The organism is Tenacibaculum halocynthiae (assembly GCF_964512825.1).
Lineage (GTDB): Bacteria > Bacteroidota > Bacteroidia > Flavobacteriales > Flavobacteriaceae > Polaribacter > Polaribacter halocynthiae.
In genome coordinates this window covers 57672-109027 of sequence record NZ_CAZELG010000002.1, presented here as the reverse complement: position 1 = coordinate 109027, position 51356 = coordinate 57672, and the positions used below count along the sequence as shown (strand labels likewise).

The 51356-nt window shown below is 29.1% G+C and carries 50 protein-coding genes and 2 tRNA genes (1 of these 52 only partly in view); 33 read left to right on the top strand and 19 right to left on the bottom strand.

All coding sequences use genetic code 11. The features are described from left to right. Positions 1-413 precede the first annotated feature (413 nt). On the bottom strand, positions 414-527 hold the full coding sequence (locus tag ACKTTQ_RS00535; protein ID WP_408048139.1) for an ATP-binding protein: 114 nt from the start codon (positions 525-527) through the stop codon (positions 414-416). Between the two features lie 172 nt (positions 528-699). Between ACKTTQ_RS00535 and thrS the strand changes: the two genes are divergently transcribed. The 5 genes from thrS to ACKTTQ_RS00510 all read left to right on the top strand — a co-directional run bounded on the left by thrS (position 700) and on the right by ACKTTQ_RS00510 (position 4582). Next, a complete protein-coding gene (thrS, locus tag ACKTTQ_RS00530; protein WP_408048138.1) occupies positions 700-2646 on the top strand; it encodes a threonine--tRNA ligase in 1947 nt (648 codons plus the stop codon). A gap of 70 nt (positions 2647-2716) precedes the next feature. Continuing rightward, complete coding sequence (gene infC / locus ACKTTQ_RS00525) at positions 2717-3235, top strand: translation initiation factor IF-3 (RefSeq protein ID WP_093868709.1); 519 nt, start codon at positions 2717-2719, stop codon at positions 3233-3235. A 36-nt stretch (positions 3236-3271) separates the two neighbouring features. Continuing rightward, on the top strand, positions 3272-3469 hold the full coding sequence (gene rpmI / locus ACKTTQ_RS00520; protein ID WP_093868708.1) for a 50S ribosomal protein L35: 198 nt from the start codon (positions 3272-3274) through the stop codon (positions 3467-3469). 92 nt (positions 3470-3561) lie between these two features. Then, a complete protein-coding gene (gene rplT, locus ACKTTQ_RS00515) occupies positions 3562-3906 on the top strand; it encodes a 50S ribosomal protein L20 (protein WP_093868707.1) in 345 nt (114 codons plus the stop codon). A gap of 91 nt (positions 3907-3997) precedes the next feature. Beyond that, on the top strand, positions 3998-4582 hold the full coding sequence (locus ACKTTQ_RS00510) for a hypothetical protein (RefSeq protein WP_093868706.1): 585 nt from the start codon (positions 3998-4000) through the stop codon (positions 4580-4582). A gap of 49 nt (positions 4583-4631) precedes the next feature. Here ACKTTQ_RS00510 and ACKTTQ_RS00505 read toward each other — a convergent pair whose 3' ends face one another. After that, on the bottom strand, positions 4632-5756 hold the full coding sequence (locus tag ACKTTQ_RS00505) for a histidine decarboxylase (RefSeq protein WP_093868705.1): 1125 nt from the start codon (positions 5754-5756) through the stop codon (positions 4632-4634). 150 nt (positions 5757-5906) lie between these two features. Between ACKTTQ_RS00505 and ACKTTQ_RS00500 the strand changes: the two genes are divergently transcribed. Beyond that, positions 5907-6371, top strand: coding sequence for an Lrp/AsnC family transcriptional regulator (locus tag ACKTTQ_RS00500; RefSeq protein WP_093868715.1), 465 nt, complete (start codon positions 5907-5909; stop codon positions 6369-6371). Between the two features lie 18 nt (positions 6372-6389). Here ACKTTQ_RS00500 and ACKTTQ_RS00495 read toward each other — a convergent pair whose 3' ends face one another. Next, complete coding sequence (locus ACKTTQ_RS00495) at positions 6390-7181, bottom strand: energy transducer TonB (protein WP_113786986.1); 792 nt, start codon at positions 7179-7181, stop codon at positions 6390-6392. Between the two features lie 151 nt (positions 7182-7332). Between ACKTTQ_RS00495 and ACKTTQ_RS00490 the strand changes: the two genes are divergently transcribed. Beyond that, positions 7333-8589 (top strand): sensor histidine kinase, encoded by a 1257-nt coding sequence (locus ACKTTQ_RS00490; RefSeq protein ID WP_299136835.1) that lies wholly within the window; start codon positions 7333-7335, stop codon positions 8587-8589. A 4-nt stretch (positions 8590-8593) separates the two neighbouring features. Beyond that, on the top strand, positions 8594-9292 hold the full coding sequence (locus tag ACKTTQ_RS00485) for a response regulator transcription factor (protein WP_299136838.1): 699 nt from the start codon (positions 8594-8596) through the stop codon (positions 9290-9292). 77 nt (positions 9293-9369) lie between these two features. Here the strand turns inward: ACKTTQ_RS00485 and ACKTTQ_RS00480 are convergent, their stop codons facing one another. Beyond that, the gene (locus ACKTTQ_RS00480) at positions 9370-9729 is read right to left on the bottom strand and encodes a hypothetical protein (RefSeq protein WP_093868701.1); all 360 of its coding nucleotides are present in this window, start codon (positions 9727-9729) and stop codon (positions 9370-9372) included. A 302-nt stretch (positions 9730-10031) separates the two neighbouring features. Between ACKTTQ_RS00480 and ACKTTQ_RS00475 the strand changes: the two genes are divergently transcribed. Continuing rightward, positions 10032-12059: a ComEC/Rec2 family competence protein gene (locus tag ACKTTQ_RS00475; protein WP_408048137.1), complete on the top strand. Its 2028-nt coding sequence runs from the start codon at positions 10032-10034 to the stop codon at positions 12057-12059. Positions 12060-12067: 8 nt separating this feature from the next. Here ACKTTQ_RS00475 and ACKTTQ_RS00470 read toward each other — a convergent pair whose 3' ends face one another. The 4 genes from ACKTTQ_RS00470 to ACKTTQ_RS00455 form a co-directional block, all read right to left on the bottom strand. Then, entirely contained in the window at positions 12068-12586 is a 519-nt protein-coding gene (locus ACKTTQ_RS00470; RefSeq protein WP_093868699.1) for a thioredoxin family protein, read from the bottom strand. 95 nt (positions 12587-12681) lie between these two features. Then, on the bottom strand, positions 12682-14232 hold the full coding sequence (locus ACKTTQ_RS00465) for a peptide MFS transporter (protein ID WP_093868698.1): 1551 nt from the start codon (positions 14230-14232) through the stop codon (positions 12682-12684). Between the two features lie 73 nt (positions 14233-14305). Then, a complete protein-coding gene (locus ACKTTQ_RS00460) occupies positions 14306-15859 on the bottom strand; it encodes a peptide MFS transporter (protein ID WP_299136876.1) in 1554 nt (517 codons plus the stop codon). Between the two features lie 13 nt (positions 15860-15872). Continuing rightward, the gene (locus ACKTTQ_RS00455; protein ID WP_408048136.1) at positions 15873-18020 is read right to left on the bottom strand and encodes a S9 family peptidase; all 2148 of its coding nucleotides are present in this window, start codon (positions 18018-18020) and stop codon (positions 15873-15875) included. A gap of 146 nt (positions 18021-18166) precedes the next feature. On the opposite strand from ACKTTQ_RS00455, the gene ACKTTQ_RS00450 reads away from it, so the two are divergent. The 3 genes from ACKTTQ_RS00450 (at position 18167) to ACKTTQ_RS00440 (ending at position 21663) form a co-directional block, all read left to right on the top strand. Further along, on the top strand, positions 18167-19438 hold the full coding sequence (locus ACKTTQ_RS00450) for a hydroxymethylglutaryl-CoA reductase, degradative (protein WP_113786982.1): 1272 nt from the start codon (positions 18167-18169) through the stop codon (positions 19436-19438). An 87-nt stretch (positions 19439-19525) separates the two neighbouring features. Next, on the top strand, positions 19526-20455 hold the full coding sequence (locus ACKTTQ_RS00445) for a GYDIA family GHMP kinase (RefSeq protein WP_408048135.1): 930 nt from the start codon (positions 19526-19528) through the stop codon (positions 20453-20455). Further along, the gene (locus ACKTTQ_RS00440; protein ID WP_408048134.1) at positions 20452-21663 is read left to right on the top strand and encodes a BaiN/RdsA family NAD(P)/FAD-dependent oxidoreductase; all 1212 of its coding nucleotides are present in this window, start codon (positions 20452-20454) and stop codon (positions 21661-21663) included. Before ACKTTQ_RS00445 ends, ACKTTQ_RS00440 begins: the two co-directional genes overlap by 4 nt. A 47-nt stretch (positions 21664-21710) precedes the next feature. On the opposite strand, the gene ACKTTQ_RS00435 is transcribed toward ACKTTQ_RS00440, so the two are convergent. The 4 genes from ACKTTQ_RS00435 to ACKTTQ_RS00420 form a co-directional block, all read right to left on the bottom strand. Beyond that, positions 21711-21998, bottom strand: a complete 288-nt coding sequence (locus ACKTTQ_RS00435) for a hypothetical protein (RefSeq protein ID WP_113786980.1) — start codon at positions 21996-21998, stop codon at positions 21711-21713. Between the two features lie 22 nt (positions 21999-22020). Further along, on the bottom strand, positions 22021-22254 hold the full coding sequence (locus ACKTTQ_RS00430; RefSeq protein ID WP_408048133.1) for a hypothetical protein: 234 nt from the start codon (positions 22252-22254) through the stop codon (positions 22021-22023). Positions 22255-22328: 74 nt separating this feature from the next. Next, positions 22329-23378: a serine hydrolase domain-containing protein gene (locus ACKTTQ_RS00425; protein WP_408048132.1), complete on the bottom strand. Its 1050-nt coding sequence runs from the start codon at positions 23376-23378 to the stop codon at positions 22329-22331. A gap of 34 nt (positions 23379-23412) precedes the next feature. Continuing rightward, a complete protein-coding gene (locus ACKTTQ_RS00420; protein ID WP_299136893.1) occupies positions 23413-23772 on the bottom strand; it encodes a hypothetical protein in 360 nt (119 codons plus the stop codon). A gap of 360 nt (positions 23773-24132) precedes the next feature. On the opposite strand from ACKTTQ_RS00420, the gene ACKTTQ_RS00415 reads away from it, so the two are divergent. The 9 genes from ACKTTQ_RS00415 to ACKTTQ_RS00375 all read left to right on the top strand — a co-directional run bounded on the left by ACKTTQ_RS00415 (position 24133) and on the right by ACKTTQ_RS00375 (position 33983). Then, positions 24133-25044 (top strand): sensor histidine kinase, encoded by a 912-nt coding sequence (locus ACKTTQ_RS00415; protein ID WP_233487155.1) that lies wholly within the window; start codon positions 24133-24135, stop codon positions 25042-25044. Next, on the top strand, positions 25037-25753 hold the full coding sequence (locus ACKTTQ_RS00410) for a LytR/AlgR family response regulator transcription factor (protein ID WP_408048131.1): 717 nt from the start codon (positions 25037-25039) through the stop codon (positions 25751-25753). The genes ACKTTQ_RS00415 and ACKTTQ_RS00410 overlap by 8 nt, the downstream gene beginning before the upstream one ends. 34 nt (positions 25754-25787) lie before the next feature. Then, a complete protein-coding gene (locus ACKTTQ_RS00405) occupies positions 25788-26867 on the top strand; it encodes a diphosphomevalonate/mevalonate 3,5-bisphosphate decarboxylase family protein (protein ID WP_408048130.1) in 1080 nt (359 codons plus the stop codon). A 19-nt stretch (positions 26868-26886) separates the two neighbouring features. Continuing rightward, positions 26887-27381 carry a toxin-antitoxin system YwqK family antitoxin gene (locus tag ACKTTQ_RS00400; RefSeq protein WP_093868686.1) on the top strand — a complete coding sequence of 165 codons (495 nt, stop codon included), beginning with the start codon at positions 26887-26889 and terminating at the stop codon, positions 27379-27381. Positions 27382-27434: 53 nt separating this feature from the next. Further along, positions 27435-28361: a mevalonate kinase family protein gene (locus ACKTTQ_RS00395; protein ID WP_093868685.1), complete on the top strand. Its 927-nt coding sequence runs from the start codon at positions 27435-27437 to the stop codon at positions 28359-28361. Positions 28362-28375: 14 nt separating this feature from the next. Further along, positions 28376-29293 (top strand): geranylgeranylglycerol-phosphate geranylgeranyltransferase, encoded by a 918-nt coding sequence (locus ACKTTQ_RS00390; protein WP_093868684.1) that lies wholly within the window; start codon positions 28376-28378, stop codon positions 29291-29293. A gap of 46 nt (positions 29294-29339) precedes the next feature. Continuing rightward, complete coding sequence (locus ACKTTQ_RS00385) at positions 29340-30179, top strand: pseudouridine synthase (protein WP_176974317.1); 840 nt, start codon at positions 29340-29342, stop codon at positions 30177-30179. Between the two features lie 272 nt (positions 30180-30451). Further along, on the top strand, positions 30452-33367 hold the full coding sequence (locus ACKTTQ_RS00380; RefSeq protein WP_408048129.1) for a ligand-binding sensor domain-containing protein: 2916 nt from the start codon (positions 30452-30454) through the stop codon (positions 33365-33367). Continuing rightward, positions 33360-33983, top strand: coding sequence for a response regulator (locus tag ACKTTQ_RS00375; protein ID WP_113786972.1), 624 nt, complete (start codon positions 33360-33362; stop codon positions 33981-33983). Before ACKTTQ_RS00380 ends, ACKTTQ_RS00375 begins: the two co-directional genes overlap by 8 nt. Positions 33984-33989: 6 nt before the next feature. Here the strand turns inward: ACKTTQ_RS00375 and ACKTTQ_RS00370 are convergent, their stop codons facing one another. The 3 genes from ACKTTQ_RS00370 to ACKTTQ_RS00360 form a co-directional block, all read right to left on the bottom strand. Then, positions 33990-34352 (bottom strand): heavy-metal-associated domain-containing protein, encoded by a 363-nt coding sequence (locus ACKTTQ_RS00370; protein WP_408048128.1) that lies wholly within the window; start codon positions 34350-34352, stop codon positions 33990-33992. Between the two features lie 33 nt (positions 34353-34385). Then, entirely contained in the window at positions 34386-36650 is a 2265-nt protein-coding gene (locus ACKTTQ_RS00365) for a TonB-dependent receptor (protein WP_408048127.1), read from the bottom strand. Positions 36651-36713: 63 nt separating this feature from the next. Continuing rightward, positions 36714-37130: an HYC_CC_PP family protein gene (locus ACKTTQ_RS00360; protein WP_408048126.1), complete on the bottom strand. Its 417-nt coding sequence runs from the start codon at positions 37128-37130 to the stop codon at positions 36714-36716. A 112-nt stretch (positions 37131-37242) separates the two neighbouring features. On the opposite strand from ACKTTQ_RS00360, the gene ACKTTQ_RS00355 reads away from it, so the two are divergent. The 8 genes from ACKTTQ_RS00355 to rodA all read left to right on the top strand — a co-directional run bounded on the left by ACKTTQ_RS00355 (position 37243) and on the right by rodA (position 45186). Then, a complete protein-coding gene (locus tag ACKTTQ_RS00355) occupies positions 37243-37698 on the top strand; it encodes a GAF domain-containing protein (RefSeq protein WP_113786969.1) in 456 nt (151 codons plus the stop codon). A 92-nt stretch (positions 37699-37790) separates the two neighbouring features. Further along, positions 37791-37916, top strand: a complete 126-nt coding sequence (locus ACKTTQ_RS00350; protein ID WP_255405063.1) for a hypothetical protein — start codon at positions 37791-37793, stop codon at positions 37914-37916. A gap of 147 nt (positions 37917-38063) precedes the next feature. After that, positions 38064-39596, top strand: coding sequence for a bifunctional phosphoribosylaminoimidazolecarboxamide formyltransferase/IMP cyclohydrolase (purH, locus tag ACKTTQ_RS00345; RefSeq protein WP_093868676.1), 1533 nt, complete (start codon positions 38064-38066; stop codon positions 39594-39596). Between the two features lie 83 nt (positions 39597-39679). Continuing rightward, positions 39680-40708, top strand: a complete 1029-nt coding sequence (locus ACKTTQ_RS00340) for a rod shape-determining protein (protein WP_093868675.1) — start codon at positions 39680-39682, stop codon at positions 40706-40708. Positions 40709-40724: 16 nt separating this feature from the next. Further along, positions 40725-41543 carry a rod shape-determining protein MreC gene (gene mreC / locus ACKTTQ_RS00335; protein ID WP_408048125.1) on the top strand — a complete coding sequence of 273 codons (819 nt, stop codon included), beginning with the start codon at positions 40725-40727 and terminating at the stop codon, positions 41541-41543. A gap of 1 nt (position 41544) precedes the next feature. Further along, positions 41545-42051 (top strand): rod shape-determining protein MreD, encoded by a 507-nt coding sequence (gene mreD / locus ACKTTQ_RS00330; RefSeq protein ID WP_113786966.1) that lies wholly within the window; start codon positions 41545-41547, stop codon positions 42049-42051. After that, complete coding sequence (mrdA, locus tag ACKTTQ_RS00325) at positions 42048-43928, top strand: penicillin-binding protein 2 (protein ID WP_408048124.1); 1881 nt, start codon at positions 42048-42050, stop codon at positions 43926-43928. The genes mreD and mrdA overlap by 4 nt, the downstream gene beginning before the upstream one ends. Beyond that, positions 43909-45186, top strand: coding sequence for a rod shape-determining protein RodA (gene rodA / locus ACKTTQ_RS00320; protein WP_113786964.1), 1278 nt, complete (start codon positions 43909-43911; stop codon positions 45184-45186). Before mrdA ends, rodA begins: the two co-directional genes overlap by 20 nt. 263 nt (positions 45187-45449) lie before the next feature. On the opposite strand, the gene rpsT is transcribed toward rodA, so the two are convergent. From rpsT to proS, 4 genes are all read right to left on the bottom strand, one after another. After that, positions 45450-45701 (bottom strand): 30S ribosomal protein S20, encoded by a 252-nt coding sequence (rpsT, locus tag ACKTTQ_RS00315; protein WP_408048123.1) that lies wholly within the window; start codon positions 45699-45701, stop codon positions 45450-45452. 36 nt (positions 45702-45737) lie between these two features. Next, positions 45738-45809 (bottom strand) — tRNA-Glu (locus ACKTTQ_RS00310). Between the two features lie 122 nt (positions 45810-45931). Then, positions 45932-46003 (bottom strand) — tRNA-Glu (locus ACKTTQ_RS00305). A 75-nt stretch (positions 46004-46078) separates the two neighbouring features. Continuing rightward, positions 46079-47557 carry a proline--tRNA ligase gene (proS, locus tag ACKTTQ_RS00300; RefSeq protein WP_408048122.1) on the bottom strand — a complete coding sequence of 493 codons (1479 nt, stop codon included), beginning with the start codon at positions 47555-47557 and terminating at the stop codon, positions 46079-46081. A gap of 148 nt (positions 47558-47705) precedes the next feature. Between proS and ACKTTQ_RS00295 the strand changes: the two genes are divergently transcribed. The 4 genes from ACKTTQ_RS00295 to ubiE form a co-directional block, all read left to right on the top strand. After that, positions 47706-48872 carry a hypothetical protein gene (locus tag ACKTTQ_RS00295; protein WP_408048121.1) on the top strand — a complete coding sequence of 389 codons (1167 nt, stop codon included), beginning with the start codon at positions 47706-47708 and terminating at the stop codon, positions 48870-48872. A 24-nt stretch (positions 48873-48896) separates the two neighbouring features. Then, entirely contained in the window at positions 48897-50258 is a 1362-nt protein-coding gene (locus ACKTTQ_RS00290) for an OmpP1/FadL family transporter (protein ID WP_408048120.1), read from the top strand. A 104-nt stretch (positions 50259-50362) separates the two neighbouring features. Beyond that, on the top strand, positions 50363-51256 hold the full coding sequence (locus ACKTTQ_RS00285; protein ID WP_113786960.1) for a NifU family protein: 894 nt from the start codon (positions 50363-50365) through the stop codon (positions 51254-51256). A gap of 27 nt (positions 51257-51283) precedes the next feature. Beyond that, positions 51284-51356 carry the start of a bifunctional demethylmenaquinone methyltransferase/2-methoxy-6-polyprenyl-1,4-benzoquinol methylase UbiE gene (gene ubiE / locus ACKTTQ_RS00280; protein WP_093868665.1) on the top strand. It continues 656 nt past the right edge of the window, so only the first 73 of its 729 coding nucleotides appear in the window; the start codon lies at positions 51284-51286; its stop codon lies off the right edge, out of view.

The following is a 51356-nucleotide window of genomic DNA, read 5'->3' as shown; positions in this document are numbered from 1 at the left end:
CTTACTTTTAAACTCTACGCTTATCCGTTTGCGGGTGCAAATATAGATCCCTTTTCTAACATGACAATGACTTTTTTGAAGTTATTTTTAAAGCAATCCTTAATTATCTACCTACTAAGCTTTTAAAGATGAAAGTTTTTTTCAGTACTATTATAAAAGCCCTTTTCTGCTAGTAATACCTATACACTATATAACTCTATACATATATAATTGTTCTCCATTCTTGTAAACTTTACTCAAAAATCAAGCAATTTATATAGTGCTTATACTAATATTATATACCTGTGTTAGGGATTGAAGCGGTTGTTTGAGCTCTTTTGTTCCTTTTTTAAAACAAAAAGCGAGCGCAAAAAGCCCGACGTTAGCTTTTTCTAACGGAACACCCTATACATATATATAGTATACCTGATTTATTATTCTTGTATTGTAATGTAAAATGTAGTGCCTTTTCCTAAAGAACTCTCTACCCAGATTCTCCCACCATTTCGCTCTATGATCTTTTTTACTAAAGCTAGACCTATATACAACTGTCTATTCCACCTAAAACAGATCGTGTTTTAAGCTAAGAAAACAACTTACTGATTAAATTAATTTAAAATACACACATTATATTGTACAAAATCGGGTTTTACAATATCTTTGCATTTCCAAAAATCTTCACTTGTAAGAGGATTTAGCAATAATTATATATATAAAATAATGATTAAAATTACATTACCTGACGGAAGCGTTAAAGAATTTGAAGTAAATAGTACAGCAATGGATGTTGCTAAAAGTATTAGTGAAGGGTTAGCAAGAAATGTTATTTCTGCTAGTTTTAACGGAAAAACAGTTGAAACCACCACCCCTTTAACCACTGATGGTTCTTTGGTATTGTATACATTTAATGATGATGAAGGAAAAAATGCTTTTTGGCATTCATCTGCCCATGTATTAGCACAAGCTATTTTAGATTTTTATCCAAATTCAAAACTAACTATTGGACCAGCTATAGAAAATGGTTTTTATTATGATGTAGATTTTGGAGAGGACTCTATTTCTGAGAAAGATTTTGAAAAAATAGAAAAGAAGTTTTTAGAGCGAGCAAGAGAAAAAGCTGAATTTAAATTACGTTCAATTTCAAAAGCTGACGCACTTTCTTATTATAAAGAACAAGACAATCAATATAAAGTAGAGTTGATTGAAGGATTAGAAGATGGAGAGATTACTTTTTGTGATCATAGCGACTTTACAGATTTATGTAGAGGTGGACACATTCCAAATACTGGGATTATAAAAGCTATAAAAATAATGAGTGTTGCTGGTGCATACTGGCGTGGTGATGAGAAAAATAATCAGTTAACTCGTGTTTATGGAATATCATTTCCTAAACAAAAACAATTAAAAGAATACTTAGAGTTATTAGAGGAAGCGAAGAAACGTGACCACAGAAAACTTGGTAAAGAATTAGAATTATTTACTTTTTCTCAAAGAGTTGGTCAGGGATTGCCTTTATGGTTACCAAAAGGTGCTGCCTTAAGAAATAGATTAGAAGACTTTTTAAAGAAAGCACAAAAAAAAGCGGGTTATGAAATGGTAATGACTCCTCATATTGGTCAGAAAGAATTATATGTTACTTCTGGTCATTATGCTAAATACGGAGAAGACAGTTTTCAACCAATTACCACTCCAAAACAAGATGAAGAGTTCTTATTAAAACCTATGAACTGCCCTCATCATTGTGAAGTTTACAACCATAAACCTTATTCGTACAAAGACTTACCTAAGCGTTTTGCTGAGTTTGGTACTGTATACAGATATGAACAGAGTGGTGAATTACATGGATTGACTCGTGTAAGAGGGTTTACTCAAGACGATGCTCATATATTTTGTACACCTGATCAATTAGATGTAGAGTTTAAAAACGTTATTGATTTAGTATTATATGTTTTTGGCTCATTAGGTTTTGAAAAATTTACAGCCCAAGTTTCTATTAGAGATATGGCGAACCCTGATAAATATATAGGTTCTGTTGATAATTGGGAAAAAGCTGAACAAGCAATTATTAATGCTGCAAAAGATAAAGGTTTAGATTATATTATTGAAGAAGGTGAAGCTGCTTTTTATGGACCTAAATTAGACTTTATGGTAAAAGATGCTTTAGGAAGAAAATGGCAATTAGGAACTATTCAAGTTGACTATAATTTACCTGAACGCTTTGATTTAAATTATAAAGGAGCAGATAATCAATTACACAGACCAGTAATGATACATAGAGCTCCATTTGGATCAATGGAACGTTTTATTGCTGTTTTACTAGAGCATACGGGAGGAAACTTCCCTCTTTGGTTAACTCCTGAGCAAGTTATTATACTGCCTATCAGTGAGAAATACCAAAATTATTCAGAAAAAGTTTTAGATTTGTTAGAAAATTCCGAAATTCGCGCCCTGATAGATGATCGAAATGAGAAAACGGGTAGAAAAATTCGTGATGCGGAAGTAAGCAAAATACCTTTTATGGTTATTGTTGGTGAAAATGAACAAAAGGATGGTACGGTTTCTGTAAGGAAACATGGTGAAGGAGACTTAGGCGTCTTTACAATTGAAGAGTTTACCTCTTTAATTAATAAAGAAGTTAGCAAAACCTTAGTCCCTTTTGGAAAATAATTAGATAGTAATTTTAAATTTATAAGTCATAGCAATTAGAAGAAGAGGCGGACGTAGACCGCTCAGAGTAATTAAAGAAGATCAACATAGAATTAATGAAAAAATTAGGTATGTTGAGGAAGTTCGTCTAGTAGGCGATAACATTGAAGTAGGTGTGTACCCTTTAGCAAAAGCAAAAGAAATTGCTAAAGAACAAGAGTTAGATTTAGTTGAAATTTCACCTAAAGCTGTACCTCCTGTTTGTAAGGTTATTGATTACAAGAAGTATTTGTATGAGCAGAAAAAACGTGAAAAAGCCTTAAAATCAAAAGCAACGAAAGTTACCGTTAAGGAAATTCGTTTTGGACCTCAAACAGATGAACATGATTATGAGTTTAAAAAGAAGCATGCTATAAAATTTTTACAAGATGGAGCAAAACTAAAAGCATTCGTGTTTTTCAAGGGACGTTCTATCGTGTTTAAAGAGCAAGGGCAAATTTTATTATTAAAATTAGCACAAGAGCTTGAAGAGTATGGAAAGGTTGAGCAAATGCCAAAACTTGAAGGTAAACGTATGATTATGTTTATTGCTCCTAAGAAAACGAAATAAAGAAAGTTATAAGCAAGATAAAACGCAAAACAAAAGATGCCTAAAATTAAAACAAAATCTAGTGCCAAGAAACGTTTCAAGTTAACTGGTTCTGGGAAAATCAAAAGAAAGCACGCGTTTAAGAGTCACATCTTAACAAAGAAGTCTAAAAAACGTAAGCTTGCATTAACACATGCTGCATTAGTACACAAGTCTGATGAAGCTAACATTAAGCAACAATTAGTTTTAAAATAATTGTTAGCAAGGTAGTAAATTATTAACCATGGAGTTAGGCTCAAAAAAGTACTTTTAAATAAGTCGCCTACTACAAAAAAACAATTTGAATTATGCCAAGATCAGTAAATTCAGTAGCTTCAAGAAATAGAAGAAAAAAAATCTTGAAGCAAGCAAAAGGTTACTTTGGACGTAGAAAGAACGTTTATACAGTAGCAAAAAATGCGGTTGAAAAAGGAATGTTATATTCTTACAGAGACCGTAAAAACAATAAGAGAAACTTCCGTTCATTATGGATTCAACGTATTAACGCTGGAGCTCGTCAGTTCGGAATGTCTTACTCACAGTTTATGGGTAAAGTAAAAGCTAATGAAATTGAGTTAAACCGTAAGGTTTTAGCTGATTTAGCTATGAACAACCCAGAAGCTTTCAAGGCCATTGTAGAGAAAATAAAATAAGTTTCATAAACTTGCTTATACTAAAAACCCAAACTTTACGTTTGGGTTTTTTTAAACCATTAAATTATACTTTATACTTAAAAAACTTTTTATGAAATTTTTAAAAGTCATATTATTTTTTACTTTAACGAATGTAGCTGTTAGCCAAAATTCATCTCAAAACTCTACGAATAACTCGATTAAAAAACAATTTGAAACTCTATATAAAAAGTCGGGTAGTTATCAAAAATATAAAGTTATAGAAAAGACTTTATTCAATGCTTTACAAAGAAGGACTGTAGATACTATTAAAAATCTTAAATCGACAATTGTTTCAAAACAAGATTTAATAAACAATCAAAATAAAAAACTTACAAGCTTAGAAAATCAAATTACCTCTCTAAAGAATAACTTAACTGAATCTTCAGAAAAAGAAGATCAAATTTCTTTTATAGGTATTAACTTAACAAAATCAAATTACAACCTAATTGTTTGGATTATTATTTTCACAATACTAAGTTTATTAGTGTATTTTATATATCGATTTAAAAACAGTAATATCTTAACCAAAGAGACTCGCAGTTCATTTGATGAAATTGAACAAGAATTTGAGCAATACAAGAAAAAATCAATTGAGAAAGAACAACAATTGAGAAGGAAACTACAAGATGAAATTAATAAACAACGTGGTGTTTAATTAAAAATAAACTCAAAAAAGGCCTCAAATTTAATTTGAGGCCTTTTATTTAAACTTCTAGTAAAACTAAATTTTCTTTTTCTTTCTTCTCATTTTCCAAATCAAAAAGTAATGAATCTATTCGTTCCTTTTTAATACCTGGTACACATATAATGTGAGCTATTGCTTCCTCTGATGCTAATTGATATTTTTCACACACTTTTTTAGATGGCTTATCAAAAACAACTGTTAGTGCTTCTTTATTTCTCCAAGCATTAACTCCTATTTCATTTAATTTTCGTTCGGTGTATGCTGCTAGTTCTTGTGATTCACATACCCTTCTTTTTAATCCGTCTTTACCATGTTTTTCAATAAATGACCATAAAAATAATGGTGTTAATCCATTTCTTGACCCTGTAATAGTTGTGTCTAAAGTACCTACATAAGATATGGAGTTTGCTACCCTGTTTCTATGTGCTCTTTTACACATTACTATTCCACATGGAATTGGCCCTCCAATAAATTTATGCCCAGAAATAGAAATACTATCTACACCTTCAGAAAAATCAAACTTAGGTTTTGGCTCAACAAATGGGGCTATTGTTCCTAAAAACGCTGCATCACAATGAATATAATAATCTTTAATTGCGTATTTTTTTATTATCGTTTTTATTTTTTCTAAATCATCTACAGCTTCTGTCATAGTTGTTCCAACATTCAAGAAAAAAACTGCTGGTTTATCTCTATGAATAGTTAAAATCTGTTCTAAATCTTCGTAATCAATTTCACCGTTCTCTTGACTTCTAACAACAATGTTTCTCATGTTTAATAAGTGAAGATTTTTCTTTACGCTATAATGTGTAGATTCACTATAGTAAACAACGGCATCTGGATAACACTCCCTAGCTAGATATAAACCATACAAATTACCTTCTGTACCTCCATTAGTAACATACCCCCAAACATCATTTACTGTTGTAGATAATATATCTGCGAAGAACGAAATACATTTTTTCTCTACTTCTTTCGTGTCAATTGTTAATGTAGACTTAGCTTCTGGGTCTCCAACGTTGTTTATACAAAGGTCTAAAAATGGTGCAAATTCACTAAATGTAAAATCCTTTGCTAATGGATACCCTAAAAATTTATCAGAACTATCCTTAATTCTCTTATATATATTTTCTAAACCCTTCATCTTTATTAATTTCTAATACAAAAGTACAAACAAAGAATAATAAACCACAACCTAATAGTTTTATAAGTAATTTTTACCAATAATTATTTATTTAAAAGAAAATAACTACTTTTGAGATCTATTATATCTGCTTATATAAAAAAAAATTCTATGATTCACTTAGATCCTATAGACTTAAAAATAATAGAGGAGTTACAAAAAGATGGAAAACAATCTATAAAACAACTTTCTCAAAAAATAAACCTTTCCATTACTCCAACTCATGAGCGAATAAAAAAAATTGAAGCTAGTGGAATTATAGAAAAATATGTTGCAATAGTTAATCCTGAATTACTTGGGAAAAATTTAATTGTTTATTGTCAAGTTACATTAGTACAACATGAAGACAATGCATTTAAAAAATTTGAAGACTATGTTAATTCTATATCTAAAATTCTTGAAGTTTCATACATAGCTGGAAGTTTTGATATTCTTTTAAAAATCATATTAAAAGATATGAATGAATACCAAAATTTTGTTTTGAAAGAAATGTCACAATTAGAAATCATATCTAATATTCAAAGTTCTTTTGTTATAAAACAAATAAAAAATGACACTTTGATAAGTGTCATTTAATTAAAAATTCATTGATATTTAACACATTCCATCACGAATTGTAAATTCAAATTCTTGTATTACAGCTTCTCCTTTTATGTTTTTTGCTGGTTTCCAAGTAGGCATAGCTTTAATTAAATTGATTAATTCTTTATCTACTTCATAATTACCTGAAGTTTCTTTTACATTAACATTTATTGCTTTACCATTTTCATTAATAGCAAAACATACAACAGCTCCATTATTTGCTTGGAAATTACAGGCTTGAATATTCATTGAAGTATTCCCCCTTAGATAAGTAATCATTTTGTCATAACCTCCATCAAAAGCGGCTTCTATTTCTGGCACAACTACCATATTAATTATCATTTCACTATTTTCTAATTCTTCTGTTACAGAGTTTTTAGTTTTATAATCTACTTTTATTGTAACTACATCTGATATGTTTACTGAATTAATTAATTTAATTTGTTTTTCAGTAAACACATTGTTTTTTCCTAATTCTTTTACTTCTTTTCCATTTTTTATTATCCCGATTTTAACCGACTTGTAATTAACAATCCAACTTGATGGATAATACGCTATTAAATCACCAACACTATGTGCTTCTTTTATTTTCTTTTTAGTTATAGTTCGTTTATGTTTTCCTTTAACAGAGTACATTAAGTTTTTTTCAGCGACAAAATCATTCAAAAATGTATTATCGTTCGTAAATAAACTTTTATCAATTAATTTGCAAGTAACTATCTCTTTGTTATCTTTTACAAAACCATAGATTACAAGTAACATAACAGTCATAAAAAAACCAATAACAACAACCTTATTTTTCATACTAAACATATTTTATATTGCTTAACAAATTTAATACTAACCAATTACATTTTTAAAAACTAATTGTAAATAGTTGTTATTGAAGTGTAAAAAAATGTTATTGAAATGTAAATTACAAGTAACCAAACAAGAATTAATGTAACTTTGTTATATGTCATCAAAAACAATACGAACTATTTTATTTTTAATGTTGCTAACTATATTTGGATTATTTATAACTCAGGTATATTGGTTTAAAAAATCTTTTTCTTTAGAAGGAAGACAGTTTGATGAAAAAATAAACATTGCTCTTAGAAATGTTGCAAATACACTACTAATATTAGATAATAACAATTTATCGAAAATTCCTCCGATTTCAAAAACTGCCTCTAATGAATATTATATAAAAACCAACAGTTATTATAACTTAGCTACTTTGGATAGTTGCATTAGAAAGGAATTTTTACTAAGAAATATAAATGTAAATTTTGATTATTCTATTGTAAAAGCTAAAAATCAAGAACTTATTTTAGGAAACACTATAACAAACTTATTTGACGATCCAAGTATTGCTTGTATTGGAAGAATGGATGATAAAGAAAACCTTGATTTCAAAATTCGTATTAATAACAAAACTTCGCATTTATTAAATTCAATGGGAATATGGTTATACTCTTCCATTAGTTTATTAATACTATTAGCGGTTTTTACATTTATAATACTTTCTATTATTAAAGAAAAAAAACTAGCTATGCTAAAAAAAGATTTTGTGAATAACATGACGCATGAACTAAAAACCCCTATAACCAATATCTCAGTTGCTTCTGATGCAATTAGAAACAGAAATGATATGGATAATCAAAAGCTAAAAAAATATGCTGATATAATATATAATGAAAACACTAGGCTACATAATCTCGTTGATACCGTTTTACAAATTTCAACTATAGAAAAAAAAGAGGAATCTCTTTCATTCAAAATTATTGATTTACATACCATTATTAATAATGTAATTACTAGTTTTCAACCATTAATTCAAGAAAAAGAAGGTAGTCTTAAATCAAAACTAAATGCAAATCAATACCTTATTAATGCTGATGAAACTCATTTAACAAATGTAATTTATAATTTAATTGAAAACGCTATAAAGTATTCCAAAAACTATCCTGAAATAATACTTACAACAAAAAATGAAAAGGATGGCATTTTCATTGAAATTAAAGATAAAGGTATTGGAATGAGTAAAGAAACTCAACAACGCATTTTTGAAAAATTTTTCAGAGCTGAATCTGGAAACATTCATAACACCAAAGGTTATGGTTTAGGTCTAAACTATGTCAAAATTATTATTGAAAAACATTTAGGAAACATTACCTTTAAAAGTACAAGAAATGTAGGAAGCTGTTTTAAAATTTATTTACCTATTTAAATTTATGAATATCCAAAAACGTATTTTACTTATTGAAGATGATGAAAGTATGGGCTTTTTATTAAAAGACAGTCTTGAAGGATATAATTTTCACGTAACTCATTTAACAAATGGATTACCAGCTTTACCTTTATTAAAAAAACAATCTTTTGATTTATGTTTATTAGATGTAATGATGCCAAAAATAGATGGTTTTAGTTTGTCTTCCGAAATTAGATCTTTTAACCTAGACATTCCTATTATATTTTTAACTGCTAAATCAATGAAAGAAGATAAAATAAAAGGGTTTAAAGTTGGTGCTGATGATTATGTAACTAAACCTTTTAGCATAGAGGAATTAGTATTAAGGATAAAAGCTATTTTAAAAAGGGGGAAGATTACTAATTTAACCAATGAGTCAATAAATTTTGATGCTTATTCTTTAGATATTACTAATTTAATATTGCATACTCAACAAGAAAGTATTCAGTTAACTCAAAAAGAAGCTGATCTTTTATCATTATTCGTTAAAAACCCAAATACATTACTTAGAAGAGAATATATTTTAAAATCGATATGGGAAGATGATAGTTATTTTTTAGGTAGGAGTTTAGATGTTTTTATTTCAAAATTACGCAAGTACTTTAAAGAAACATCTTCAATTAAAATAAGTAACATTCATGGTACCGGTTATAAGTTTGTAATTTTAGATTCATCTTTATAATTATATTAATTTAAAAGCAACTACATGTATATGCAGTTGCTTCTTAATTTAATTAAAGTTTATTAAAAACTTATTTTTTAGCATTTACCAAATGTTTGGCTAATTACAGTTACCCCCCCAATAACAACAGAAAGTTTAACACCTGTAGGAATTCCCCAAGTTGTACAAATACCTATACATGCCTTACCTGCAGTTCCGTTTGGAATACTAACAGGAATACTAAAACAATGTTTTCCAAAACCTAAAGGTAATTTTATACAAATCTTGTGATTTTCAACTGTAACTGACACACATTGTGCACTTACAAACAAATCTCCTCCTTTAGTTGTATCAAAACTAGCATTTGCTGCTTTTAATTCTCCGCCGCCATGTGTGTTTCTTGCTGCTTCTAGCGCTTGTTCAATTGCTTCATCATCGAACGAATAAAATGTTCCCATATTTTTTATGTTTAAGTTAGTTTCTTACTCTTTTTAAAGGATTTTCAGACTTCTCCTTGGTAATAAAAAAGATGTAGCTACTTCTAATTTTTACTTAACCATTAATAAACTTAAGCTTATCAACACTGTAAATATCTGCATTACGCTCCCTTAAACTTCCAAAAACACCGCGACCGATTATTATAATGCTATCAACATTATAAAATACTTCGCAAACGAAAAAAGATAAATTAATTAATTGCAATTGTAAGATCAAAAAGGTTTTTGTCGATTAAAAAAGAAAAGATTAATTTTACCTAGCTATGAAAAAATTACTTGGTTACCCACCATTTCACTACCTCTTATGCTTAATTTTTGGAATAACTTTACAGTTTCATTTCAAAATATGGAGTTATAGTTTTTTTAAACTGTTTTTAACTTCCATACTATTAAGCTTGATTTTACTTATTTTTAAAAAAAATAAGTATGCTGTTGGATTTAAATTTATATCTCTTTTTACTTTCCTCTTCTTAGGGATTACATCAGTATATATTCAAAACCCTAAAAACTATTCAAATTATTTTATAAAACATGTAAACAATAATTCTTATACTACTATAACAGTTACTAAAAAATTAAAATCTAATACTTATTTTGATAAATATATTGGCTCCATTAATTATGTTGATAAAAAAGAAGTTAAAGGAAATGTTTTAATAAATATAAAGAAAGACAGTTCTTTACAATTATTAAAAATCAACGATCAAATAGTAATAAAACCTATTTTTAAAGAATTATCCTCTCCTTTAAACCCTTATCAATTTAATTACAAAGACTATCTCTCAAAACAATATATATATCATCAAATATCTATCAGTAAGAAACACTATAAAATTACAACAAACAAAAAGTTTTCAATAGTTCGGTATTCAAATAGTTTTCGAGAAAAGATTCAAACTTCTTTAAAAAAACAAGTTTTTTCAAAAGACGTATATGCCATTATCAATGCCTTATTACTTGGTCAACGTCAAGATATATCAAAAAAAATTATTGCAAATTACACAAACGCTGGTGCCATACATTTACTAGCTATATCAGGATTACATATTGGTATCATTTTGTTAATACTCTTAAATATACTAAAACCATTACATTATTTTAAACACGGTACTCGTCTAAAAACCCTTAGTATAATACTCGTTTTATGGTGGTTCGCTTTTATTGCTGGTTTGTCTGCATCAGTAGTTAGAGCAGTTACCATGTTTACTTTTATTGCAATTGCAGAACTATTTAAAAAGAAAAGTATCATAGAACATTCACTTATAAGCTCCATGTTTTTATTACTTCTTATAAAACCTTTATTTTTATTCGATATTGGTTTCCAATTAAGTTATATTGCTGTTTTTGGAATTGTTTGGATTCAACCATTACTTTATAAGATTTGGCATCCTAAATTTTCATTATTAAATAAAATATGGAAATTATTTACAGTCTCAATTGCTGCACAACTAGCTATTTTACCAATTAGCTTATATTATTTTCATCAATTCCCCTCTTTATTTATCCTTTCTAATTTAATTATAATACCCTTCCTTGGTAGTATTTTATTCTTTGGTATTATAATTATGCTACTATCTACTTTAGATTTACTGCCAACCTTCTTAGCTAAAATCTATAACTATAGCATTCAATACATGAATAATTTTATGGAATGGATTGCAAATCAAGAAGACTTTTTACTGACAGAAATACCTATGTCTCTTTTACAAGCATTTTTATGGTATACTTTTATAATTTTTTCTTTTCAGCTCTTTTTAAAACCTACTACAAGAAAAATAATTTATACTTTACTTTCAATTAGTCTGCTACAATCTACTTATTTAGTAGAAAAACACAAAAGTGAATCGAGGAATGAATTTGTCATTTTTCATAAAAATCAACACTCAATAATTGGGGAACAAAAAAAAGGAAAACTTCTCATTTATCATGACTCTTTAAAAGTATTAAATATCACTAATGAAAAATTAGTAAAAGCATATCGTATTGAAAAAAATATTAATACAATTTATAAAAACACTATCCCTTCAATGTTTTTAACAAAAAAAGATACTATTATGATAATTGATAAACTCGGTATTTACAATGTTAAAAACCTTAAAAACTGTATTGTTTTATTAATAGACAATCCAAAAATAAATTTATCTCGTTTAATCAAACAAGTAAAACCAAAATTAATTATAGCTGATGGCAGTAATTATAAAAGTTATACTAATCAATACAGGCTAACTTGTAAGAAACAAAAAACACCCTTTTGGAGTACTTACCAAAAGGGTGCTTATATATTAAATTAGTTCTTTAACTATATAGAACTTTTAAAGTTTTCAGAAAAATCTTTCCATTTTGTAGTTTTATAATTTTCACCTGAAAAGAAGGCTAATATTTTTTCAAAACGTTGTTCAGCTAAATAGCCAGGAACATTTTGTATGAGTTGTTTATCTTTATTTAAAAAAGCTGTTGATGGGTAACTAAGTTTTCCATTCATTATTGCCGCAGCTAGTTCATGATATCCTCTCCTACCTTGTGCTTTATAGGTAAATTTTCTTCCTTGGTAGTTTATATCTCTCTTCTCTTCTCCATTTAATTTTACAGCATAATAATTTTCATTAATATACTTTACAATTACTTCATTCTTATAAGTAGTTTTATCCATTTTCTTACACCATCCGCACCAATCGGTATAAATATCAATTAAAATAGGCTTCGGGTTTTTCTCATTTTTCTCTATGGCTTCTTCAAAAGTTAACCATTTAACCTTGTTTTGTGCTTTAACACTTATAGAAGCTACTACTAAAACTACTACTATTATAAAATTTCTCATACTCCGTTTGTCTCAATAAGTATTCCAAATTTACAAAAAAACCTGTTAATTTTTTCAAACTAACAGGTTATATATTTTTCTACTGATAAAAATTATTATCGAATACCGTGCATTAATTTCTTAATTAATGGATTTAACACCAAAAAGATTATCCCAACTGCTCCAGGGATTATAGTAAATATTAAAAAGAAAAAGGACATAGAATATTGCTCTACAATAGGATCTATATAACTACCTACTTTAGCAGCAATAAAATTACCTAAGGCATTTACTAAATACCATATTCCGAACATCATACCTATTTTTTTTGCAGGCACTAATTTTGACACATAAGAAAGTCCTACTGGAGACACACATAATTCTCCCATAGTGTGAAATAAATATGCTAATACAAGCCAAATTAAACTTACAGATGCTGTTTTAGCTCCTTGAGGAATAGCACTAGAACCATAAGCTAAAGCACCAAATCCAATAGCTAAAAGTACCATTCCGATTCCGAATTTTACTGCCGCAGATGGATTAAACTTACTTTCCCACCATTTAGAAAATAGTGGAGCTAAGAAAATAATAAACAATGAGTTTAATATTAAAAACCAAGATGCCTCAATTTCTGCATTTTGCTGAGGAATGATTACACTTAATTTCCATATTACTATTGCCCAAATACTCACAAAGCTAATACCTAAAACTATATTAGATAAAGATATTTTTTTAAATGTTTGTCCAAATAATTTTAACAATACCCAAGAAATAATAATTAAAGGCACTGTTGAAACTAAAACATCTACAATTTTGAATATAACTGCAGAATTACCTGTTAAAGCTCTTTGTGTATAATCTCTTGCGAAAATGTTCATAGATCCACTTGCTTGTTCAAAAGCTGCCCAAAAAAACACTGTGAAAAAAGCTAAAATACCAACTACTATGTATCTATCTCTTTGAACATTATTAGGAACTTTTTCTTCTTCAATAACCTCAACATTTTCAATAGCGTCTGATAAATCCACTTTTTTACTTGGTGCATTTCCTATATTTTCAAAAATGTCTCTACCAAACCAAAATTGTAAAGTTCCTAAAAACATAAAAATACCGGCAAGCCCGAATCCCCATGAATAACTTAAATTATTCGCTAAAAAACCACATAGAAGAACTCCTAAGAAACCACCAGCATTTACTCCCATATAAAAAATGGTAAAAGCCCCATCTTTTCTTTCCGGGTATTTGTCATATAAACCACTTACTATTGAAGTAACGTTTGGCTTAAACAAACCATTACCTATAATCAAAAGACCTATACCTAAATACAGTGTCATTTCTGTTTCTAAAGCCATAGCTGCATGCCCCAATGTCATTGCCAAAGCTCCAAGCGCTACTGCTTTTTGATATCCTAAAAACTTATCTGCAATGATACCTCCAATTAAAGGTGTTAAATAAACAGAACTTGTATAAATACCTAATAATCCTAAGGCACGTTCTCTAGTCCATTCCCAGCCACCATCAGAAAATGATGCTGTTAAAAACAATACAAATATTGCACGCATTCCATAATATGAAAAGCGTTCCCACATTTCAGTAAAAAACAAAACAAACAGTGCTGGTTTATGTCCTAAAAGACTAAACTCATTAGATTTCAATGTTGTACTCATAAATATTTATTTAATTTATAAACAAAACAAACCTCATAATATTTCTATTATGAGGTTGTTAAATATATTTTTATTAATTATCAGCTAATTCAAATCCTTCTGCTTCTTCTTGCTTTAAATCCCTTTCTTTCTCTTCAGCTCCATGCGTTAAACGTTTTAAAGGTTTTAATATTAAAATAAATAAACCACCGATTAAAACAGTAAAAATTAATATTCCAGAAAAAATAGTTAACTCACCATAATCAGAAGCTGATTCTCCTACTATCCCTGCTACTTTATTACCTAAACCTGTAGCTGCAAAATAAACCCCCATCATTAAAGCTGCATATTTTACTGGTGCTAACTTAGTAATAAAAGAAAGTGCTACTGGAGAAATACATAATTCACCTAACGTATGAAATAAATACGCTAATACTAACCATAACATGCTAGATGTTCCAGATTTCTCGAACTCCATAGCTGCAAAAACCATAAAAAGGAAACCAAATCCCATTATAATAATACCTAAAGCCATTTTAAATAAAGAAGAAGCTTCTTTTGATTTCAGCTTTCTATTAGCCCAAAAACCAGCAACCCCAGTTGCAAATAAAATAATAAAACCAGCATTTAAACTTTGAAACATTACTGTTGGAATTTCCCAACCAAAAAGAACTCTATTTGTATTTGTTTCTGTATATAAGTTCATTAATCCTCCAGCTTGCTCAAATGCTCCCCAAAAAATAATAACCATAATAAAAGATAATAAAAGAACTAAAAAACGATCTTTAAAAACCTGAGTTTCTAATTCTTTATAAATCATCATTAACAATGCAGTAATAGCTGTTAAAAACAAAAATAACATTCCATAACCCCATCCTAACTTATACCATCCAAACGCAGATGCCGCTAATAAAACTACAGTAAAAACCAACTGTTTAGGTGAACTAAACAGCTTTGAATATAACTTCCCGTAAGATATTGAGTTCTCATCATTTTTACTTGGCACGAAATTACCTACTTCTTTTAAATACTTTTGTCCATAAACATAGTTTATTAATCCTAATACCATTACAATACCTGCTAAACCAAAACCTGCATGCCATCCCCATTTTGCAACTACTAATCCTATTACCATCGTTGCTAAAAGAGAACCTAAATTTATTCCTATATAAAAAATAGAAAATCCTTTATCTCTTCTAATATCTCCTTCTTTATATAATCCTCCAACCATAGTTGAAATATTTGGTTTTAATAAACCAACTCCTAAAATAACTAACCCTAACCCTGTATAGAAAGCCCAAGTATCTGTCATTATTAGAACTCCATGACCTAGGCACAAAATAATTGCCCCTAATAATACCGATCTTTTTTGTCCAAGTAATTTATCTGCAATCATACCTCCGGGTATAGACATTACATATACCAACATGGTATACCAACCATATAAAGCTAAAGCTTCTTTACTTGTCCAACCTAACCCTGCTCCTCTTGGATCATCTCCCATTGCAGAAGTAGTCATATATAAAACTAATAAAGCTCTCATTCCATAATATGAAAACCGTTCCCACATTTCGGTTAGAAACAGGATATATAAACCTACTGGTTGCCCAAATAATTCTTTTTCATGCGGCTGTTTTACTGTACTCATGTTTGTTAGATTTTTATAAGTTGTTTTTAATAAAATTTGTCATTTTAGTATATAAATGTAAACGTGTATTGCCACCATAAATTCCGTGGTTTTTATCTGGATACATTGCCCAATCAAATTGTTTATTAGCTTGAATTAAAGCCTCTGCCATACGTGTAGCATTTTGTACATGTACATTATCATCTCCTGTACCATGAACTAATAAATATTTTCCTTTTAATAATTCAGGATAGTTCAATGGTGAATTATCATCATACCCTGTTGGATTTTCTTCAGGAGTACGCATATAACGTTCAGTATATATTGTATCATAAAAACGCCATGTTGTTACTGGAGCAACTGCTATTGCTGCTGCAAAAACGTCATTCCCTTTTAAAATACAATTGGTACTCATATGACCACCAAAAGACCATCCCCAAATTCCAATTCTATTTGCATCTACATATGAAAGTTTTGCTAACTCTTTAGCAACCGCAATCTGATCTTCAGTTTCATGCTTTACTAAATTCATATAAGTAACTTTCTTAAAATCTCTACCTTTATAACCTGTACCTCTTCCATCAACACATACAACAATATACCCATTTTGAGCTAGCATTTGGTGCCAGTAATCATTCGAACCATTCCATCTATTAGCTACATTTTGAGATCCTGGCCCAGAATATTGATACATTAAAACAGGGTACTTTTTATTTGCATCAAAATTTGATGGTTTAATTGTATACATGTTTAAATCATTCCCATTTATGGATATTGTTGAGAATTCTTTTTTACTAAGATTGTATTGAGTAATAGTTTGCTTTAAACTTGCATTATCTTTAATTGTTTTTAAAACTTTACCTCCTTTATTCCTTAATGTATACACCTGTGGAGTATTAGCATCAGAAAACGTATTGATAAAGTAATTCATATTTTTACTAAAAGAAGCACCATTAGTTCCTGAAGGATTACTTAGTAACTTTTTGTTATCTCCTTTTAATGAAACACTATATACCCCTCTATTAATTGATCCGTTTTCTACAGATTGATAATAAATAGTTTTTTCTTTAGCATTATACCCGTAATAAGAAGTTACTTCCCAATTACCTTTAGTTACTTGATTTATTAATTTACCTTTATTATCATAATGATAAATATGGTTATACCCATCTTTTTCACTAGTCCAAATAAAGCTATTATCATCTAAAAAAGTTAAATCGTCAGTAACATCAACATAAGCCTTATCTGTTTCATTAAGTATTAATGTACTAGCAAATGTGTTAGCATTAACAAAATACATTTTCAAATCATTTTGATGACGATTTAATGTACGTACAGCTAATAAATTTGAATCTTTAGTCCAATTAATTCTTGGAATGTATTCATATTCTCCAAAAACTATTTCTGCAGTTTTATTAGTGCTTAATGAAAAAATATGCAATGAAACTTTTGCATTTTTTTCTCCAGCTTTCGGATATTTAAAAACATGTTGAGTTGGATATTTCCCTTTACCATACACATCCATAGAAAATGTTTTCACTTTGCTTTCATCAAAACGTAAGTATGCAAGGTTTTTACTATCTGAACTCCACTCAAAAGCTTTTACAAAACCAAATTCTTCTTCATATACCCAATCAGTAATACCATTAATAATTTCATTTTTCTTTCCACTACTTGTTATTTTAAAAACAGTTTCATTTTCAGAAAAATCTTTAATGTATAAGTTATTATCCTTAGCGTATGCTATTTTTTTACTATCTGGTGAAAAAGTAGGTCTTTGTATATCTTCTCCTATTAATGATATTTTTTTTGAAGCAATATCATATAAGTAAAATGTACCTAAAAAAGAACGACGAAATATTGGTTTAAAGCTGGTACCTAAAATCAATTTAGTTTCGTCGTTATTAAATTTATAAGATTGAATGTATTTTAATTCATTTAAATCTTTACTATCAACAATTGTGGCTATTTTCTCTAATGTTTCATAACTGTACTTATCTACAGTTGAACTTTCTTTTGAATAATTTAAAAGGGAGTAAAAATCTCCATTCATTGAGTTTAAAGAATTCATATAATCAGCTCTAAACGTGCCTTTTCGCCATATATCCTCTAAAGAAATATCTTTTTTCTGAGCTTGTATAAACGTAGAAACTCCAATAAAAAATATTAACAGTTTTTTCATATTTAGTTGTTGTTTAAGTAAAAAGTTTGCCAAGTTTACGGAAAATTCATTAAATTCTGAGTTAAAAACCTTAGAAATATACATTATGAAAGCTATTTTAATAGGATTCATTTATCTTTGACCCCATTAAAAAACAAAAACAAAGAATGCCTAAAGTTATTTCTGGATTTTCTAAACTTTCTAAAGAAGACAAAATAGATTGGTTAGCTAAAAATTTTTTTAACAATCAAAATGAAACTATAAATGTTATAAAACAGTATTGGAATGACAATTCTAAGCTACAACAACTTCATGATGATTTTATAGAGAATACAATCACTAACTTTTATATGCCCTATGGTATTGCTCCTAACTTTATTATTAACAATAAAGAATACGTAATACCTATGGTAGTTGAAGAAAGTTCTGTAGTTGCTGCTGCTTCTCTTGTAGCTAAATTCTGGAGTACACGTGGAGGTTTTAAAACAACAGTTATTTCAACAACTAAAATTGGTCAAGTTCATTTTATGTTTGCTGGTAATAAAAAAGAAATCACTAGTTATTTTAATGAACAAAAATCTAAATTAAGAGAAGTAACTTCCTCTATTACCAAAAACATGGAAAAAAGAGGTGGTGGTATTTTAGATATTGAATTAATTGACAAAACCAAGCAACTTGATAACTACTATCAATTGCATGTTACTTTTGAAACCAAAGATTCAATGGGAGCTAATTTTATTAACTCTTGTTTAGAAGCTATGGCTAATCAATTTAAAAGACATGACATTGAAATAGTTATGAGTATTTTATCTAACTATGTTCCTGAATGTATTGTTAAATCTGAAGTTTCATGCTTAATTCCTGATTTAGGAGGAGAGAATCCTGAGAAGTTTGCTAAGAAATTTGAACAAGCCGTTAAAATAGCAGAAATTGAACCTTTTAGAGCTGTTACTCATAACAAAGGAATCATGAATGGTATTGACGCAGTTGTTTTAGCTACAGGAAATGATTTCAGAGCTATTGAAGCTGGTGCCCATGCATATGCCTCTAAAGATGGATGTTATAAAAGCCTAACTCACTGTGAAGTAAAAAATGGTATTTTTAAATTTTGGATAGAAATACCTTTGGCTGTTGGAACAGTTGGTGGATTAACAGCTTTACATCCTATGGCTAAACTATCACTAGATATGTTAAACAGGCCATCAGCACGAGAGTTAATGGAAGTAATGGCGACCGCTGGTTTAGCTCAAAATTTTGCAGCTCTAAGAGCTCTTACTACTAAAGGAATTCAGCATGGTCATATGAAAATGCACTTAATGAACATTCTAAATCAATTAGGAGCAACTGCTGAAGAAAAAAACACAATTGCTAAAAAATTTGAAAACGTAACTGTTTCTCATAGTGCAGTAGTGGAAGCTTTCAATAAATTAAGAGAATAGAAAGAATATGTCAACTCGAGTGGAGTCGAGAAGTCATATATTAATAATATAAAAAAGGTTTCGACTCCGCTCGACCTAATACTTGTTTTGAAAAAATTTTACTCAAACGGAAAGTTATTATTAACTGGTGAATACCTTGTTTTAGACGGCGCAAATGCATTAGCTATTCCTACAAAATTTGGCCAAGATTTAACAATACAACCAATTAACGAACCTCAACTCATTTGGGGCAGTTTTACCAACGAAGGCAATTGTTGGTTTGAGGCTACGTTTAACATTTCTAAACTACGTTTAACCTCAGCTACATTTGATTCCAATAAAGAAGGAGGGGCTGAATTTATAGCAGAAACGCTTCTAAATATTTTAAAAGAGGCTAAAAAATTAAACCCTGATTTTTTAAATATCGAAAATGGATTGATTGTAAAAACAAATTTATCATTTCCTAAAAACTGGGGGCTAGGAAGCTCTTCAACACTAATTAACAATATTGCTTCTTGGGCAAATGTAGACCCTTTCATGTTGTTATGGAATGCTTTTTCTGGAAGTGGTTATGACATTGCTTGTGCCAAACATAATACTCCAATTATATATACTCTTAATAACGGAATACCTTCAATTAAGGAAACTCAATTCGTACCAAGTTATGCTGATGAATTATTTTTTGTGCATTTAAACCAAAAACAAAACAGTAGAGAAGGTATTGCTCAATATAAACAATACAAAGAAGAAGCAAAACTTCTAATTCCAGAAATAAACAAGTTAACTCAAGAATTTTTAGAAGCTTATTCTACTGAAAAATTAAATAGTATTATTATAGAACACGAGCACATTATAAGTTCTATTATTAAACAAGAACCGGTTAAAAAACGTCTATTTTCTGATTATTTTGGAGAAATTAAAAGTTTAGGTGCCTGGGGTGGTGATTTTGTTTTAGCTACTGGAGGTAAAAACACCCCTAAATATTTTAAAAATAAAGGGTTCAATACAATTTTACCTTTTAAAGAAATGGCTTTATGAAAAAAGTAATAATTATAGGTGGAGGTGCTGCGGGTTTTTTTACAGCCATAAATGCAAAAGAGCTAAATCCCAATTTAGACATTACTATTTTAGAAAAAGGAAAAGAAGTTTTACAAAAAGTAAAAATATCTGGTGGTGGACGTTGCAATGTTACCCATGCTTGTTTTGAACCAAAAGAGCTAACTAAATTTTATCCTAGAGGAGAAAAAGAATTATTAGGTCCTTTTCATAAATTTATGACTGGTGATACATTTGAGTGGTTTGAGAATCATGGAGTTCCTTTAAAAATAGAAAATGACAACCGTGTTTTCCCTGAGGCAAATACATCTCAAGCTATTATAGATTGTTTTACTAATGCTGTTAATAACCTAGGTATTAAAGTATTTAAAAACCATGGTGTAACTTCAATTCAAAAACAAGAATCTATCTGGACTATCAACACTAAAGAACGTCAATTTAAAGCAGATGTTCTAGTAATTGCAGCCGGTAGTAGTAAAAAAATATGGGAGATGTCTGAAAATCTAGGGCATTCAATAATTAACACTGTTCCTTCTTTATTTACTTTTAACATTAAAGATTCTAGAATAATAGATTTAGGCGGCGTTGCTGTTCCAAATGCAGAAGTTAGTATTGCCAAAACTAAACTAGAAAGCTCGGGTCCATTATTAATTACTCACTGGGGATTAAGTGGTCCTGCGATATTAAAGCTATCTGCTTTTGGTGCTCGTATTTTAGCTGATAAAAACTATCAGTATAATGTTATTGTTAATTGGTTAGGAATTGATGCAGATACAGTTTTTGAAAAACTCCTTGAATTAAAAAATACCAATGCTAAGAAACAAGTTATTTTAAAATCACCATTTCCAGATATTCCTCGTCGCTTATGGGAACGTTTAGTTATAGCTTCAGCTATTAAAAACAACCAAAACTGGGCAGATATCAGTAATAAACATCTTCAAAACTTAACAAATCAATTAACCAACGGGTTATTTAATGCAAATGGGCGCACTACTTTCAAGGAAGAATTTGTTACTGCTGGCGGTATTGATTTAAAACAAATTGACTTTAAACGTTTTGAAAGCAAACTACATCAAAATTTATTTTTTGTAGGTGAAACATTAAATATAGATGCTGTTACTGGAGGATTTAACTTTCAAAATGCTTGGACGGGTGGTTATATATGTGCTAAATCTATCTCAGAAAAATAAATAAAAATATAAAGGTCAAAATAAAATTATTTTGACCTTTATATTTTTTAATCTTCCTCTTCATAACAGTTAAAAACGATAGAATACCCATACTCTAGAGCTTCCGTATACAACTCTTTCTGCTCTTCATCTACATCATCAATAGAATCAAGTGTGAAATATTCGTCTTCTATCTCAGTAACTTTCCATCCTTCATCTTTAATATAAAAATTTGCTAATTTTAATGCGCCTTGAATATCCTTATAATCAATATACAAACTTACATACGCTCCTATTACTTCATCATAATGCTCAGATGATTTTTTAGGTTTTGCTAAGGCATTTATTAAATACATATTATTTGATTTTTTTATTTGTTTAAGCTATTTCTCCTCTGTGAGGTTTTAAGGCATCTCTAAATGTTTTCATATCTGATTCATTGACTATAATAAAAGCTATAGTATGTAAATCATTTAATTGGTTATACCCAACTTCATGATAATTCAAGCTATCAATTTGGGCAAATTCTTTTAAATGAACACAATGGTGTTTAGCAGTTTCTAATCCGTCAGGACCCTTAAAGTCCCATATAAGTTTTATTTTTCTATCCACAATTATAATTTAAACCACAAAAATACCTAATTCTAAATTGAATTAGGTATGCAATTATATTAACTAATTAAATATTAGTTGCTTTTTTGAGTTATTGTATACTTATAAGCTTTGAAAATCTTAAGTAATTTTTGACTATGAGAACCCGAAGATGCATTAAAAGTAAAACAAATTGTAAGTTTTAATTTTGGCATATATGCAGCTATTGAACGAAAACCATCAATTGCTCCATCATGACCATAAACCACTAAATCATTAAATTCATTAACTGAAATACCCATACCCATTTCTTCTTTAGGTGTGGTCATTAATTTTAAACTTTCTTTTGAAATCAATTTACCTGTAAAAAGAGCATTATAAAAAACACTTACTTCTTTTGCATTAGAAATAACACCACCTGCTCCCATTGTTCCTGTTAAATTGGTGTGGAAAGTAATTGGATGCCATTTACCATTTTCAGGATAATAACACATTGCTTCATTTTTAGAAAAATCAATATCTTTTCCAAAATCTGTTCTTTTTAAATTTAACTTGTCAATAATTCGATGATTAACAATTTCACCAAATGTTTTCTTATCTATGTTTTCAGCAATATAAGCAAGTAAGATATAGTTAGAATTAGAATATTCTAATTTAGAATTTGGTTTAAATAAACTAGCTTTACTTTTTATTTTAGTTATCATTTCATTCCTACTTCTAGGTTCACTTATCCAAACTTCAAAATTTTTATCTGTTGTAATATTATAAATACCACTTCTATGATATAACATATCAGAAATTGTAATATTTTCTGAATTTGGAATTTCTGGAAAATATTGACTTAAAGAATTTTTTAATGATAATTTCCCTTCATCTAGTAATTGTAAAATAATGGTAGCTGTAAATGTTTTACTGATAGAACCAATTCTAAACTTAGTTTCAGCATTGTTCTTTTTATCAAGTTCAATATTAGCGTATCCAATAGATTTTTCATAAAAATTATTTCCATTTTTTAAAATAGAAACAGTACCCATTGCCTCATTTTCTTTTTCAAAACTTTTTAATAATTCATTTAAGTTTTGGCTTTTAGTACAGCTCACAAAAAAGCATAAAGCTCCGAAGAATAAAAAAATTCTTTTTTTCATAATATAATAAGTTTTGTATGTGATTAGTTATTAACTAGTGTTGTTTTTTTAAGTTTAAAGCTATAAGCCCTACTCTAACAATTAAAAATACTAACATTCCAAAAGTGGGACTTAACAATGCTTCTTTTAAACCAACTGCTAAAACTGAATGATGTATTCCTGTAGCTATTGAAATCGAATCAAAAGCCCAAATCATATTTATCATAAACCCTAAAAATCCCCAAACCAAAGTAAACAAACTTAAATGTCCTATTATTTTTTGTTTTTTGCCTTTTTTATCACCATCCATAAAAGATTTTATAAGTAAGATTATACACAAAATTAACAATATCATCATTGGATACATAAATTCAGGTCCTCCTTCATATAATATATTCATAAATAAGAAATTCATAGTTTTAAGTTTTTTAAGTTATTATGTTTCAAATCTAAAAATAGTTTATTGTTCTTTTTTTAGATTGCGACGATTGAATGTTTTACAAAGACAAACTACTAATTGAAGCTTATATAGCAACGTTATTAATCTTATATGCAATATCACGTCTTTATTTTGAATTTCATCGCAAAAAACAATGCATTTAAATAAAAAAGGTATTATTGTACTCTTATGAAAAAATATTTTTCGTTAGTTAAAATCTTAATTAATATCTTAATACACTTGTTATTCTGGATTGGTGTGTACTTTTTTTATACTTATTTTTTAGGATATGGTAGTAGCAATATAAAATATGTAAACAAATTTTCATTCTATTTAATGCCTATAACAATTGTAATAGGTTATTATTTTTATTTTTATTTAATTCCTAATTATCTACTTTCAAAAAAACAATATTTCTTTTTATTATATACAGTATACTCTTTAATAATCTCTTTTTTTCTTATCTTATTTTCAGTTTTTTATGGAGTTATTTTTTCAGCTAGTTTAACTCCAGAAAACTCAATACCTTTAACTAAAAGTCTCCCAATAATAATCTTAGGTGTTTATTTTGTTATACTTATTGTTATAATGCTAGGTTTAATAGCACATCATTATAAATCAACATTAAAAAATGAAGATTTAAAAAACAAATTTCTAGAAACACAATTACAACTTAAAGAACAGGAGTTAAAGTTTTTGAAAATGCAAATCCATCCACATTTTTTATTCAACACACTTAATACTCTATATGGTTTCACACTAAAAAAAGCAGATGAAGCTCCAGATATGATTCTAAAGTTATCTAATCTATTAGATTATATCTTATATCAAGTAGAAAAACCTAAAGTTTTATTGTCTGACGAAATTCAACATATTGAAGATTATGTTTCTTTAGAGAAAATGCGCTTCCAAGAGCGTTTAATCATTGATTTTCAAAAGGAAACATATAATAATCATGTTCAAATTTCTCCAATGCTCTTATTACCTTTTGTTGAAAATGCTTTTAAACATGGTAGTCAAAAGAATGGCGCACTAGAAATATCTATCTTTTTAAAAACAACCAATTCTGAATTAATTTTTGATATTTACAACACAGCAAAAAATGAGAATATTAAAAAAGGAGGAATTGGATTAGAAAACATAAAAAAAAGATTAAATATGGTTTATAAAGATAAATTTGATTTATCAACTTCTTTCTCAAATAATCTCTTTACAGCCCAATTAAAAATACTACTTAAGAATGAATAGGAAAGTTAATTGTATTATTGTTGACGATGAGCCAATGGCTCGTGAAATACTAGTAACTTATATTACAAGAATCACAAATTTAAACCTTATTAAAAGTTGCTCAAGTGCCATAGAAGCATTAAACTTAATAAATGATAAAAATGTTGACTTACTTTTTCTAGACATTAACATGCCAGAAATATCAGGGCTATCATTAGCTAAATCTACTCATAAAAAAACAAAAATAATTTTTACTACTGCCTATCGTGAATATGCAGCAGACGGATTTGACTTACAGGCTATTGATTACTTATTAAAGCCAATAGCCTTTGATAGGTTTCTTCAAGCTGTTAATAAATTTCTTGAAATTCCATCTACTTTAAAAAATCACCCCATAGAAAACAAATCATTCACAAATAACAATTTTATTTTTGTTCGAGTAGATAGAAAAATGCTTAAAATAGATTTTGATTCTATTCTTTACATAGAAAGCTTAAGTGACTATATTAAAATCCACACCAAAAACAAAATGATAGTTACTAGAGAAACCATTACTAATATCCAGACCAAATTACCAACTACTTCATTTTTACGAATACACCGTTCTTTTATCATTTCAATTTCATCTATTAATTCTTACACTAATGAATACATAGAGATTAATAAAAAAGCAATTCCAATTAGTCGTAGCTATAAAGAAGAGGTCTTGAATAAATTAAATTCTATTTAGTGTTAAACAATTATCTTTGTCAAAATTTTTGACATTGAACATATCTGATTTTATATTTAAGGAGACTAGAAATACAATAGAAAAGGCAACGTACACTTGGAAAACACCGAGTAATATAGCCTTAGTTAAATATTGGGGAAAAACAGAACCTCAACTACCTAAAAATGCTTCTATTAGTTTTACGCTAAATAATTGTCATACAATTACTACTATTGAGTTTACAAAAACAAAAAAAGTTACTGAAGCTAACTTTGAATTATATTTTGAAGGAAATAAAAAAGATGACTTTAAACCAAAAATAGCTAAGTTTTTCAGTAGAATTGAAAAATACTGCCCTTATATTTTAGAATATTCAATGGTTATCAATTCAGAAAACTCATTCCCTCACAGTAGTGGGATTGCTTCATCAGCAAGTGGAATGAGTGCTATAGCTATGTGTTTAATGAGTTTAGAAAAAGAGTTAACGCCTAGCTTATCATTAGAGTGTTTAAATAAAAAAGCTTCTTTTTTAGCTCGTTTAGGTTCAGGAAGTGCAAGTAGAAGTATTGAAGGGCCAATGGTTGTTTGGGGTGAACATCCAAAAATAAAAGGTAGCTCTGATTTATTTGGTATCAAATTTCCATACGAAGTACACCCTATTTTTAAAGATTATCAAGATAGTATTTTATTAGTTGATAAAGGTGAAAAACAAGTATCTAGTACTGTTGGTCATAACTTAATGCATAATCACCCATATGCAGAGCAACGCTTTAAACAAGCAAATGAGAACTTAGATAAATTATCTATAATATTACAAGAAGGAAACATTAAAGAGTTCATTAATTTAGTAGAAAGTGAAGCATTAACACTACATGCAATGATGCTCACAAGTAACCCTTACTTTATATTAATGAAACCTAACACTTTAGAAATAATTAATAAGATCTGGGAATACAGATTAGCCACTAAAAGTAATATTTGCTTTACCTTAGATGCAGGCGCAAACGTGCATATTCTCTACCCAAAAGCTGAAAAACAAGCAGTTGAAGATTTTATAAAAACTGATTTGTTAAAATATTGCCAAAAAAATCAGTATATTTGTGATAATACGGGGTTAGGTGCACAAACCTCATAAATTTAATTCCCTTAATATTATGAAAACTTCAACATTACTTATCGTAGTGTTTGTTGGGTTTTTTACTTTATCATTAACAGCCCAGGAAACAGTATGGTTCGACGCCAATTGGCAAAAGACAACTAAGGACAAAGGCGAGTACTATCGTCCATCACCAAAAAAAATTAAAAATGGTTACTGGATAATAGATTACTTTGAAAACGGACAAGTGCAAATGGAAGGATTTAGCACTACTAAAGAGTCGGGAGAAGAGCATTTTGATGGATTAGTAACTTACTTTCATTCAAATGGTAAAACATGGCATAAAGCCAATTATGTAAACGGTAAACTTCATGGAGTTCGTAAAGTTTTTTACAAAACTGGCGAGCTCAAAGAACAAGGTAAATATAAAGAAGGCAAACGAGAAGGTATTTGGAAGGTTTATTACAAAAACGGTAAAATAAAAGAGAAAGGCAAATACAAAAACAACAAAAAAGCAGGTGTTTGGAAAACTTTTTACAAAAACGTTTACTAATAAATTGTAAACTAGACCTTTTACTTGTACTTTTGCATTATAATTAAACATCTATGAAAGGACCTTTATTTTATGCAAAGATTTTACTCTTCGGAGAATATGGTATCATTAAAGATTCTAAAGGATTAGCAATTCCTTTTAACTCTTATAAAGGTGCTTTAAAATCTGCTAAAAACTTAACAGGAGAAGCAAAGAAATCAAACGAAAGTTTAGCTAATTTCTATAATTACTTAGTTAACTTATCTTCTGATGAAGTTTCTTTTGATGTTGAAAGTCTTAAAAATGACATTGACAACGGAATGTATTTTGACTCATCAATCCCTCAAGGATACGGAGTTGGAAGTTCTGGTGCGTTAGTTGCTTCTATTTATGACAAATATGCAAATAACAAGATTACAGTTTTAGAAAACTTAACTAGAGATAAGCTTTTAACCTTAAAACAAACTTTTTCTTTAATGGAGTCTTTTTTCCATGGTAAAAGTTCTGGGTTAGATCCTTTAAACTCTTATTTAAGTTTACCTATTTTAATCAACTCTAAAGAAAATATAGAGGCTACTGGCATACCTTCTCAGAAAGAAGGAAAGGGAGCTGTTTTCTTATTAGATTCAGAACAAATAGGAGAAACTGAACCTATGGTTAACATTTTCATGAATAAAATGAAAAATGAAGGCTTTAGAAAAATGTTAAGTGAAGAATTCTCTATTCATACTGATGCTTGTATAGATGATTTTTTACAAGGAAACATTAAATCATTATTTGGAAACGTAAAAAAATTATCCAAAGTTGTATTCACTAACTTTAAACCTATGATACCTACTGCATTTCATAGAGTTTGGGAAAAAGGAATACAAACAAACGATTACTACCTGAAACTTTGCGGATCAGGTGGAGGTGGATACATTTTAGGTTTCACTAAAGATTTTGAAAAGGCTAAAAGCAGTTTAAAAGACTATAAGTTAGAATTAGTGTATCGTTTTTAAATGATTTTGTTGCGATGAGTACCCCCAAAGCAAACTCACTTTTTTATAAATTATTTAGTCTCTTATCTGTAATTAGAGGATATAACATATTAGTATTAGTAGCAGCCCAATATTTGGCTGCTATTTTTATTTTTTCAGAAAAAAAATCACTTAAACTTGTTATTTTTGATTCGCACTTATTTTACCTAGTACTTGCTACTATTTGTATTGTTGCATCTGGATATATCATTAATAATTTTTACGATGTTAAAGCTGATAGGATTAATAGACCCATTAAAACTGGATTAGATTCTTACGTAAAGCAAGAAACAAAACTTTCTTTATATTTTTTATTAAACTTTATTGGTTTCTGTTTTGGCTGGCTTGTTTCATGGCGTGCAGCTTTCTTTTTTGCCTTCTACATCTTTGCTATTTGGCTTTATTCCCATAAACTAAAAAAACATCCATTAATTGGTTTAGTAACCGCTACTATTCTAACCATACTTCCCTTTTTTTCAATTTTTATTCATTTTAAAAATTTTTCAAAAGTAATTTTCATACATGCTTTTTTTCTTTTTTTAGTTATTATGGTTCGTGAAATCATTAAGGATTTGGAAAACATTAAAGGAGCAATTGCAAATAACTACAACACTTTTCCTGTAAAGTATGGAGAACGCAACGCAAAAAAAACAATTATTTTATTGTTAGTTTTAACATTAATACCTGTAGCTATTTTATTCAATTACCCCGCAATAACTTATATGAAATATTATTTTTATTTAGCTTCTTTCATATTAATTTTTGTTGGTTTTTATACCTTTAAAGCATCTCAAAAAAACCAATATCGATTATTACACAACATTTTGAAACTCTTATTATTAATAGGTGTTTTTAGCCTACTTTTCATTGACAAAACATTAATATTAGACAAAGTGGTTAATGTTCTAGATTAAAAATCAAATAATTAACGTACATTTGCCCGCATTTTAAAAAGCAATTATGAATTCAAAAAACTCGTCGAGAGGACGACAAGCTGGAAGTAACAGCAATCCTCAAAGTAAAGGTCAATTTAAAAAAGATTTTAGAAAACCAAAACCTACGAATAAACCTTCACAAAAAAAGAGTGAAAGCACGGGTATTCGTTTAAACAAATACATTTCTAACTCAGGTATTTGTTCACGTAGAGAAGCTGATACATATATTGAACATGGTAGTGTTACTATAAACGGTAAACTAGTAACTGAAATGGGATATAAGGTACAACCGAATGACGAAGTTCGTTTTGACGGTACACTTATTTCTATGGAAAAGAAACGTTATATTATTTTAAACAAGCCTAAAAACTATATTACAACTATGGAAGATGACCGTGGTAGAAAAACGGTTATGGAGTTGATAAACAATGCTACTAAAGAAAGAATTTATCCGGTTGGCAGATTAGATAGAAATACTACTGGATTGTTACTTTTTACTAATGATGGTGAATTAGCAAAAAAACTAACTCATCCAAAACATAACGTTCGTAAACTTTATCATGCTTCATTAGATAAAAAACTAACCATGTCTGATTTAGAAAAATTAAGAGGAGAAGTTATTATTGAAGGTAGAAAAGTTTTTATTGACGCAGTATCTTACGTTCAAGGTGAGAAGAAAACTGAAGTAGGTATTGAAATACACTCAGGAAGAAACCGTATTGTTCGTAAAATATTTGAACATTTTGGATATACCGTTACAAAGCTAGACCGTGTTGTTTTTGCAGGTATGACAAAAAAGAATTTACCTCGAGGTAGATGGCGTGAATTAACACAATTAGAAGTTAACAACTTACAAATGTTATAAAATATTTACAAAAGTGTTGAAAGTTAAAACTTCAACACTTTTTTTTTAAAATAACAATCAAAAAAACCGAGCTATTACACTCGGTTTTTAATTACTGCATTTACCCCTTCATTTTAAATACAGCTAGAAAAAACTTTACTCAATTTATATTTTTCAAACACATAATTATAAAGCTTCAAAAGTAGTTCTACACTACCTTTATTAACTCACCCATAAAGGGTGATTTTAAGTCTCTTTTTTTACAGATATTTGTATCCCCATTTTAAATCAACATGCTGAAAAAAATAGCTTCTACAAAAAAAATACTTCTAACAACATTTGTAGTTAGTTTATTTGTAGCAGTTAGCTACTCACAACAACCCGTATACAAACACTATACAGCTGAAAACGGATTACCTCATGATATAACCTATCAAATTATACAAGACAAACAAGGACATATATGGATAGGAACTGATGATGGATTAACAAAATTTAATGGCTCTGAATTTACTAATTACACTTATGAAAACGGCTTACATTCTAATTTTGTAATAGATATTTTTGAAGAAAATTCTAATAAATATTTATTAGCGACTTGGGGAGCAGGTATACATCAATTAAAAAATGATAGTATTAAACTTATACCTCAAGAAAACAATAAGGTTACCAAAGTAAGAAACGTATATAAGCTTAATGATTCTATTATTTTTGGAGATTTCAGTAACAGTTTATACTTATACAACACTAAACGTAACTGGAAAAAAACGGCCATAATAATAGAAGATTCTATTCTCAAAAAACCTAAAATAAGTTTTAAGAAAGCTTCTAGGCAATCAAAATCATACTCTTTTAGTGAAACATTTCTTAATAATAAATTATTTTTATTTGCTTCTGGAAATAGAAATACTCCGAAAACCATTAAACCTTTAAAAGGAATTTTTGTTTTTGATGGTTATTCTTTAAAAAAAAATAAATACTCAAAACTAAATTCTAGGGAAGTCCATTCAATAACCATATCTAGTAACTATTTGTTTGCTGCTTCACACAACCATGTATTTGTTTTTAACGAAAAAAAATCACTGGTTTCACAAAAAAAAATACCTATTAAAAATGAAATAATAATTCAACTTAAAGTTATAAATCAAAAATTATATTTTGTTTCTAAAAATTATAAAGATGGTACACAAAAAATTTATATGTATGATTGGGACAATAACTTACTAACAAATCTTTCTCAAAAACTTGCTATAAACAGTTTAATTTCAGACTTTTTATTTGACTTAGGAAAAAACCTTTGGATAACAACTTATGGTCAAGGCGTTTACTTTCTACCAAGAACTACTAATACTTTTTTTGGTAAAGAAGTATTTATTAACCCAGATTTAAAAGATATAACCAATACAAATAACAACTTAATTGTTTTGGCCACTAATATGATTTATGAATTCACTAACAATCATATTACATCTAAAAAAGTAGTACCAACACATGCTGAAGCACTACAAATTAATAAAAGGAAAAGAAAAATCACCATCATTTCATCTTTATTCAACCCTAATCAAAAACATCTAGGAACAAATAATATATCCTATAAACATTCAAAATGTTTTAATTTTAACATTGATTCTACTTTAATTGAACTAAAGGGAAACCTGTTTAGTTCAACAAAAAAAGGAATCAATACAAAAACAGTTATAAATAAAATTCACGATTCCTACATAAGAACTGCCTCATTATATAACAATTCAATTATAGCATTATACGGAAAAGGAGGTATTATAAATATTACTCCTCCTTTTAAAAATGAAATTACTTCTTGGAATAGAATAAATAAAAAGTTTACTAACGGAGTTTTTAGTGATCTATACATACAAAAAGATACTGCTTGGGTAGCAAGCAATATGGGATTATTTAAGGTAACCCCTAAAAAAACCATTAGATTTACAACTAAACAAGGATTACTAAGCAATCATATAAATGACATCCATATAGATTCTCATGGCGTTTTATGGGTTGCTACTCAAAAAGGGCTAAACGTATTTACAAATAATTTATTTCTAAGTATTGAGAAAGAACTTGGACAACAGTCTACTTTTGTTACTAAAATCACTGAACAAAATAACCACATATATGTTACTGGCAACAGAGGCCTTTTTAAATTTAATAATATTAAACCTTTTTCCTCTCAATGCAATACTAAACTTCTAGTAAAGCAGAATAAAAGCAGCTTTTATCTTAATACTATTAATTACATTAACCCTAAATCAATAACCCTTGCCTATCAACTAAATGATAATCCTTGGATAAAAACATCAAGTAACAATTTAGATTTTAAAAACACAAAGCAAGGCAAATACAATATCAAATTTAGGTTCAAAGACAGCCTTAGTAATTGGAAATACTCAAAATCTTATCAGTTTAAAATAACCTATCCTTGGCATCAACAAACATGGTTTTACGTAACAATTACAGTACTACTTCTCGGTGCAATTGTATTATTATTGATCTATGTATTACAAAAGAGTATAAAAAAGAATAAAAAACTTAACAAAAACATTGAAGAAAAAGAAAAACTTCAAAAAGCTTTAAAAGAAGTTAGAAAAAATGTTGCAAGAGATTTTCACGATGAACTAGGTAACAAATTAGCCAGCATTTCAATAACTTCAAACTTATTAACAGACACAAACTACAAAAAAGACATAGAAACTCAAGAAAAAAAGCTAAAACAAATAAAAAAAGATGCCGATTATTTATACCACGGGATGAAAGATTTTGTTTGGGCTTTAGACCATAAAAATGATGATTTACAACAGCTCCAAGTATATTTAAATGATTTTGGTGAAAGCTTATTTGAAAACTCAACTATTAGATTTTACTCCAATCACAACTTAAGCAATCAAAAAATAGAACTTCCATTTTATTGGAGTAAACAATTGGTTTTAATTTTTAAAGAAGCCATGACTAATTCTTTAAAACACAGTTATGCTACAAAAGTATTTTTAACTTTCAATATTCAAAAAAATATTTTAAAAATCATTTTAGAAGACAATGGAAAGAGTTTTAATATTAACAAGTTAAAACGAATAAATGGAATTCAAAACATGAAGTTCAGAGCAGAATCGTTAAATCAAAAAATTCATATCTACACTAAAAATGGTGTGAAAATAATTTTTACAGGAACCCTTAATAATCTAAAAAATGAATAAACTAAACATAATAATTATTGAAGATCACGAAAGTATTTTAGAATCTTTTAAAGAAATAATTAACTCTTCTGATAAATTTAAAGTTACGGGCGCTTTTTTATCTGGTGAAAAAGCTATTGAATTCATCAACAATAAAAATAGTGCTGACATTATGCTTGTAGACATACAACTGGGAGGTATCAATGGAATAGAAACTATTAAAGAAATTAAAAAGAAAAAACCTTCAATTTTACCAATTATAATTTCAGTTCATGAAAATTCTAAGTTTATTTTTGATGCACTATGTGCAGGAGCTGTAGGTTACCTTAATAAAAATATTTCACCAAAAGAACTAATTACTGCTCTAGAACAAACCTGTAGTGGAGGTGCACCAATGAGCAGTAATATAGCTAGAAAAGTTGTAGAGTCTTTTCAATTACCACATGAAAAAGAATTATCAGAGAGAGAAAATGAAGTATTAACATTACTTTCTAAAGGAAAGAGTTACGCTTCTATTGCTGACGAATTATTTCTTTCTATTAATACTATAAAAACACATACAAGAAACATTTACGAGAAACTTCAAGTTAATAGTAAAAAAGAAATCATGGATAAATATGGTGAAAAAACAAAATAAGCACTCTTATTTTTTATGATCTTCTCTTACTTCTTCTTCTCTATACTTACAACAAGGGTGCAAGTTATCATAATCTTCTGTAGTAGCTTTTATTTCTTTTGTGTCATGTCCTACTTTGGCCACTCGTTGTTTTATAGCTTTAAGATCAACTTTACGCTCATCAAAAATCAAACTTAAATCATGTGACTTAACATTCCACACCGCATACTTTACTCCTTTGGTACTCAATGCCACTTTTTCTATACGTTTCTTACACATCATACAAACTCCATCAACTTTAAAAGTAGCTTTTGCATTCTTTTTCTTTTTTTGCGCTGACATCGGCACACTTAAAAATAAAACTGTAAGTATTAAAAATATTTTTTTCATCTGTATTAATTTAATTTTATAAAAGTTTATTATTTAATTTATTTTAAATCGAAGCCCCGTATAATAATTACTTCCAAAAATAGGAGCATACACAATTGTTGTATCAAAATTCGCCCCAAAAGGATCATCACTCCCAACTATAGGACTCTTTTGTTTATAATTCGTAATATTTTCAGCACCAGCATAAATCTCAAATCTTTTTGAAAACACTTTAGTAATTTGAGCATTTAATAAACTATAACTTTTAGCAAATGCTGGCAATTGATATCGAATAGGATTACTTTGTGTATTCGGTAACCTTTGCTTCCCTAACCAATTGTAAGTTACATCAAATTTCCATTTTGCCCCATTACTACTCTCAAGAGTTTCATAAGAAACATTCGTGAAAAAACGATTTTTAGCCTGTAACGGTTTTGTTAAATTCCCTTTTTTATAGTCAGTAGTCACATCATATACTTTGTATGCCACCCTTACATTAAAATAAGGTATTATATTTTGATTTACCTCTAACTGAAAGCTATTTGCAACACTTCTGCCCTCCAAATTATAAAACGAAATTTCTTGTGGATTTTCCCAATCAACTACTACCTGATTCTCAAAACTTGTTTGGTAAAAATCTAAAGTAACATCACCTTTTTTCCCAAATAACTTATACCCTTGTAAAAAAGAAAAACCATAATTCCAAGCTATTTCAGGGTTTAAACCATAAATTCTCCCGTCATTACTTCCTATATTTATACTTCTTGATGATGCAAACATTTGTTGACTTTCAGCAAAAATATTAGCACTTCTCTTCCCTCTTCCAATTGATGTTCTAAGTACCCCTTTTTCCCAAGGTGTATATCTTACATGTAATCTTGGTGTTAAAAATGTTCCTAACAAATTATGATTATCAACTCTTACTCCAGCTGTAACACTAATATCATCAGAATTATCATAAGCATATTCAAAGAAAGCTCCTATAGCATTTTCACTTCTTTCATAATTATTATTAATACTTACTATTCCGTTATAATCTCCTACAAGCTCATCATAATTATCATACATAAAATTAATTCCAGTTTTAAATTTATGTCTAGTATCACCAATAATTGAATTAAACAACAAACTACTATAAAAACTTTGATGTTTAATATCATAATCTCTCAAACCAAAATAAGACTCTTGGTTATGATTACTATAAGCCATTTGAAATCCAAAACTTTGAAAAGGTAATTCTGGAAAAACGTACCCCAATTTAGTTGAGACTTCAAATCTTTTAGTAGCTATTTCACTTCCCCAAGCATTTTTAGTTCCCTTATCTAATTCGGGCTTAAAATTAACTTGTCCCAATTGTTTAGTATCTTTTAAATACCTGAAATTTGTAAAACTAACCCATCCTTTTTCTGCATCTGTATACTGCCAGCGATTCATTACATTAATTTGATCAGACAATGGATTATCAAGAAAACCATCACCATTTTTATCAAATCGTTGCCCTCTATGATTGCCATGTATATACAAACCTGTTTGCCATTTGTCAGTAATCTTTTGATTAAAATGAGTATTTAACTCTAGCCTTCCTCCTAATGCACCATATGCGTTAATAAAAAATTTATTATCCGAAAAAGGTTTAACCAGTTCTGTATTAATTTGTCCTGATATACTCTCAAAACCATTAACAACACTCCCTGCTCCTTTAGTTATCTGAATACTTTCAACCCAAGTACCAGGTGTAAACGTAAGTCCAAAAGCCTGAGAAGCTCCTCTTATTGATGGAATATTTTCTTGAGTAATCAATAAATAAGGGCTCGTTAAACCCAACATTTGTATTTGCTTAGTTCCAGTAAGTGCATCAGAAAAATTCACATCAATCGACGGATTCGTTTCAAAGCTTTCTGCCAAATTGCAACAAGCAGCTTTTAGCAATTCTTCACTATTAATAGTTATTAAATTTTGCGCCTGTAAATATGATTTTTGAGTAGCCTGTTTTTTAGAATTAATAGCTACTTCTTCTAAAAAATTTTCTTCTTTTAAAAAGTGATGAATAGGTTTTAAACTATTAATTATTAGTGTATCTGTTTTGTAACCTACAAAACTAACTACTAATTTTTTGTATTCTTTTTTATAAGGAATAGTAAACCAACCTTTTTCATTTGTTGTAGCTCCTATATCTGTATTAAGCCAATATACAGAAGCTCCATAAATTCCTAAATTATCTTTCGGATTGTTTTTATCCATAATCATTCCCTTAAAAGTATTTTGTGAGAATGATACTATTGTATACAGTATACAAATACTGAATATAAATTTCTTCATTGTTGTTTTATATCATTTAAAATTTTGCAATAACTCTCTTTATTCTAAAAAAGAATTGCAAAATCATATGATAAAAACATCGTTCAACACTTGGATGTCTCGAATTATTTTGGGTGGTGAATAATTTTTATGAGGTATAAACTGCTTTTCTAAACTTTCAAATAAAAGTTTGTAAGAAATACTGAAAGCTATAATAAACTTTTGTTGCTCAAAGGTTATTTTTTCATTTGCAGTTTTTTTTATGTCATCTTGCCCCTTTATATGAGCTAATTCATCTTTACAACATTTCTTTTTAACAATTACTGATTCTCCATCACAGCTTTTCTGAGCCTCTCCTTTACATGAATCAGCATCCCCTAAAAATGAAACATCAATTAAAAAATCACCACAAAAATGCTTCTCTACTGTAAAAGATATAGTAGAAAACACTAGCAATAAAGCTAGAAACAATGATGATATTTTATATAGTAACGATTTCATTTACAATGCAAATTTACAAAAAATTAGAAATATTTCTCAAAAACATTTCTTAAACCTATTTTTGTAAGTTTTTAACCCTTTTTTCGAATAAAGTACTGAATTAATATATAACATGGGAAATTTACAAAACTTAAAAAATAGAATTACAGAAATTTCAGAAGAAAATTCAACTAAAGAAGAAAAACTACAACAAATATGTGATTTTTTAGCTTCTGAAATCTCTTATTATGATTGGGTAGGTTTTTATTTCAAGAACGGAGATAAAGATGAATTAAAACTAGCTCAATATAACGGAGAAGAAACTGAACACACAATCATACCTTTTGGAAAAGGAATTTGTGGACAGGTAGCTGTGAGTAATCAAAACTTCGTTGTTCAAGATGTAAAAGAACAGACTAACTATATTTCATGTGGATGGAAAGTAAAATCAGAAATTGTAATTCCAATTTTTGTTAATAATGAAAACATTGGACAAATAGACATTGATTCACATACCGTTAACCCTTTTACAGCAAAAGATGAAGAATTATTAGAATTTACTTGTGAAAAAGTAGCTAGTTTCGTATAAAAACTCGTAAACATTTGATTATTAAAGTTTTTTTTACTTTCTTTGATGAAATTTTATTAACAACTTTATTAACATTTTTAACCCCTTAAATTATGAGTAATAGAGATTTCCCCTCTTATGCTGCTTTGAGTGATAGTAATACTCAAACAAGATCACAACAAACATTTATAGAAAAATTCACTAATTGGTTTAGGAATTTTCTGGAAAATGCAGAATAGCAAACCTATTCTCCATTTTGTTGTTTAAAAACGCTATCTAAAGACATTAACTTTCGATAGCGTTTTTTTAATTAAAAAAGTTAAATACATTTATTGTAAAAGCACGTAGCTTTTAGTAATTTTGTGAGTTTAACACAACACAACAAAATGAACAATACAAAAACTATTAAATCTGCACTAATATCTGTTTTTCATAAAGATGGATTAGAACCTATAGTAAAAAAACTTAACGAGTTAAACGTTACTATTTATTCTACAGGAGGAACAGAAAAATTTATTAAAGATTTAGGTATAAATGTAATACCTGTTGAAGATGTTACTTCTTACCCTTCAATATTAGGAGGAAGAGTAAAAACACTTCACCCAAAAGTTTTTGGCGGTATTTTAAACAGGCAAGACCATGAAGGAGACATTGCTGAAATGCAAGAATACCAAATTCCTCAATTAGACCTAGTAATTGTTGATTTATACCCATTTGAAAAAACAGTAGCCTCAGGAGCACCTGAACAAGATATCATCGAAAAAATTGATATTGGTGGTATTTCATTAATTAGGGCTGCTGCAAAAAACTTTAAAGACACAGTAATTGTTTCTTCTATGGAACAATATGACGAATTCTTAGCAACTATCACTAACAATAATGGAGAAACATCTATCTCTGAAAGAAAAAAGTTTTCTGCCAAAGCTTTTAATGTTTCTTCTCATTATGATACTGCTATTTTCAATTATTTCAATGCAGATGATGAAGAAGCTGCTTTAAAGATCAGTGAAACTGAAGGTAAAATTTTACGTTATGGAGAAAACCCACATCAAAAAGGTTATTTCTTTGGAGATTTAGATGCAATGTTTGATAAACTTCATGGAAAAGAATTAAGTTACAACAACCTACTAGATGTAGATGCTGCTGTTAATTTAATGAATGAATTTAAAGGAGAAGCTCCTACATTTGCTATTTTAAAACATAATAACGCTTGTGGTTTTGCTCAAAGAGAAACAATACATCAAGCATATGTTGATGCTTTAGCTGGTGATCCTGTATCTGCTTTTGGAGGGATTTTAATAGCTAACACTGAAATTGATAAAGCAACTGCAGAAGAAGTTCATAAATTATTTTGTGAAGTGGTAATTGCTCCAGCATTTACAAATGAAGCTTTAGATATTTTAAAAGGAAAAAAGAACAGAGTTCTTTTAATTCAAAAAGAAATAGAGTTACCTAAAACTACAGTTAGAACTTGTTTAAATGGAGCTTTAGTTCAAGATAGAGATAATATTACTGACGCTCTTGACGGTTTATCTTATGCTACTAACAATAAACCTTCTGAAAACGAGTTAAAAGATTTATTATTTGCTTCTAAAATTTGTAAACACACGAAATCTAATACTATTGTTTTAGTTAAAAACAATCAATTATGTGCAAGTGGAACAGGACAAACAAGTAGAGTTGATGCATTAAGACAAGCTATTGAAAAAGCAACAAATTTCGGATTTGATTTAAATGGATCTGTAATGGCTAGTGATGCTTTTTTCCCTTTTCCTGATTGTGTAGAAATTGCGAATAAAGCTGGAGTAAAAAGTGTAATTCAACCTGGTGGATCTATAAAAGATCAATTAAGCATTGATTATTGTAATGAAAACAATGTTGCTATGGTTTTTACAGGAACAAGACATTTTAAACATTAATATTGTATTTGATGTAAAAACAACTCATATTTTTTATAAATTTGTGAGAATACATCAATTTTTAGATAAAACATCAAAACTTTATGGGGTTTTTCGACTTTATGACTGAAGACATTGCAGTAGATTTAGGTACTGCAAATACACTTATAATCCACAATGGCAAAGTAGTTATAGATAGCCCTTCTATTGTTGCTAGAAATAGATTGACCGGTAAAATTATAGCTACTGGTCATGAAGCCAATAGAATGCAAGGAAAAACTCATGAAAACATCAAAACTATTCGTCCTTTGAAAGACGGAGTGATTGCAGATTTTCAAGCTTCTGAAGAAATGATAAAGGAATTCGTTAAAAAAATTCCTGCTATCAAGAAAAAGCTTTTTCCACCATCTTTAAGAATGGTTATATGTATTCCTTCTGGTATTACTGAGGTTGAAAAAAGAGCGGTAATTGATTCTGCTCGTCATATGAATGCCAAAGAAATTTATTTAATTTATGAACCAATGGCTGCTGCTATTGGTGTAGGTATTGATATTATGGAACCAAAAGGGAATATGATTATTGATATAGGCGGAGGTACTACTGAAATTGCTGTTATAGCATTAGCAGGTATTGTTTGTGATCAATCAGTAAAAGTTGCAGGTGATTTGTTTACTAGTGATATTATGTATTACATGCGAACTCAACATAACCTTTACGTTGGTGAAACTACTGCTGAGAAAATAAAAATCCAAATAGGTTCTGCTACTGAAGATTTAGATACACCTCCTGAAGACATAATGGTACAAGGGCGTGATTTATTAAGTGGAAAACCAAAGCAGGTACAAGTTTCTTATCGTGAAATTGCAAAAGCGCTAGACAAATCTATACTACGCATAGAAGATGCTGTAATGGAAACCTTATCAAAGACTCCTCCAGAATTAGCTGCTGATATCTATAATACAGGTATTTATTTAGCTGGTGGTGGTTCAATGCTAAGAGGTTTAGATAAACGTTTATCAAGAAAAACAGATTTACCTGTTTATGTTGCTGAAGACCCTTTACGTGCAGTTGTTCGTGGTACTGGAATTGCTTTAAAAAATCTTGAAAAATACAAATCTGTATTAATCAAATAAAATCAGTTGATTATTTATGCAACAGCTTATTTATTTCTTTAGAAAGTATAAACACTTTTTATATTTTTTGTTTCTAGAAATTATAGCTGTTGCATTAATCATAAATAATCATTCTTTTCATAAAAGTAAATTTATAAGTTCTGCTAATACTATATCTGGTGGTTTGTTACACAAAATAAGTAACATTAATGAATATATGAACTTAAAAAATGAAAACAATTTACTTTTAGAAGAAAACACTTTATTAAAAAATAAGCTAGAAAATCTTTATTCTTTAGTTGACACTGTGAAAATAAATACTATAGTAGATTCTTTAGAATTCAATCAAAAATACTACTACATAAATGGTAAAATTACTAGTAATGATTACCATACCCCTTATAATTTTATAACAATTAACAGAGGCAAAAGCAACAATATTACTACTGAAATGGCTGTAATAAACAGCAAAGGAATAATTGGTATAACTGAAAATGTTAATAGTAAATACGCTAGAGTTCAATCAATTTTAAATAAAAATAGTAAGATAAATGTACGTTTCAAAAACAGCCATCACTTTGGCACACTTATTTGGGACGCTAAAGATTACAACACTGTTCAATTAATAGATATTCCTCGCCAAGCAGTTTATAAAATTGGAGATACAATTATTACTGGTGGTAAATCAACTATATTTCCTGAGGGAATACCAGTTGGAACTGTAAAAAATGTTCCTGAAAAAATATCTGCTTTGAATACTCTTAATATAAAATTATTCAATGATATGAGTAATTTAGGAAGTATATATATTATTACAAATTTTCATAAGACCGAAATAAAAAAAGTGGAGAATTAAAATGAACAAAACACTTTACCTTATATTTTTATTCATATTCTTTGTACTACTACAAACACTAATCTTAAATAACATTCTTTTATTTGGTCATGTAAACCCATACATATATATAGCTTATGTATTTATATTTCCATTAAATCAAAAACGAATATCTTTTTTAACAATTAGTTTTCTATTGGGACTTTGTATAGATTTCTTTTCTAATTCTGGTGGTATTCATGCCTTTGCTACACTTTTTATTGCATACATACGATTATTTTTAGTTAAAACAATTTTTAAAAAAACGGAATCCGATTATCTTTTATTCGATTTAAAACTGGAAACATTTGATAAAACTTTTAATTATATAGCTATTTTAACAATTATTCATCACTTTATTTTATACAGTTTTATTAATTTTAGCTTACATAATTTTTCAAATGTTATTATCAATACACTATTATCAACTACATTTACGTTAGTACTGTATTTCTTAGGAAGTTTTATATTTAGAAAAAAGCTATCATGAAGCGAAGTTTTTTATTACTCTTTTTAATTACAGTTGTTGGCTTAGTTTATATTTTTAGACTTTTTCAATTACAAATCATTCATGGAAAAAAATCAAATCCTACCTTAAGTTCAACTGTTAAGGTCGAGTATGATTACCCTGAAAGAGGTTATGTGTACGATAGAAACAACAAACTTGTTGTAGCAAACCAACTTTCGTATGATGTAATGGTAATTCCAAAAGATGTAAAACCTTTAGACACAATACAATTCTGTTCGTTACTTAAAATATCAAAAGAAAATTTTAAATACAGATTTAAAAAAGCTGTAAAATATGCTAGGTGGCTACCTTCAGTATTCCTTAAACAACTTGCAAAAGAAGATTTTGCTTTTTTACAGGAAAAACTACAAAAATTTAAAGGTTTTTACATCCAGAAACGTATCATTCGTAATTACCCATTAAAATCAGCAGCTAATGTTTTAGGCTTTATTAGTGAAGTAAATGAATATATAGCAAAAACAAGTGACTATTACGAGCAAGGTGAATTAATTGGTAAGTTAGGTGTTGAAAAACAATATGAAAAAATTCTTAGAGGTATTAAAGGTAAAAAATATTTTAAAAGAAACAACCTTAATAAAATAACTGGCTCATATAAAGATGGAAAATACGATACCTTAGCTGTGGCTGGTAAAGATTTAACTTTAACTATTGACAGTGATCTTCAACAATATGGTGAACAACTGATGCAAGGTAAGAGAGGTGGTATAGTTGCTTTAGAACCCAATACTGGAGAAATTTTAGCACTTATTACCGCTCCTTCATATGACCCTAATTTGTTAGTAGGTAGAAAACGTTCTCCGAATTCTGTTAAATTATTTAACGACAAAATTAACATGCCCACATTTGACAGAGGTTTACAAGCAATGTACGCCCCTGGATCACCTTTTAAAATAATTAATGGTTTGATTGCTTTAGAAGAAGGTGTTATTGACGAGAATTTTTCTGTACGTTGTTACCATGGTTACAGATATGGGAAACGAAAAAATGAATTTATGGGCTGTCATTGTCGTATAGTAGGTCGTCCTATCAGATTAAAAACTGCCATTGCTAAATCGTGTAACAGTTATTTCTGTACTGCTTATAGGAAGATAATTGACAAAGCTGAAAACTCAAAAATTGGTTTAGACAACTGGAATAAACACGTCAAAAGTTTTGGTTTAGGTAATTATTTAGGATATGATTTACCCACTGGCCAAAAAGGGAGAATTCCAAATTCAAAATTTTATGATGCTCGTAATAAATTTAGATGGGGAGCAACTACAACAATATCAAACGCTATTGGCCAGGGAGAGGTAGAAACCACTCCAATGCAGCTAGCAAATATGACTGCAGCCATTGCCAACAAAGGATACTTTTACACTCCTCACATAGTAAAAAAAATAAACTCCTCTCCTATTAAGGATTCTACATATACAATTAAAAAATTCACAACAATTTCTCCACAACATTTCCCTATTGCTATTGAAGCAATGCATGAAGTATTTACTAGAGGAACAGCTAAATCAAGTCAGGTAAAAGGACTAGATATTTGCGGAAAAACTGGTACTGCGGAAAATTTCATACGAGTTAATGGAAAAAAAGAACAATTACCTGATCATTCAATTTTAATTGCTTTTGCCCCTAAAGACAACCCAAAAATTGCCTTAGCTGTGTATATAGAAAACGGAGGATACGGCTCTACAATAGCTGCTCCTATTACCAGTTTATTGATAGAGAAATATTTAACAGGGAAAATTTCAAGAAAGCATATAGAAAAAAGAATGCTTGACTTAAGTCTTAAAAGTGTATACGAAAAGCTAATTCCAAAAAAAGATACTATTGCGACAGGAACGAAATAATATATTTGCAGAAATTGATTGGATTTTAATCCTTCTTTATATCTTATTAGTAAGCTTTGGTTGGTTAAACATTTACGCAGCTTCTTCAAATGAAGAAACTCGTGAAGTTTTCAATTTTTCAACAAGATATGGTAAACAACTTATATGGATAGCATTAAGTTTACCTATTATGATATTTGTTTTATTTTTTAACGCAAAATTTTATGAAAAATTTTCTAGCTTACTTTACTTAATTTCTGTCATTATATTAGCTGGTGTTCTTGTTTTTGGTAAAAAAATAAATGGGGCTACATCATGGTATAATTTTGGAGGTGTAGGACTTCAACCTTCTGAATTTACAAAAACATTTACAGCTTTAGCTCTTGCAAAGTTAATGAGTGACAGACAGTATAACCTAAACCTTATAAAGAATCAATTAAAAGCCTTTGTAATAATATTTACTCCTGCATTTTTTATTGCATTGCAACCAGATATGGGGTCGGTATTAATTTATTTTTCATTTTTCTTTGTACTCAATAGAGAGGGACTTACCCTTGCTTATTTTATAATAGGCGCATTATCTATAATACTATTCTTATTAACCATATATTTTGGCATAAAATGGGTTTTAATAACATGCTTATTATTTATTACATTTTACACCTTATATGCTGTTTATAAAAACAAACGTTTCCTAAGATTTAACATATTTAAAGTTATTTTTTTATATGTATTTACTAGTCTTTTTATTGTTGGAATAGGTTATACTTATAACAATATTTTAGAGCAGCATCAAAAAGATAGATTTGACATATTATTAGGAAAAGTAAAAGATAACAGAGGAGTTGGTTACAACACCTATCAATCAGAATTAACAATTAGTTCAGGAGGATTAACAGGAAAAGGATTTTTACAAGGTGATAGAACACAAGGTAATTTCGTTCCTGAACAAGATACAGATTATATTTTTAGTACTGTAAGTGAAGAATGGGGGTTTCTTGGAAGTTCATTTGTTATAATTCTTTTCACTTTACTCTTATATCGAATTATCTTTTTAGCTGAAACGCATACCAATAAATTTGGAAGAATTTATGGATATGGTATTGCATCTATACTATTTTTTCATGTGTTAGTAAACATTGGAATGGTGATAGGGATTCTACCTACAATAGGTATCCCTCTACCCTTTTTTAGTTATGGAGGTTCCTCACTATGGGGGTTCACTTTACTTCTATTCATATTTATCCGATTAGATGCCCATAAGAAATATGACTGGTAACATAAAACGTTCTTTAGAGTTATAAATTGAGTTTAGAAAACACAAGTTCCATAACAAGCTAAAGAAATTCTTTTCTATCTACTTTAAAACTACCTAGAGAAGCATACACTTCAAGAAAATACTTTTTAAAAAACACCATTAACAACTAACAAAAAAGACTAGAACTCCAAAAAATCATAATAAAACATACATATAACATACATATAACAAGAAAAGCGTTTTCATGAAAATGAAAACGCTTTTACTTAAAGTAATTTTATTTCTTATAAAGCTGCTACGTGCTTAGCTAATTTAGATTTTAAATTTGCTGCTTTATTTTTATGAATAATATTATTCTTTGCTAATTTATCTAACATAGAAACAACAGATGAAAACATCCCTTCAGCTTCTTTCTTATCAGTACTTGCTCTTAATTTTCTAACAGCATTACGTGTAGTTTTATGCTGATATTTATTTCTTAAGCGCTTAGCTTCGTTACTTCTTATTCTCTTTAATGCTGACTTATGATTTGCCATTATACTAAAATCGTTAATTGTTTATAAAAAACTTTGTAGTCCGTACGGGAATCGAACCCGTGTTACCAGGATGAAAACCTGGCGTCCTAACCCCTAGACGAACGGACCAAATACAATCTTTATGATTGCGGGTGCAAATATAAGATATTTTTTTATACCTGCAATTAATTCTTTTTAATTTTTAATATTTTTAAGGTTTAATTTTTAACTTAAATCTTAAAACAATATTGTAGTCCGTACGGGAATCGAACCCGTGTTACCAGGATGAAAACCTGGCGTCCTAACCCCTAGACGAACGGACCAAAACAATCTATTTTGCGATTGCGGGTGCAAATATACAAACTGTTTTCATATACACCAAACCTTTTTTATTTTTTTTAATATGCTTTAGCAAATAAAACTCTTTCTGTTGATGGTTTTCCAGTAAAAACACATACTCCATCCTCTTTTTTAGCATCATTCGCTATACAACGTATTGTAGCTTTTGTTAATTCTTTAATTTTATCTTCAGTCTCAATTGTCCCATCCCAATGAGCAGAAACAAAACCTCCTTTATTTTCTATAACTTCTTTAAACTCTTCAAAAGAATTAACTTCAGTGATATGTGAGTCTCTATAGTTTAAAGCCTTAGTAAATAGGTTTTCTTGTATTTCTTCTAATAATTTAGTTACATGCTCTACTAAATCTACTTGGTTAATTGTTTGCTTCTCAAAGGTATCTCTACGAGCAACTTCAACAGTTCCATTTTCTAAGTCTCTATTCCCTATGGCAACTCTTACAGGAACACCTTTAAGTTCATACTCAGCAAACTTTGCACCAGGTCTCATTGTATCTCGAGTATCAAATTTTACAGAAACTCCTTTACCTCTTAACTCTTTAACAAACACATTAACTCTTTCAGAAATAGCGTCTAATTGTTCTTCTCCTTTATATATAGGAACAATAACAACTTGGATAGGTGCTAATTTTGGAGGCAAAACTAAACCTGCGTCATCAGAGTGTGTCATTATTAAACCACCTATTAAACGTGTAGAAACACCCCATGAAGTAGCCCAAACGTATTCTTGCTTACCTTCTTTAGACGTATACTTAACATCAAATGCTTTAGCAAAGTTTTGACCTAAGAAATGTGAAGTTCCCGCCTGTAAAGCTTTACCATCTTGCATTAATGCCTCAATTGTATAAGTAGCTTCTGCACCAGCAAAACGTTCACTTTCAGACTTTGCTCCTTTAACAACAGGCATTGCCATAAAGTTTTCTGCGAAATTTGCATACACGTCTTGCATTTGTTTTGATTCAAAAACAGCTTCAGCTTTTGTAGCATGAGCAGTATGCCCTTCTTGCCATAAAAATTCAGCAGTACGCAAAAACAGGCGTGTTCTCATTTCCCAACGAACTACATTTGCCCATTGATTAATTAATAAAGGTAAATCTCTATGAGACTGAATCCATTTTTTATAAGTACTCCATATAATTGCTTCTGACGTAGGGCGTACAATTAACTCCTCTTCTAATTTAGCTTCAGGGTCAACGCGTAACTTCCCTTCATTATCAGGATCGTTTTGCAAACGGTAATGAGTTACAACAGCACATTCCTTAGCAAATCCTTCAGCATTTTTTTCTTCAGCTTCAAACAAACTTTTGGGAACAAAAAGAGGGAAATAAGCATTTTCGTGCCCTGTTTCTTTAAACATTCTATCTAATTCTGCTTGCATGTTTTCCCATATTGCATATCCATATGGTTTAATCACCATACAACCTCTTACCGCTGAATTCTCAGCTAAATCGGCTTTTACAATAAGTTCGTTATACCATTTAGAGTAGTCTTCTGCTCTTTTTGTTAAATGTTTGCTCATAATCAAAAGTTTGGCATAAATATTGTTATCTTTTATGCGTAAAATTGTATGTGCAAAACTACATTAAAAAGCCTACAAGCCCAACAAAAAATAGTTTTTTGCAAAATCATTTAAATAATTTTATTGTTCTAACTTAAAAATAATAGACATGAAACCACAATACTTCAAAACAAAAGCTTACATATTCATCTTATCATTATTTTTAATAACCTCCTTTGTTTCTTGTGGTACAATGCAAACAGTAAGTAGCAGTGATGGTATTTATGATGATGAAATTGAAAGCACTCAAAACCAAGAACCTCAACGTAAAGTTGTTGTTATGGACACTAATGAATACAATAATTATAAGGAAAACTATTTTAGGAAAGAAGTTGAACGTTTAGAAAATTTAAATGGCTCAGATGTTTTTACTGATATTGAAAACTACAGATCTGATACTAGTGAGTACGATTATGAAGAAGATGTTATTGATGAGGAAACTCCTAGAACTCGCATTACTTATAATTCAAATGATCCATGGGGCTATAACAGTAATAGTAATGATGTAGTTATAAATGTAAACACATACCCAAGATGGGGATTCTATAACGATTGGGGTTGGGACTCATATTATGGATATAATTATAGACCATGGTGGCGCTCTCGCTTCTACAACAACTGGGGATACAATTCATACTGGCACCCATATAATTATGGTCATTACTACTCTGGTTTTTATGTAGGATGGAATAACAACAATTTTTATTGTCCACCATATTATAGAAACAATTATTTTAACAATCGTTATTATAGAGCAAATAGAGGTGCTAACCCATATAGAGCAGTTACTTCTAGAAGAAATTATAGTAGTAGACGAGGGTATAGTGCACGAAACACATCTAGATCAAGACGTTCATCGAATGTATACCGAAGAAGCTCAAGAACAAATAGAACAGCTAGTAGTCCAAGAAATGACAGAACTAGAAGAAGCTACAATACAACAAGAGGTGACAGGTCAACAAGATCAGTAAGAAGAACTAGAACAAGACAATACTCAACTGGAGGGCATAAACCTACAAGATCAGTAAGAAAGACTAGAACAACTAGACAATATTCTACTGGAGGACATAAACCTACGAGAAGAGCTAATACTCGATCTACAAAAAGTAATACAAGAAGCTACACACCATCAAGAACAAAAAGAAGTTCAAATAGAAGCTACACACCTTCTAGATCTAGTAGTAGATCAACTCGCTCTTACACTCCAAGCAGAAGCTCTTCTAGAAGCTCAGGATCGAGAAGTTCAAGAAGTAGTTCTAGCAGCAGAAGAAGATAATTTATTTAAAAAAAATTAAGAAACATGAAACGAATTTTAATAGTTGCAATTTCGATTGCATCATCTCTTAGTGCCTATTCACAATCACTAGATTATAATGATTTAGGCCTTTTGTTTTCAAAAGATGATAATTATGGTACAGCAAGATATGAAGCTATGAGTGGTGCTTTTGGAGCTTTAGGTGGTGATATTTCAGCTTTTAGTATAAATCCTGCTGGTAGTTCTGTATCAAAAATTAGTACTGCTTCGGCTACCCTAAGTAATCGAAATACAGATTATTTAACTTCGTATTACGGAAATTCTTCATCTTCACAAAATGATTATTTCAACCTTTCACAGGCAGGCGCAATTCTTTCTTTTGATACTGCGTATAATTCAGAATGGAATCGTTTTGCTCTTACTTTTAATTATAAAATTAAAAGTAATTACAGCTCTTTTTATTCAGTTAAAGGGAATAGCGGTTTCTTATTTCATAGCGAACATTTTAACGATACAAGTTCACCAAAAAATAAATTTGATGGTTCTATTGAACAAGGTTATTCTGTAGAAAAATCAGGACAATCAAGTGTTTTCAATCTAGGTTTCTCAGCAGTTCATCAAAACAAATTATTTTTGGGAGCCTCGTTAAATTTTCATGATATAGATTTAAGCAGAGTTGCTTTATTAAACGAAGAGAATGATGATGCTAATGGAAATATATTAAAAGCAAAAAACAGAATAGATTCTTATATACAAGGTAACGGTGTGTCCTTAAGTTTAGGGTTTCTATATAAATTAAATAAAAATATTCGTGTTGGTTTAGCCTACGAAACTCCTACTTGGTATGAAGAGATAGCAGAGGACTATAAAAATGACTTAACACTATCAGATGTATCTAATTTAGGAATAAACGGTGGAAGTGATTTAATAAGTGAATTATATATCTATAGATTCAAATCTAATAGTAGAATAACAGCAAGTGGAGCCTACATATTTGGTAAACAAGGATTGATAAGTTTCGATTACACCTATAAAGATTACCCAAATATAAAATATAGAGAAAATGATACAGCTTTTATTGAAGCTAATCAAAATTTTGCCACTCAATTTAGAGCTACTCATGCATTAAATGTTGGTACTGAATGGCGTTTTGACAGATTAAGCATTAGAGGTGGTTATCATTATGAGAAAAACCCTAATCTTTTATCTGCTGTAGGAGGTAGTGTTAATAAAGATAATATCAAAGGGTTCTCAGCTGGTTTAGGTTATAATTTTGGTAACATGAAAATTGACTTATCATACAGAAAGTCTGAAAATTTAGAATTTCAAACATTATACAATTTAGGAGACATTAGCCTTAATAATAATACGAGTAGAATATCAGGAACTGTTACTATAAATTTATAATTATATAAAATTAACATACAGAAAAGGTCTTGTAGTATTACAAGACCTTTTCTGTATATATATATCAGTTTTTTACCGTAATTTTGCATTTCATTTATTATGACATGGATTCAATAAAAATTAACATACAAGAAACTAATAATGAAACTATTATTAAATTTGTGAGTAACACAATTTTAATTAATGGTGGAAGTTATGAATTTAACAATATAGACGAGGCTAAAAACTCACCGCTAGCTCAACAACTTTTTTACCTTCCTTTCGTAAAAAAAGTTTTTATTACTGCTAATTTTATCGCAGTTCAAAAATTTGATATTGTTCAATGGAGTGATGTTGAAGAAGAAGTTAAAGAACAGATTCAAAACTATATTCAACAAGGAAACCCTATAGTTAAAGAAGAAACAACTAAAAAAGACGCTACTGAAGTTTATGCTGAAGTAACTCCAAATCCAGCAGTAATGAAATTTGGAACTAATAAAGCGTTAACACAAACTGATGTTGAGTTTAAAAACATTGATGAAGCTAGTAAATCTTCTCCTTTAGCACAAGCCTTGTTTAATTTTCCTTTTGTGAATGAAGTATTTATTTCAGAAAACTATATTTCTATTACTAAATATGACATGGTAGAATGGAATGAGGTATATCAAGAAGTTCGTACTTTTATTCGTGGATATCTTCAAGAAGGTAAAAAAATAATTTCTGAACTTCCTAAACAACAAACTAAACAAAATGTTGAAGTTCCTAAAGAAAACTTATCCGACACTGAAGCAAAAATTGTTGATATATTAGACGAATATATAAAACCAGCAGTAGCTTCTGATGGAGGTAATATTGCCTTTCAATCGTATGACGAAAACTCAAAAAGAGTAAGTGTTATTTTACAAGGAGCATGTAGTGGTTGCCCATCATCTACCGTAACATTGAAAAATGGAATTGAAACCATGCTAAAAGAAATGTTACCTAATCAAATTAATGAAGTAATTGCTATTAACGGATAATTTTACACTTAAAATCATCAACTTTTTATGTCAGAACAAGTAAAACCATATAAAGATTCCGAATTAGGAAAAAAAGAGCAAGTAGCTCAAATGTTTGATA

What these genes read in the sequence shown, in the direction of transcription:
- thrS (WP_408048138.1), top strand. Translation starts at nt 700, where the DNA reads ATGATTAAAATTACATTACCTGACGGAAGCGTTAAAGAATTTGAAGTA.
- rpmI (WP_093868708.1), top strand. Translation starts at nt 3,272, where the DNA reads ATGCCTAAAATTAAAACAAAATCTAGTGCCAAGAAACGTTTCAAGTTA.
- rplT (WP_093868707.1), top strand. Translation starts at nt 3,562, where the DNA reads ATGCCAAGATCAGTAAATTCAGTAGCTTCAAGAAATAGAAGAAAAAAA.
- ACKTTQ_RS00510 (WP_093868706.1), top strand. Translation starts at nt 3,998, where the DNA reads ATGAAATTTTTAAAAGTCATATTATTTTTTACTTTAACGAATGTAGCT.
- ACKTTQ_RS00505 (WP_093868705.1), bottom strand. Translation starts at nt 5,756, where the DNA reads ATGAAGGGTTTAGAAAATATATATAAGAGAATTAAGGATAGTTCTGAT.
- ACKTTQ_RS00500 (WP_093868715.1), top strand. Translation starts at nt 5,907, where the DNA reads ATGATTCACTTAGATCCTATAGACTTAAAAATAATAGAGGAGTTACAA.
- ACKTTQ_RS00495 (WP_113786986.1), bottom strand. Translation starts at nt 7,181, where the DNA reads ATGAAAAATAAGGTTGTTGTTATTGGTTTTTTTATGACTGTTATGTTA.
- ACKTTQ_RS00490 (WP_299136835.1), top strand. Translation starts at nt 7,333, where the DNA reads ATGTCATCAAAAACAATACGAACTATTTTATTTTTAATGTTGCTAACT.
- ACKTTQ_RS00485 (WP_299136838.1), top strand. Translation starts at nt 8,594, where the DNA reads ATGAATATCCAAAAACGTATTTTACTTATTGAAGATGATGAAAGTATG.
- ACKTTQ_RS00480 (WP_093868701.1), bottom strand. Translation starts at nt 9,729, where the DNA reads ATGGGAACATTTTATTCGTTCGATGATGAAGCAATTGAACAAGCGCTA.
- ACKTTQ_RS00475 (WP_408048137.1), top strand. Translation starts at nt 10,032, where the DNA reads ATGAAAAAATTACTTGGTTACCCACCATTTCACTACCTCTTATGCTTA.
- ACKTTQ_RS00470 (WP_093868699.1), bottom strand. Translation starts at nt 12,586, where the DNA reads ATGAGAAATTTTATAATAGTAGTAGTTTTAGTAGTAGCTTCTATAAGT.
- ACKTTQ_RS00465 (WP_093868698.1), bottom strand. Translation starts at nt 14,232, where the DNA reads ATGAGTACAACATTGAAATCTAATGAGTTTAGTCTTTTAGGACATAAA.
- ACKTTQ_RS00460 (WP_299136876.1), bottom strand. Translation starts at nt 15,859, where the DNA reads ATGAGTACAGTAAAACAGCCGCATGAAAAAGAATTATTTGGGCAACCA.
- ACKTTQ_RS00455 (WP_408048136.1), bottom strand. Translation starts at nt 18,020, where the DNA reads ATGAAAAAACTGTTAATATTTTTTATTGGAGTTTCTACGTTTATACAA.
- ACKTTQ_RS00450 (WP_113786982.1), top strand. Translation starts at nt 18,167, where the DNA reads ATGCCTAAAGTTATTTCTGGATTTTCTAAACTTTCTAAAGAAGACAAA.
- ACKTTQ_RS00440 (WP_408048134.1), top strand. Translation starts at nt 20,452, where the DNA reads ATGAAAAAAGTAATAATTATAGGTGGAGGTGCTGCGGGTTTTTTTACA.
- ACKTTQ_RS00435 (WP_113786980.1), bottom strand. Translation starts at nt 21,998, where the DNA reads ATGTATTTAATAAATGCCTTAGCAAAACCTAAAAAATCATCTGAGCAT.
- ACKTTQ_RS00425 (WP_408048132.1), bottom strand. Translation starts at nt 23,378, where the DNA reads ATGAAAAAAAGAATTTTTTTATTCTTCGGAGCTTTATGCTTTTTTGTG.
- ACKTTQ_RS00420 (WP_299136893.1), bottom strand. Translation starts at nt 23,772, where the DNA reads ATGAATTTCTTATTTATGAATATATTATATGAAGGAGGACCTGAATTT.
- ACKTTQ_RS00415 (WP_233487155.1), top strand. Translation starts at nt 24,133, where the DNA reads ATGCCTATAACAATTGTAATAGGTTATTATTTTTATTTTTATTTAATT.
- ACKTTQ_RS00410 (WP_408048131.1), top strand. Translation starts at nt 25,037, where the DNA reads ATGAATAGGAAAGTTAATTGTATTATTGTTGACGATGAGCCAATGGCT.
- ACKTTQ_RS00400 (WP_093868686.1), top strand. Translation starts at nt 26,887, where the DNA reads ATGAAAACTTCAACATTACTTATCGTAGTGTTTGTTGGGTTTTTTACT.
- ACKTTQ_RS00395 (WP_093868685.1), top strand. Translation starts at nt 27,435, where the DNA reads ATGAAAGGACCTTTATTTTATGCAAAGATTTTACTCTTCGGAGAATAT.
- ACKTTQ_RS00390 (WP_093868684.1), top strand. Translation starts at nt 28,376, where the DNA reads ATGAGTACCCCCAAAGCAAACTCACTTTTTTATAAATTATTTAGTCTC.
- ACKTTQ_RS00385 (WP_176974317.1), top strand. Translation starts at nt 29,340, where the DNA reads ATGAATTCAAAAAACTCGTCGAGAGGACGACAAGCTGGAAGTAACAGC.
- ACKTTQ_RS00380 (WP_408048129.1), top strand. Translation starts at nt 30,452, where the DNA reads ATGCTGAAAAAAATAGCTTCTACAAAAAAAATACTTCTAACAACATTT.
- ACKTTQ_RS00375 (WP_113786972.1), top strand. Translation starts at nt 33,360, where the DNA reads ATGAATAAACTAAACATAATAATTATTGAAGATCACGAAAGTATTTTA.
- ACKTTQ_RS00370 (WP_408048128.1), bottom strand. Translation starts at nt 34,352, where the DNA reads ATGAAAAAAATATTTTTAATACTTACAGTTTTATTTTTAAGTGTGCCG.
- ACKTTQ_RS00365 (WP_408048127.1), bottom strand. Translation starts at nt 36,650, where the DNA reads ATGAAGAAATTTATATTCAGTATTTGTATACTGTATACAATAGTATCA.
- ACKTTQ_RS00360 (WP_408048126.1), bottom strand. Translation starts at nt 37,130, where the DNA reads ATGAAATCGTTACTATATAAAATATCATCATTGTTTCTAGCTTTATTG.
- ACKTTQ_RS00355 (WP_113786969.1), top strand. Translation starts at nt 37,243, where the DNA reads ATGGGAAATTTACAAAACTTAAAAAATAGAATTACAGAAATTTCAGAA.
- ACKTTQ_RS00350 (WP_255405063.1), top strand. Translation starts at nt 37,791, where the DNA reads ATGAGTAATAGAGATTTCCCCTCTTATGCTGCTTTGAGTGATAGTAAT.
- purH (WP_093868676.1), top strand. Translation starts at nt 38,064, where the DNA reads ATGAACAATACAAAAACTATTAAATCTGCACTAATATCTGTTTTTCAT.
- ACKTTQ_RS00340 (WP_093868675.1), top strand. Translation starts at nt 39,680, where the DNA reads ATGGGGTTTTTCGACTTTATGACTGAAGACATTGCAGTAGATTTAGGT.
- mreC (WP_408048125.1), top strand. Translation starts at nt 40,725, where the DNA reads ATGCAACAGCTTATTTATTTCTTTAGAAAGTATAAACACTTTTTATAT.
- mreD (WP_113786966.1), top strand. Translation starts at nt 41,545, where the DNA reads ATGAACAAAACACTTTACCTTATATTTTTATTCATATTCTTTGTACTA.
- mrdA (WP_408048124.1), top strand. Translation starts at nt 42,048, where the DNA reads ATGAAGCGAAGTTTTTTATTACTCTTTTTAATTACAGTTGTTGGCTTA.
- rpsT (WP_408048123.1), bottom strand. Translation starts at nt 45,701, where the DNA reads ATGGCAAATCATAAGTCAGCATTAAAGAGAATAAGAAGTAACGAAGCT.
- proS (WP_408048122.1), bottom strand. Translation starts at nt 47,557, where the DNA reads ATGAGCAAACATTTAACAAAAAGAGCAGAAGACTACTCTAAATGGTAT.
- ACKTTQ_RS00295 (WP_408048121.1), top strand. Translation starts at nt 47,706, where the DNA reads ATGAAACCACAATACTTCAAAACAAAAGCTTACATATTCATCTTATCA.
- ACKTTQ_RS00290 (WP_408048120.1), top strand. Translation starts at nt 48,897, where the DNA reads ATGAAACGAATTTTAATAGTTGCAATTTCGATTGCATCATCTCTTAGT.
- ACKTTQ_RS00285 (WP_113786960.1), top strand. Translation starts at nt 50,363, where the DNA reads ATGGATTCAATAAAAATTAACATACAAGAAACTAATAATGAAACTATT.